Origin of the sequence: Stutzerimonas stutzeri, assembly GCF_038561965.1 — a bacterium.
Classification (GTDB): domain Bacteria; phylum Pseudomonadota; class Gammaproteobacteria; order Pseudomonadales; family Pseudomonadaceae; genus Stutzerimonas; species Stutzerimonas stutzeri_AA.
In genome coordinates this window covers 1,320,766-1,378,436 of the sequence record NZ_CP139348.1, presented here as the reverse complement: position 1 = coordinate 1,378,436, position 57,671 = coordinate 1,320,766, and the positions used below count along the sequence as shown (strand labels likewise).

The window sequence follows — 57,671 nt, the reverse complement described above, 5'->3', positions numbered from 1 at the left end:
CCACTACAGCAGCCATGATATCTCCAGCGTCCGCTGCGGGCCGGCCGAATGCCATACGCCACCCCGCCCGGCCAGGCTCTTGCGCAGGGCCAGCCCCCTGATCACTGATGGCAACGGAACGTCCCTATGTCGCCCATTCGTCTCGCTGTATGGCCTTTGGTCCTGACCGCTGCCTGTTACACGTCCTTCGCCAGCGCGCTGGGTTTGGGAGAGATCAGCCTGCACTCGGCCCTCGCCGAACCGCTGAAGGCCGACATCGGCTTGCTTGAAGCGCGCGGGCTGGGCAGCGACGAGATCAAAGTGCGTCTGGCCCCGAGCGACGTATTCGCCCGCGCTGGCGTTGAGCGTCCCGACTTCCTTTCGAGCCTGCGTTTCGTTCCGATACTGGAACAGGGCAGACAGCGCATCAGTGTCAGCTCCAGCGCGCCCGTCAATGAGCCTTATCTGAATTTCATCGTCGAGCTGACACTGCCGGGTGGCCAGCTGTTGCGCGAATACACGCTGCTGCTCGATCCGCCGCTGTACCAACCCACGCTAGCGGCGCAAGCCCAAGCTCAACCAGAAGCACCACCGGTCGCACAGCTCCGGCCGGTTCAGGCCGTATCAGCCAAGCCTAGACCAGCCGAGCCGTTGCCGGTGGCCGAGCAAGGCAAACGCTACCGGATCATGCCCGGCGACAGCCTGTGGGGCATCGCCGGGCGCATGGGAAATCCGCTGTCGACCTCCCGTGAAGCATTCATGGCCGACCTGTTTGCGCTCAACCCAGCCGCGTTCATCAATGGTGACCGCAACCGCCTGCGGGTCGGTACCGAGCTATTGCTGCCGGACAGCGCCATGCCTGGCCAGAGTACCGCCGAGCAGCCTGCGGCCCAGGCGCAAGCTGGCGAAGCCGTATCGACAACAGTGCCGACGGCGGCAACGCGGTCCGCGCAGCCTGCGCTCAGCGAACAGCCGTCCACAGCGGATCGAGGCCTGATCGAAGTGCTCAGCCAGCTGGAAGCCCAGGTTCTCAGCCTGCAGGCCCAGATGGATGAGCAGAACCGTCTGCTCGCCGAAGCGCAGCGCAGCGTTGCCCAGCGTCAAAGCCAGGCCCCGGAGCCGTCTGCCGAGCCAATAGCGGAGCCCATAGCCGAGCAGGCACCAGCCGCGCGCCCTGCGCAGCCGCAAACAGCGCCAGCTGCCGTGCCGGTCCCTGCGGTGCAGCAAGAAAGCAGTGGCAATGGGTGGCTATTTGCCGCGCTGGGCTTACTGGCCCTGCTGGTGGGCTTGCTGATTCTTCGCCGCCGACCCATTGCCGTCGCGCTGACCACGCCCGAGCCCCGTGCGGCTCATGCCAAGCGTGCTGAAGCGTCCTTCCCTGACATCAACCCTTTCCACCGGCAGGGGGTAGATGTCACCGAAATGACGATGGACGAATACCTCGGTCGCGCGCCCGCCTCGCAACCATCGCAGCCGCAGCCAGCCCTGTTGCTTGACGAGATGCTGGTCAGCCTGCCGGATGACCTGGACGCGCTGACCTCAATCGCAGCCGCCGATGACAAGAATGCGGAACTACGCGAGCGTCTCAACGAGGCGCTCGGCTGCATCGATCGAGGCGAAGTCGATCGTGCAACGAGTCTGTTGGTCGCAGTTCTGGATCAGAGCAACAGCGGCGACGGTCAGTACGTCCGCGAGCAACTCGCACGTATCGCCTGAGCGAACACGTGCGGCGGGTTTTCCGCTTGATGTGCGGGCGCGCCGCTTGCCGATAGCGGTGGTTCTATCGCCGCCAGTCGATTCGCGGCGTACCAGGCAAGGCTAACAGCAGGCTGCTACCAGACCGTGCGGCATACTAGTCAGCCCAACCTGGAGAACATGCCCCGTGGATCTGCTCTTTCTCGGCACTTCGTCCGGCACGCCCACCCGAGCCCGTAATGTCACCGCGCTGGCGTTGCTGGAAGACACCGGCAAGGCCTGGTACCTGATCGATTGCGGCGAAGGCACCCAGCACCGGCTGCTACGCACCCCGCTGTCGCTGCACGACCTGCGCGCCATCTGCATCACCCATGTACATGGCGACCACTGCTACGGCCTGCCCGGCTTGCTCGCCAGTGCCGGGATGATGGGGCGCAAGGCTGCGCTGACGATCATTGCTCCGCACGGCATCGAGACCTGGGTGCGTGCGACGCTGGAGATGAGCCAGAGCTGGCTGGGCTACGAACTCGACTTCCATGCCGTCGAGTCGCTGGACGAATGGCGCAGCCCGAACATGCGCATCGAGGCCGCCGCGCTTTCCCACCGCGTGCCCTGTTACGGCTACAGCTTTACCGAAGCCCGCCCTGACCCGCGCCTGGATACCGACCGGCTTGATCGCGACGGCGTGCCCCGCGGCCCGCTCTGGGGCCAACTGGCCAGGGGTTTCGACGTCGAGCACGAGGGCCGTGTACTGCGCAGCGACGACTACCTGAGCTTCACCCGCGCCCCGCAGCGAATCGTCATCGGCGGCGACAACGACCGTCCCGAACTGCTCGGCGACGCCTGTCGCGGCGCCCAGTTGCTGGTCCACGAAGCGACCTACACCGAAGCGGTTGCCAACGACGCGCGCGGTGATTACGGCCATAGCACCGCGGCATCGGTGGCGCGCTTTGCGCAAGCGGTGGGGCTGCCGAACTTGGTGTTGACCCATTTCAGCGCCCGCTATCAGAAGCATGCCGGGCGTGGGCACTCGATCGAAGACCTGCGCGCCGAAGCCAGCTCGCTTTACGCCGGCCAGCTATTGCTAGCCGAAGACTTCATGCACTTGCGCCTCGGCAAGGACGGACAACTGACAGCCATCGAGCCGCCCAGCCCTCGCCCGCCACGCTGACTGCAGTAAAGATCGTCAGCAACCGCTGCAGCTCCGACCCGGCTGACTACACTGGCTGCTGCACCTGCGGCCAGCGCAGTGGCCCTGCACCGCTTTCGATACCCGACGGAGCCGCCGATGGAACGTCTCACCGCACAACACTTCGCCCCCGAACTGCTCGAACTTTACGACTTCTACGTTCACGGCAAACTCAGCCGCCGGGAATTTCTCGACCGCGCGGCAGCCTTCACCCTGTGCAGCATGAGCGCCGTTGCCGTGCTCGACGCGCTGACGCCCAACTACGCGCTTGCCCAGCAGGTTCCCTTTACCGATCCGCAAATCACCGCCGAGTACATCACCTACCCCTCACCCAACGGCCACGACCAGGTACGCGCCTATCTGGTACGACCAGCGAAGGTCGAGGGCAAAGTGCCAGGGATTGTCGTCGCCCACGAGAATCGCGGGCTCAATCCCTACATCGAAGACGTTGCGCGGCGCGTGGCCAAGGCTGGTTTCATCGCCCTGGCGCCGGACGGGTTGAGTTCGGTTGGCGGCTATCCCGGAAATGATGACAAGGGCCGTGAACTGCAAGCCGCGGTCGACCCGCAGAAGCTGATGAACGATTTCTTCGCCGCCATCGAATGGCTAATGGCGCATGAAGCCACCACCAAGAAAATCGGCATCACCGGCTTCTGCTATGGCGGTGGCGTGGCCAACGCTGCTGCCGTGGCCTATCCGGAACTGGCAGCAGCAGTGCCGTTCTATGGCCGCCAGGCCAATCCGGCGGACGTCGAAAAGATCCAGGCGCCGCTGCTTTTTCAGTTCGCCGAGCACGACGAGCGCGTGAATGAAACCTGGCCCGCCTATGAAGCCGCGCTCAAGGCGGCCGGCAAGCATTACGAAGCGCACATCTACCCAGGCACCCATCACGGATTCCACAACGACAGCACCCCGCGTTACGACGAGCAGGCGGCGGAGCTGGCGTGGCAGCGCACCATCGCCTGGTTTCAGCGCTATTTGAGCTGACGCGTCTCTACCGTGGCCGGCACTGAGCGCCACGGTCACCCCCCTACCGATCTGCCTTGAGAACGCCGGCGTGTTCGCCAGCGCATCAGCACCGCGCAACAACTGGCCCGTCCCTAGCGCGCCGCGGCATGGCGATACATCCGCCGCTGCATGTTGACGTTTACGTAAAAGAACGGTACTGCTATGGCTGTCCGCAACGTTCAGGAACTCCCCTCGATGACCTTCAGCGCAACGCTCGATGACCGCCAGGCCGATCTCTGGTTAGAGGGCTCCCATGGGCGCATCTTTGTCCGTAGCTGGTTTCCTGAGGCCGATGCGCTTAGACCAGACCGCGCACCGATCCTGCTTCTGCATGAGTCGCTCGGTTGCGTCGAGCAATGGAAGGAATTTCCCGCCGCCCTCGCCAATGCGACCGGCCGAACAGTGGTCGCCTATGACCGACTGGGTTTCGGTCGTTCCGACCGGCTGACCGCTCCACCCAGGCCGACCTTCGTCGAGGACGAAGCCGCGCAAGGCTTCGCTCGTGTGCTGGAACACCTGGGAATCGAGCGCTTCGTGATACTCGGACACAGCGTCGGCGGCAGCATGGCCGTGCATTGCGCCGCTCGATATCCCGAAGCCTGCCAGGCGATGATCACCATGTCGGCCGTTACCTTCGTCGAAGCGCGCACCCTCGCGGGCATCCGCCAAGCCAAAGCCTGGTTCACCGACCCGGCGCAGCGCGAACGCCTGCACCGCTACCACGGCGATCGAAGTGATTGGGTACTGAGCGCCTGGATCAATACCTGGCTAGCGCCAGACTTCGCCTCATGGACGCTGGCCCACGCCCTGCCCGAAGTCGGCTGCCCAGCGCTTGCCATCCATGGCGGTGACGATGAGTTCGGCTCCGAACGACACCCTCAGCTGATCGCCGAGCATGCCAGCGGCCAAGTCGAACAGGCGCTGCTTCCCGGTGTAGGCCATGTGCCGCATCGCGAGAAACCGGAACAGGTGCTGGAGCGGGTCGAACGCTTTCTGCAGTCGGTTGGTTGAGTCCTGCGCGTTCGGGTACTTTGGCGACCGCCGGGGCTCCAGCAGTTTGAAAGCAGTGCCTTCACCGCTAGCGAAGGCACTTCTGCAGATCAGGACCGTTGGTTGAACCTGCCCAGATCCATATGGCGGTTCACGTCCTTGTACAGCAGGTAGCGGAACTTGCCCGGGCCGCCGGAATAGCAGGCCTGCGGGCAGAAGGCTCGCAGCCACATGTAGTCACCCGCCTCGACCTCGACCCAATCCTGATTCAAGCGGTACACCGCCTTGCCTTCCAGTACGTACAGGCCGTGTTCCATCACGTGGGTTTCGGCAAAGGGAATCACCGCCCCTGGCTCGAAGGTAACGATGTTGACGTGCATGTCGTGGCGCATGTCGCTCATATCGACAAAGCGCGTGGTGCCCCATTTGCCGTCGGTACCGGGCATGAGGATCGGCTCTATATCGTTCTCGTTGGTGACGAAAGCCTCCGGGTAGGGCAAACCCTCGACCGCCTGATAGCCCTTGCGAATCCAGTGGAAGCGCACGGGTGTCGCCCCCGTGTTGCGCACGCTCCATTTGGCCGCCGGCGGTATGAACGCGTAGCTGCCGGGACGCATGTCATAAGGGGTACCCTCGATCGTCAGGGAGAATTCCCCATCGACGACGAACAATACGGCTTCGGCATTCGGGTCCTGCTCGGGCCGGTCGCTGCCGCCGCCGGAACCCAGCTCAACGATGTACTGGGAAAATGTTTCGGCGAAGCCCGAAAGCGGACGGGAAAGTACCCACATGCGCATGTTGTCCCAGAAGGGCAAATGGCTGGTGACGATGTCGCGAAGCACCCCCTTCGGAATGACCGCGTAGGCCTCTGTGAACATTGCACGGTCGGTTAGCAGCTGAGTCTGCTCGGGATGCCCGCCCGTAGGAACGTAGTACGTTGTGCTTGCCATGGTTCTCCAGGTGCATCGAGGGCTTGCTGATACTTAGCCGCAAGCCATGTGGATGGAGTAGTAACTGTATACAACCAGAACATGATCAGTCAAAAATTGTATACAATTTTTCGAACTGGCTGCGCCGCAAGCACTATCGCACCGGTTCGCTGCCACACCGCAACGCTAACCAAAAGCCGTTATAGCTGACGGCTTTCCACGGCATGAAAGGTGCGGCGGTAGTCAGACGGCGTAGTGCCCAGTTGGGCAGCGAATTGCTGGCGTAGCGAAAGCGTGGTGCCGAAGCCAACCTCCGCTGGCGTCCGGAGTTCTGGCTGGGCGCTACGACGAAGGCATTCCTGCAGGCACTCGACTGACGACCGAGGGTTTTTCTTGGCTCGAAGAGTTCGTTTTCGAGAACAAGAGAGATGAGCGAATTGCGGCGGCCAAGCAGCTTAAGGCAATAGCCAATGACCTCGGAGCAACCCGGGCCCAGCTGGCATTAGCCTGGGTGCTTCAGAACCAAGCTGTAACGTCAGTTTTGGTAGGCGCCTCAAGCGTGGCGCAGTTGCAGGAAAACCTCGGAGCGCTCGAGCTTGTTCCGCGAGTTGATGCTGCTGTGCTTCAGAAGATGCATAAGATCTTCGAGCACCATTAATGGGATCGTCACGCTAGCAAAGTTCTCGCACGAGGCTTGGCCAGCTTCCGGTTTCCGTTGGCCATTATCAGAGGCGACCGGCCATAGTTGCCGGTCGCTAATGTCCATTTTCGGCCAGAGGCAGACATCCGGATGTCATGACGGCACACCTTGCTGACCTCTGTTTCCGGCACATTCTCTCAAGCTAGCCAAGGCTAGGCTGTCGGCACTGTTCCACCATCAATAACGAACTCGGTCCCGGTGATGGAAGCGGCCCGAGGCGAAGCAAGGAAAGCAATCAGGTCAGCAACTTCCGTCGGTGTCGATGGGCGCCCAAGTGGTATACCCCCCAGTGCGCCCATGATGATCTGCTTGCCACCCTCATAGTCAGTTCCCGCTTCCTGCGCGAGCCGCTCGGCCAATGCGACTGAGGCTTCGGTTTCAACCCAGCCGGGCGATACCCGGACGACCCGCACCCCTTTCGGCGATACCTCTTTCGATAGGCTCTTGCTGTAAGTCGAGAGCGCAGCCTTGGCCGCGGCATAAGCGGTCGTGGCTTCCGGCAGAGGCAGCCGACTCTGGATCGAAGTCACGTGGATGATGACGCCCTGCCCCTGCGCCAGCATATCCGGCAGCAAGGCCCGATCCAGGCGCACGGCCGGAAACAGGTTCAGGTCGAGCTCGCGTTGCCACTGCCCGTCATCCAGCGCAGCGAAGCCGCCACCGGGGGCCGAAGAGCCACCCAGCACATGCACGATGATGTCGACGCCTCCCAGTCGCGCTTTGACTGCGGATGCCAACGCCTCACAGCCTTTCGGGGTCGAGAGATCTGCCGCGACCAAGAGGCCTCCCGGCATTTCGAAGTCGGCCTCCCGGGCCGAGGTCATCACCTTCGCGCCCTGAGCCAGGAACAAGTCGACAACCGCACGCCCGACGCCCTTCGTGCCTCCGGTCACCAAGACCCGCTTACCGCTCAATTCAAGGTTCAGCACGGGATGATCTCCAGCGAGAGGATTCGGCCGTTCTCCAGCCTAAACACTTGGTTCAGCTGGACCGGGCTACCAGTGAAATTACCGGTAAGCCGCGTGTTGACAGTCAGCTTGCCCTCCCCCTGTAGCGCCTGAAGCGGTTCAACTTCGAAGGCGAAGGCCTGCCGAACCTCATGCTGCCAGGCTTCGATGGCCGCGAGGCCGTCATGAGTTTTGTTCTCATCGAACACCGTGGCGTCCGTGCAGAAGCAGCTGGCAAGCTGCGATAGGTCACCACCGTTGCTGATGTCAAAGTACGTCTCGACGACGTCCGGAAGCTGTAGGCTCATTCGAAATTTCTCCTGGATGGATTTCAAAGCGATCTTGCGGCCGCGGTAACAGCCAACTCAATAGGGACAAAGATGCATGGCTAATCCCTTAAATCAGGATAATTAAGAGCATTCGGCTAAACCTAATGGCCTATCAAGCCTTCGTCCGTCTGCGCACGACCTGAGCTGCTGGGGGCTTGGGTGAGCTGAGAAAGACGGGCTTAACGGTGTGGCGCCAGGCTTTAAGGCGCGACATGTCCGCCAAGCGAAGTTGGATGTTTAGCAACCGGTAGGCAGATAGCCCAGGCACATCCGTGACTACGATGGAGGCCCACAGAGGTTGGCTCGCCTGATCCACGGGCGCGGTCAAGATGCTAGTAGCGGTTGCTCTTGGCCAGCCGGAGTCACGGGCATCGCACGTGTGCCGGGGCGCCAAGATCAGGAGATCAAACCTAGCGTCGATCCCTTCAGGGTTGCGGCCGCTCGGGTAGAACAATCCAGTTTCCGAAAGATGCTTTCTACGTGAGTGCGCACGGTGCTCGGGCTGATCTCCAACAGCCGCGCCACCTGCTTATTGCTGGCGCCCCGGCTGATTTCCAGAAGAACACGGCATTCGCGTGCGCTGAGCACTGCTGCCCTCGGCTGATGCAACCGGCGCTTGCCGCCGGCGGCTGTGGCACTGGACGCGTCAGCTACAACCCGGCTGCCACTACCGCCGAGCTGGTCGCGTGTCTCATCAGGGTCGAGAAGCTGAAGGTGCATTGGTTTAGTCCTGGACGGGCTTGGCGAGCGATCTTGCTGCCGAAGCGACAATTTGCTCAACTGGGACAGACCCAAATGCCCCATCCCGAAATACAGGACAATCCATGCCAGACCTACGCATTGGCCTCGGTGAGTTGGACGCTGTTATCGCGGTGGCGCGCCGGGCTTCGTTTCGCCAGGCAGCCATTGACCTCAACGTATCGACCACCGCGCTTAGCAACACCATCGCCAAAGTGGAAGCGAGCCTCGAGACGCGGCTTTTCAATCGAACCACACGCAGCGTGGCTGTCACCGAGGCGGGCCGGATCTTTCTGGACCAGGTGGGGCCGGCCTTGCAGGATGTACGGGCAGCGCTCGATGCCGTGCGTTCGCATAATGCAAGCGCCTCGGGCACGCTGCGAATCAACGCGTTCGCCACTGCCGCACGGGCAGCGCTCTTGCCGCTGGTGGTGGAGTTCCTGCGGCAGCATCCGAAGGTGCATATCGACCTCGTCACCGAAGGTCGTCTGGTGGACATCGTCGCTGACGGCTTCGATTTCGGCGTACGTTCCGCGAGTATTGTACCGAGCGATATGATCGTGATTTCGCTCGGTCAACCCCGGCGGTACGCGGTGGTGGGTACGCCAGCATACTTCGCCCGACATGGACGGCCACGCACCCCGCCCGACCTCCACAACCATGCCTGCATTCGCATCCGGCTGCCGAACGGCGCCATTTTTCCTTGGCATTTCGAACGAGACGAGGAAGTCATCAAGCTCGACGTAGCCGGGCCGCTGACGCTCGACGAGGCCAGCGTCTCCAAAGCGGTCGTGGAGCAAGGCCTGGGGCTCGGCTTTTTCATGGAGCAGGACGTTCAGGCTGAAATCGAAGCCGGGCAGTTCGAGCGGGTCCTTGAGGACTGGACGCCTCCCCGGGACAACCTCTGCCTGTACTACCCGAACCGCCGCAACCCCTCTGCCGCGTTCCAGGCATTCGTAGCCCTGGTTCGCGCCGGTCAAAACAGCTAAGACGGACTCACCTCACCCGATCATCCGCTCCAGCAGGCCGTCGAGCGATCCATCTTCCGCGCCCGCTATCAGGCGATCAGCCCCAGCGTCAGCGCCTTCAAGGTGGCAGCGGCTCGGGTCGAGCATTCCAGCTTGCGAAAGATGCTTTCCACGTGCGTGCGGACCGTGCTCGGGCTGATGTCCAGTAGCCGCGCCACCTGCTTGTTGCTGGCGCCACGGCTGATCTCAAGCAGGATGCGGCACTCCCGCACGGTGAGTATCGAACCCTTCGGCTGATGAACTCGGCGCTCGCCCCGTGCCGCTGCGATCACCGCATCGCAGACGTCGCTGTCGAACAGTCCCTTGCCGACGTCCTGTTTAAGCAGCCTTTCCGCCTCCGATTCGCCGTAGGCCGACCGCCACGGCCTTGCCCCTCTTAGCGCGACCCAGGCGACGGACGAAGCGAACAGCCGATGCTCAGCGCACAGCGCATCACCCATCACGCCTCGAAAATAGCCGCTGCCGTTGAGCCGTTCGTAAGCATGGGCTGCGATCTCTCCGGGCACGGCCAGTTCGCTGATGGGCCGCAGTGCCTGTTGCGTCCAGTACGGCACGAGGTGTACCCGCTCCGCGGCCCCGTAAGGCAACGCCCCAGCGGTGTTCCATAGGTGATTGGAAACAGCCGCCCGGCCGAGGCCGTAAACGAGCGCTGCTTTTCCGATCGCGGTCAGCGTTGGCTCACTCAAGCCCGACAAGCGTGCCGCCTCTACGGCAACATGCGCCACTTGACGCGAATGGCCCGCTAGCCAGGGAAGCTTCAGGTCGATCACATCTCCCCAACGTCAGTGATACGGAACGCTCCGTCTCTGCATGGGCCGGGGGCTTCGAAAGGGTTTCGAGATTCGCCAGCCACTCCCCGGCGTTTTCCACCAGCAAGGACGCCAGCGAGGCGGGATAACGTCGATCCGACTGTTCACGAATCCAGCGCAGCGCAGCGTCCAGGCCATGTGCTCGGCTGAGAATGTCCAGATCACCGGCAAGCACCACCTGATAGGCCGCTTCAGGAATATGCTCATGGGTCACGCCCAATGGCCGACCAGTCCCGTCGTAGGTTTCGAATACGCGGCACAAGCCCGCTTCGACAGCGGCACCGAGTTCGAGGGTTTTGGCGATTTCACCAGACACCTCGCAGTGCACGACGGCAAGCGGAGTTGCCTGATGCACCGCGTTCATTTCTTCCTTGCCTAGGGTCTGGTCGAGCATCGCACGGCGGCCCTCGACGTCATCACCGAGCAAATCCGCGAACCCTTCGGCGTTGGCAGTGCAGCCGGACCAGCGCAACAAGGCGACCTGCTCCGCAACCTGCAGGTGCTCGCCATCGCCATGCGCGGCTTGCGCCAGCATACGTGCCAGGCTTGCAACGCGCCGGGAATGCCCGAGCGGCTGTCCCATACTGAGGTCACCTACCTGGGCAATAGCCGTCAGTGCTCCGCTCAGAGAGATGTCCAGCTGCAGCGCGCTATCCATGAAAAAATGCTCCGGGGTCGGATAAATGACCGATGCCCGCAGCGCAGGCCAGTCAGCAGAATTTGAGCTCCCACATAGGAGCTCATCCAATGAAAACACTCAAATCGAAAGTCGCCACAGCTGCCTTTGCCCTTGCAACCACGTTCGCCGCGACCGGCAGCCAGGCGCAAGGTACAACGCCTTCGGTGGTAATCGTACACGGCGCATTCGCCGACGGCTCCGACTGGGCCAAGGTGGTGCCGCGGCTCCAGGCCGAAGGTGTTGCCGTGACGGTTGTGCAGAACCCACTGACATCACTGGCCGATGATGTCGCAGCGACACGCCGCGCGTTGAACAATCAGCCCGGCAAGGTGGTTCTGGTCGGCCATTCCTGGGGCGGCACGGTGATTACCGAAGCCGGCAATGACGAGAAGGTCAGCGCGCTGGTGTATGTCGCCGCATTCGCACCGGAGGCCGGGCAAACCAGTGGCGAACAAGGCAAGGGCGCGCCCACGCCTCCTGGCATCAGCCAGATCAAGGCAGACGCCAACGGCTTCCTGTATCTGACGCCCGAAGGCATGGCCAAGGACTTCGCCCAGGATCTACCGGCGGCGCAGACCGCTGTGATGGCCGCGACCCAAGGCCCTATCCAGGCATCCGCCTTCGAGGACAAGACGACCGTCGCTGCCTGGAAGACCAAACCGTCCTGGTATTTGCTCGCCACCGAGGACCGGATGATCCACCCGGACGTCCAGCGCTCGGCCGCCAAGCGTATCGGCGCGACCCAGGCCGAGCTGCCCACCAGCCATGTTCCCCAGCAGTCGCAGCCAGATGCGGTAGCCGAGGTGATTCTCGAGGCGGTACGCAGCGTGGGCGAGCAGTGATCACTAACACCACTGACAATCTTTTGAACCGGGGTAGGCGTATGGATCATCTGCGTGATCGAAACTATGACTACATCGTGTGTGGTGCGGGCACGACGGGCTGCGTGGTAGCGGGTCGGCTCGCCGACCACCCCAACGCACGCGTATTGTTAATTGAAGCCGGCCACGGATATACCGGTCCCGAGGTTGTCGAGCCGGCGCAATGGCCGTTGAACCTCGGCTCGGAGCGCGACTGGGCATTCGAGGGGCAACCCACCCCCCTACTCAACGGCCGTCGCCTTTCGCTCAACATGGGCAAGGGCCTCGGCGGCGGCTCCAGCATCAACGTGATGGTCTGGGCGCGCGGGCATCGGTCGGACTGGGATCATTTCGCGGCAGAGTCCGGCGACCCCGCCTGGGGCTACGATTCGGCGCTGAATTACTACCGCAGGATCGAGAGTTGGCAAGGCACCCCGGATGCCGTGCGACGCGGTTCAGGCGGCCCCGTACACGTCGAGCAGCCGGCCTCGCCTCAGCCCCTCGCCTGGGCAACGCTGGAAGCGGCCAGCCGTTTGGGCATCCCCCGGTACGACAGCGCCAACGGCGAGATGATGGAGGGCCCGGGTGGTGTCGCGATCACCGATCTGCGCATCAAGGACGGCAAGCGCGAATCCATGTACGACTCGTATATCCGGCCGCGACTGCACTACCCGAATCTAACGGTCCTGACCGGCGCTTTGGTGGCCCGTGTCCTGCTGAGCGGCACGCGGGCAATCGGCGTTGAAGTGGTGGTCGGCGGCGAACGGCAGCGCATCCATGCCCGAACCGAAGTCATCCTATCCATGGGTGCGATAAACACGCCGAAGGTGCTCATGCAATCGGGCGTCGGCCCGGAAGATGAGCTGCGCACTCACGGCATTGCCCCGATCCATCACCTTCCCGGAGTGGGCCAGAACCTCCAGGACCATATCGCCTTTGGCTGCACCTGGGAGTACCTGCAATCTCAACCAGTCGGCGCCGGCGGGTGTGAAACCAAGCTGTACTGGAAAAGCGACAGTCGCCTGGACGCCCCGGACTTGCTGCAGTGTCAACTCGAGTTCGCGGTGCCCTCACCCGCTGAAGTCGGTATTCCAGCGCCGCAAAATGGCTGGACGATGTTCGCAGGCCTGGCAAGGCCCGTCAGTCGCGGGCATGTAAGCCTGTCAGGTGCCGGTCCACTGGATGGTCCGCTCATCGAGCCGAACTCGCTGAGCGCTCCCGAGGATATGGCTGCGGCGTTCGCATCGATCGACCTGTGCAGGACGCTCGGCAATAGCGAAGCCTTCAATGGCTTGATCAAGCGAGAAGTCGTGCCCGGGCCGAAAGAACATCGCGCGATGCAGCAATTCATTCGCAATTCGGCCGTAACCTACTGGCACCAGTCCTGCACAGCCAAAATGGGCCGGGATGCGATGTCGGTGGTCGACCATCAACTGCGCGTCCATGGCATCGACAGACTCCGGATCGCCGATGCCTCGATCATGCCTCGCATCACCACCGGCAACACCATGGCGCCCTGCGTCGTCATCGGCGAACGAGCGGCAGACCTTATCCTCGCGGCGCAAGGCGTAATCGATGACACGTCCTCGTCGAGTGAATAACGCGATGAGAATACTGATCGTTGGCGGCGGTATTGCCGGCCTTGCAATGGCCAGAGCATTGGAGCTACAGGGGTTCAGCCCCGATCTGATCGAACGCAGGGCCGGTGCGCCACAAGGCGGGACCGGGCTCTACCTGCCAGGCAATGCCGCAAGAGCCTTGCAGGCCCTGGGGCTGCTGAACTCGATTGCAAAGGTCGCCATGCCGATAACTACCCAACGCATCCTTGATAACCGAGGCAAACCCCTGAGTGTCACGCGGACCGCGGATGTCTGGTCGCGTTGCGGGCCGTGCCTGGCGCTGCCCCGGGCAGCCCTGCATGCCGCACTGCGCGACTCGCTGCGTGAAACCGAGCTTCGCTTCGGCATTTCGCTCACCGGCATCGAGCCGCTTGGCGCCATAAGCCGGGCGACCTTCTCCGACGGCACGGCACGTGAGTATGACCTGGTCATCGGCGCGGACGGCATCCACTCGCAGGTGCGCCAAAGCTCGTTCCCAGACGTCAGACCCTCGTACACCGGCAATGTGTGCTGGCGCTTCACTACCAAAGACACCGTCGGAGTCGAAGGTTGGACAGTCATGCTCGGAGACGGGATGAGTCTGCTGGCCATTCCGATCGGCAACGATCAGGTCTACGTCTATGCGGACATGGCGGTAAACGAGTCGGACGCGCAGCGAAACCTGACCGACCTTCCACCCAGCACCTTACTGGCCAACTTCTCAGCCTCCTTATCACCACTCATCACTCATGGGCCGGCCGACGCTCAGGTTCACGTTGGTCGGATCGAGCAAGTGCTCATGGAGGAATGGGTAAAGGGAAACGTGGTACTGATTGGCGATGCGGCACACGCCTCCTCCCCAAGCATGGCAGAAGGTGCGGCGATGGCGATGGAAGATGCACTGGTACTGGCCGAAACGCTTGGCAGAGCCCCAAAGGTCAGCGATGCGCTCGCCGAGTACACGCGCCGACGCAAACCACGCGTCGATTGGGTCCAGAAGCAATGCGCTGCGCGGGACAGGATGCGTGGGCTGCCCGGCTGGGCACGTGTTCCGTTGCTAAAATTCGCCGGCAACGCGTTGTACAAGCGAAGCTATCTACCCTTAACGGAACCGACATGACCCGCAGCTGTACGCTACCTCGACGTATCGCAGTTACCCTCCTCACCTTGTCGGCGCTATGTGCCGCACTGCTGCTAGGCGTTAACTATTGGGCGACGCCCACGGTCGTCATTCGAAACCAATCGGGCGTCACCGTGCAGGTTGAAGCTCAATGGAGCGCCAATCGCAAAAAGCTTCCTGCCATCGCTCCGGGCGCAATGCGAACATTCAAAGTAGCGGGCGAGTCGTCGATAGCATTTGTGGTGACTTATCCGGACGGAAGGCAACTGACCAGTCTGCCGATGTATTTCACTACATTTACAGCTGTCACCGCTGTAGTTACTGACGGCCTAGTGGACGTTCGCGCAAAGTTTTGATGGGGGCAGTGCTCTGACGATGTTCACTAGGTTCCGCTCCTAGCCGGTAGCTGCCGGTCGAACTTCGGCTATCAGCCGAAAACAGCCAAGGCAGAGCGCTATTGGTCAAGTGGAAATAAACCACCCAGCCAACTCTGGCTGATGTTTGAGTACTCGCGCTGCACGCACCCTTTCACAACACGCACGCCAAACGAGCGCTTGATCAAATACGGCTGGATTCAGCTTAGTGGCAACAGCCAAAAGCCTGGATTGCTGCGACATCCGCGCCACGCCAACTCACTGGCCCTTGAACCCCTTCGCCACCAGATAAACCTCGTTCGAGCGCGGTCGTGACGCCGCGGGCTTGCGGACTACCACTTTCTCGAATGAGGTGCGCACGTCCCTCAGGAAATCGTCGGAGCCTTCGCCCTGGAAGACCTTGACCACATAATTGCCATTGGGCTTGAGCACTTTGCGGACCATGTCGAGGGTGAGTTCGACCAGGTACATCGAGGAGGCCTGGTCGGCGACAGCGACGCCGCTGAGGTTGGGCGCGATGTCAGAGACGATCAGATCAGGCTGCCGGCCGTCGAGCGTGTCGAGAAGCTGCTGGAATACGGCATCCTCGGTGAAGTCGCCCTGGATGAAGTCGACGTTGTCCAGCGGGTCCATCGGCAGGATGTCGGTGGCCACGACCCGTCCCTTTTCGCCCACGAGCCTGCCGGCCACTTGTGACCAGCCACCAGGGGCTGAGCCGAGGTCCATCAGCAGCATGCCGGGGCGTATCAGCTTGTCCTTCTCGTTCAGCTCGATCAGCTTGTAGCTGGAACGCGAGCGCAGGCCATCCTTCTGGGCCTGTTTTACGTAGGGATCGTTGACGTGTTCATCCAGCCAGCGGCGGCTGCTTTTGGATCGTTTCATGGAGGGAGGCAACCACGGAAAATCAAAATGGGAGAAGCGGGCCGGCCAGCGCATGGTGCAGAGCAGAAGCTGTTGGGCGCGAAATGGCGGCAATTATAGGCCGATAATGCAACGCAGGTTAAATCGACGGGGTTGCAGGCATGGCCTCCGGCAACGCCGCGCCTTCTTGAGTGCCGCCAGGCCTGGCCTGACAGGGACGAGCCACGCCGGTACAATCCGCGCCTCTCCCCCCTTTTTTTCTTCCTCTGCCGGAGTCACCGGCCAGGACTATCAGCATGATTCGCATCAACGAACTATCCCTGCCCCTCGATCACTCCGCCGATGAGTTGCGCCAGGCCATCGTCAAACGCCTGAACATCAGCGACGCCGATCTGCTGAATTTCACCGTGTTCAAGCGCAGCTACGATGCGCGCAAGAAGAACAGCGTCATCCTGTTCATCTACATCATCGACCTGGAGGTCCACGACGAGGCGGCCGTCCTGGCGCGCTTTGCCGATGACCACAACGTGCGTCCAGCGCCGGACACCAACTACTACCCGGTAGGCCAGGCGCCAGCCAATCTGAGCGAGCGCCCGCTGGTGGTGGGCTTCGGCCCCTGTGGACTGTTCGCAGCGCTGCTGCTCGCACAGATGGGTTTCAAGCCCATCGTGCTGGAGCGCGGCAAGGATGTGCGCAGCCGCACCAAGGACACCTGGGCGCTGTGGCGCAAGAAGGTCCTGACGCCGGAATCCAACGTGCAGTTCGGCGAGGGTGGCGCGGGGTTGTTCTCCGACGGCAAGCTCTACAGCCAGATCAAGGACCCCAAGTTCTACGCGCGCAAGGTGGTGCACGAGTTCGTTCGTGCCGGTGCACCGGCCGAGATCATGTATGTGAGCAAGCCGCACATCGGCACCTTCCGTCTCACCGGTGTGGTCTCGACCATGCGCGAGGAGATCATCGCGCTCGGCGGCGAAGTGCGCTTCGAGAGCAAAGTCACCGATCTGCTGATCAACGATGGCCAGCTTGAAGGCGTGGTGCTGGCCAGTGGCGAGACGATTCACAGCCGCCATGTGGTGCTGGCGCTGGGGCACAGTTCACGCGATACGGTGCGCATGCTGCACCGCCAGGGCGTGTTCATCGAGGCCAAGCCGTTTGCCATCGGCTTTCGTATCGAGCACCCGCAAGGGATGATCGATCAGGCCCGGCTGGGCAAGTACGCCGGCCATCCCGAGCTGGGCGCCGCGGACTACAAACTGGTGTACCACGCCAAGAATGGCCGCGCGGTCTACAGCTTCTGCATGTGTCCGGGCGGCACCGTGGTGGCGGCCACATCCGAGCGGGGGCGCGTCGTGACCAACGGGATGAGCCAGTACTCGCGCAACGAACGCAACGCCAACGCGGGCATCGTCGTTGGCATCAACCCGGAGCAGGATTTCCCAGGCGATGCGCTGGCCGGCTTGGCACTGCAGGAGCGTCTGGAATCGCGCGCCTATGAACTGGGTGGCAGCGATTACTGCGCCCCCGCACAGTTGGTGGGCGACTTCATTCGCGGCGTGCCATCGACCGAGCTCGGCGAAGTCGAGCCCTCCTACAAACCCGGCGTGCGCCTGGGCGATCTGGCGCCCTCGTTGCCCGAGTATGCAATCGAGGCCATCCGCGAGGCACTGCCGGCGTTCGGCAAGCAGATTCGCGGCTTTGATCGCGCGGATGCCGTGCTCACCGGCATCGAAACTCGTACCTCGTCGCCCGTACGCATCACCCGGGACAACGAGACATTGCAGAGCCTTAACCTGCGCGGCCTGTATCCGGCCGGTGAAGGCGCGGGTTACGCCGGTGGCATCCTTTCGGCGGGCGTGGACGGCATCAAGGTCGCCGAAGCATTGGCCAAGTCGATGCTGGCTGACGTGGAACAGACTGAAGTGCAGAGCAACTGAGCGCCGCCCTGATGAAATTCGACGACATCAAAAAGCTTCACCAGAAAAAGTACCGCGCCGAGTTCGGACATTTTCTGGTGGAGGGCGAGCATCTGGTGCTGGAACTCCAGAAAGCCGCCCTGCACAACCCGCAGCTGCAACGCAGCGAGCTGTATGTGACCAGCACCTACGAGCACTGGCAAAGCCCGTTCAAGACCCACCTGATCAGCGACCGCCAGATGGCGCAGATCGCCGATACCAAGACCCCGCAGGGCATCGTTGCGCTGGTGCCAATGCCGCTGGCGGGCGCGCCGGCTTCTGCGCCGATTGCCGGCGAACGTGCCATCTACCTGCATGAAATCCAGGACCCGGGCAATCTCGGCACCATCCTGCGTACCCTGGCCTGGTTCGGCAATTTCCGCTGCCTGCTCAGTCCCGGCAGCGTCGACCCGTACAACCCCAAGGTCGTGCGTTCGAGCATGGGCGCGATATTCCATGCGCCGCTGGAGCTGGAGGTGGAGCTGGAATCCTTGCGTGCGCGTTTCGAGCGTATCGCCTGCCTGGATATGAATGGCGAGCCTGTACGGTCAACGGCTTTCGGAACCTTCGATTGTTATCTGTTCGGCAACGAAGCCCGCGGGGTGCCACGCGAGGAGTTGAGCGCACTCGGCGCTCAGCCGTTCACAATTCCCGGCTGTGCCGCCATCGAATCACTGAACCTGGCCGCGACGGTCAATATGTGCGCGTACGAGCTGAGCCGGTAACGGCTACGCAGATGGTGGGGCCGTCGGTCATACGGCCGGGGAGCCATCCAGGGGAATGCGGACCGTGAAGGTGGTGCCGCTAGCCGCGGTCGAGTCGACGTCGATACTGCCATGATGCGCATCTACGATGGCGGACGCGATGTATAGGCCAAGCCCGAGGCCTGCTCCGGCGCCATACTCGGCATTACCGCTTTGCAGGTGGCGCACCATCGGGTTGAAAAGACTGCTTTTCGCCGATTCGTCGATGGGGCGACCGACGTTGTGAACCGTCAACGTGGCAATTCCCTCATCGCTTTTCAAACTGACCGTGACGAGTGTACCCGCCTCGCCATGCTCGATGGCGTTGCCGATCAGGTTGGCGATCACCTGCTCCATTCTGGATTTATCGAACTGTCCAGGAAGGCTCGGCTCGGACTGCAGGATAATCTGTCGGTCGGGGTTGTACGCCCTTGCCTCTTCGACCATACCTTCACACGCCTGCGCCAGGTCTTCGCTGTCCTTGCGCACCGGAATGCCTCCGCCGGAGTGCGTGCGGGTGAAGTCCAGGAGGTCGCCGACGATCTTGATGGAGCGCTTTACGCTCGTATAGATACGCGACACGTTGATGGTCGGTTTGGGGGGCAGATCCCCTGCATGTAGCAGTACGTCAGCACTTAGCAATATGGCGCCGAGGGGACTTCGCAGATCGTGGCCCAATATGCCAAGAAACACATTTCGCGCGGCATCTACAGCGTCCGCATAGCTGACCACCGACTCGGCAAGCGCCTGATCGATTGCTTCGTTGAAGCGGACGATGTCCGAAACCTCATGCTCTTTCGACACCGCATCGGACGACATCCACAACACCAGCACACTGGTGCGCAATGCGCGGTACTCCGCGATCAGCTGCTCGATCGTGAATCCTGACGAGTGCCGTATTTCCGCATGCGTTTCCGCCGGGGTGATATCGCCGGAGCGCCGCGCTTTGCCATGGGATTTAGTGATCTGCGCCTTGGCTGTCTGGGCCGTTCGCAAATCTGCAGCGATCGCAATCAGCATTTGTTCTGCGTGATCCCGCAACGCCGCTGAATCCATGCCATCGGCGGCTGGTGTCATCGTCTTGGCGAAGTCTTCCCATTGCTGAAGGATAGGTTCGATATTTTCAAGAATAAAATCAGCTAAGCGCACGTTCGCTCCTCGTTACTGAAATGGATGGTTAAGCGGCGACGTATTTCAGTAAGGAGCGGAACGTGAGACTACAGGTAACCCGTACGCGCGGTAGGAAAATAATCGTGCGTTACCAACTTATATTTCCAGCAAAGTGAGGCTCGCTATTTGCGCAAAAAAACGGATCAGAAAGAGAGGTTATAAAGGCATCAATCAGTAAAAGCCTCCTCCGTTACTACCGCACGTCTCCGCAAACATCGACGACAGTCGGCCGCAATGCGCGCGCGACGTCGATGCCGTACCAAATCCCGCCACCATGGTCGCCAAGAGCTGCCAACTAAATCTGCCCGCTTTGCACGAGTTAACACTTTTGCGCTTGCTCTAGCGCCAATCGATGACAGTCACACAAGCCCAACGCATCATGCTCGCTCGACGTCGTGCCGCAGGAACAAGGACCGGGCCCTCGCATGCAACCTAGCCTCTCTGACCCATTGCTGGACTACGCCGGGCAAAGCTCGCCGGGGCGAAAGCGTAGCCATAACGAAGACGCCCTGCTCTGCTCGCCCGAGCAGGGCCTTTGGGCGATAGCTGACGGCATGGGTGGGCACCAGTGCGGAGAGGTCGCGAGCAATCTGGCGCTGACTGCACTGCAGCAGGCGATCGAAAGCGGCGAGGCGCTGCAGGGAGCGGTCCAGCAGGCCAACCAGGCGGTACTGGAAGCAGCGGTAGATGACGGCATGGGCACCACGTTGGTGTCTGCGCATTTCCACGGCGCCGATTTCGAACTCGCCTGGGTCGGCGACAGCCGAGCGTATCTGGTCACCTCAAACGGCATCGAACAACTGACGCGAGACCACAGCTGGGTGCAGATGATGATCGACGCCGGCGAGTTGAAGCCCGCCGACGCTCAAAGTCATGCCTGGCGCAGCATCATCCTGCGCTGCCTGGGGCGCGAGGTGCCTCTGGAAGTGGGTATCGGCAGCGGAACACTCAAGGCCGGTGAGCTGCTTCTGCTATGCAGCGACGGCCTGACCAACGAGCTGACCGACGCTCAGATCCACGCTACCTGCACCTTTGCCGATACGTTGGAGAATCTGGTGGAGCAACTGATCGACCAGGCAAATACCCATGGCGGTCGTGACAACATTTCCTGCATCGTGATCGGTCGCACCGCTGCCCCTACTACGGTCGAATCCCGCGGGCGCCGCTTCATCAACATGCTGTTAAAACCCCTCAAGTCGTAGCAAGCACGAGTTTTTGACAATGCATCGGATGCTGGAAATACCGGGCTATCGCCTGCACAAGCGGCTCGGAAAAGGCGGAATGGCTGAGGTGTACCTGGCCACACAGCTGTCGCTGGATCGCGAGGTGGCGGTCAAGGTTCTGTTGCGCACCGAGGATGCGGCGTTCACCGAGCGTTTCATCCAGGAAGGCCATATCGTCGCCTCACTGCGCCATCCGGCCATCATCACCATCCATGACATCGGGCAGATCGCCGATGGCCGGCACTACCTGGCGATGGAATACATAGGCGGTGGCGACCTGGCGCAACACCGCGGCATCGTCTTCTCACCCTCGCGGGCGCTGGATATCGTTCGCCAGCTTGCCGGTGGCCTTGCGGTGGTGCACGACGGCGGGCTGGTTCATCGTGACGTCAAGCCGGCCAATATCCTCTTCCGTGACGACGGCAGCGTTGTACTCACCGACTTTGGCGTCGCCAAAGCGGTCGAACTGGATAACGAACTCACCCACTTCGGCATCGCGGTCGGCAGCCCTGCTTACAGCAGTCCGGAGCAGGCCCAGTGCCAGCCGCTGGATGCGCGCAGCGACATCTACAGCCTCGGGGTAATCCTCGCCGAGATGCTCACCGGCACCAACCCGTTCCGCGCCAGCAGCTATCCGCAAACGGTGCTCAACCATCTACAGATGCCCGCGCCCCAGCTGCCGCCGGCGCTGGCGCCCTATCAACCGCTACTCGATCGCATGTTGGCCAAGCAGCCGGGCGAGCGCTTCAGTAATTGCCGTGAGCTATTGGCGGCCATCGACACGCTCACCGAACCGGACATGGACCAGACCCGCATCGCGCCGGCACTGCTTATGGAACCCGCACCACAGCCCCGACGCCGGCGACAGCGTCGGCGCATTGGCCGCTGGGCGACTGTGAGTGCGGCGCTTGCTTTGGCAATAGCCGCGTTGGGCGTGGGTGGCTATCAGTGGTTTCAGTACAGCCAGATCAGCGAGTTTCTCACCCGTGCCGAGTCGCGCCTGGGCGAAGGGCAACTGACCGCACCGGCGTACGACAATGCCGACTACTACTTCCGCCAGGCCCTGCGCCTGGACGCGGACAATGCAGATGCCCTCGATGGCCTGCGCCGCGTCCTCGATGCCCGCATCGCCCAGGCCCTAGAACTGGCGGCGCAGCGACTGGCCGATGACCAACTGCTGGAACCGGCCGAGGACAGCGCCGTGCACTACTACCAGCAAGTGCTTGGCTGGCTGCCGGAGCACCAGGTGGCGCTCGATGGGTTGGCCCGAGTCAGCGAACGCTATGTCGAACTCGTCGAAGCGGCATATGGCAGACGCGAGTACGCGTTGGCACTGGAATACATCGAGCAGGGACTGGAAGCCTCACCGGGGTATGCACCGCTGCTGGTACTGCACGAAGCCCATGCCCAGCGCGTCGCCAAGGCAAGAGCGCCGCGGCCTGTGCCGCGCACCGCTGCCAGCACCTCGCGCACCCAACCGGCTACCACGCAGACCTCGCAAGCGCCGGCCAATCCGGTCAAGCGCCTGTGGAATCGGATATTCAATTGATAATCACGCCTGATCGCCCGGCTGATGCCGGCGATCGCTCCCGCTCAAGGTAACGCAGACATGCTCAGGATCCACTTCGCAGACAATCGTCAGAGCCCCGTCTGGCTTGCCGACGAACGCTTCACCCTCGGCTCGGACCGCAGCAACAGGCTGGCGATAAGCGACGCCGGCGTGGCGCCCTTTCACGCCGAGCTGATACTGAAAAACCGCTTCTACTACCTGACCGACCTCGGCACACCGGGGGGCACATACGTCAACGACGAGAAGATCGGCGAGCGTTACCAGATCCGCTCCGGCGACCGCGTGCGCCTAGGCGCTCTGGAGCTGGAGATCGTCGACCCGGCCAAGGTTGGCGCCAAGGTGGCGGCTGCGCCGCGCTGGCTGTTACAGGTGGTCAAGGGCGAGAACCAGGGCCACAAGTACCACATCACCGGCTCGATGACCTTTGGCCGCTCGGTCAAATGCGAGCTCTGCTTCGCCGACGCGGAGCTATCCCGCCGGCACGCGGAGTTCTATCTGAAGGGCGATGTGCTGGAAGTGAAGGACCTCGCGTCGGCCAACGGCTTGATGGTCAATCGTGAGAAAGTCACGACCGCTGTATTGCAGCCGGGCGATCAGATTCAGCTGGGCACTACCACGCTGCTGGTTATCGGGCCCAGAGTCAGCGCGCCGGAAATCGTCGACGAGGACGCCACCGTATTTATCCGCGCCGCTGACCTGCCTACCGCTGCCGCTGCCCAGCCCAAGGCGCCCCGGCCCCGCCCTGCCACGCCGAATCCACTGCATACGCCGGCCCCGGCAACCTCAGCGCCAGCACTGGATGCCCCGCGCCAATCAGGCTGGCGCCTGGCGTTGCTGCTCGGCGCGCTCGGGCTGGCCGTTGTCGTGGGGCTGGTTGCGCAGCGGATGATCTAGCGGCTCGCTGCTCCTGAATCGGTGAAAACCACTTCGCCGTTTCCGACGCGTGACTCCTACTTTGACGTGTCGCTACCCTCGCCCTCTACGCAGCGCCCGTAACCCTTCAAAGACCAGTACCGCGATCGCTGCCCAGATCGCGGCGTACGTCAGCCACTGGTCCGCCGTGATGCTTTCGCCGAGCAGCAACGCGACGACGACCAGCAGCACCGGCTCGACATAGCTCAGCAGGCCGAACAGTGCCAGATCGAGGTGTTTGCTGGCGACGATCATCAGCGCCAGGGCCAAGGCGCTGAGCGCACCGAGGCCGATGATCAGAAGCAGCAGAGACGGGCTCGCAGCGAGCTGTTGCAGGGTGCCTCGGTCGGAAAAGGCGAACAGCGCAGCGACCGGCAGGCTGATCACCAGATCGACCCACAGGCCGCCGAGGCTGGCGGTGCCGATCCAGCGGCGCAGGACGAAATAGCACGGGTAGCCGAGGGCAACCGCCAGCACCGGCCATGACAGCGACGAGGCCAGCAGCAGCTGGTTGCCGACACCCACCGCCGCCAGCAGACAGGCCAGACGTTGCAATCGACTGATCGCCTCGCCAAAGACCAGCCGCCCGGTGAGCACCAGGGTCAGCGGCAGCAGGAAGTAGCCAAGCGAGACATCCAGCCCGTGGCCGTTGATCGGCGCCCACATGAACAGCCAGAGCTGCAGGCCGACCAGCGCCGAGGACAGCGGCAGGGCAAGCCACAGCCGCGCCTCTACCGGTACGCGCACAAGGATCTGCCGGACTTCGCCCCAACGCCCGATGGCGAGCAGCAGCAACGCCAGGCAGGGCGCGGTGAGCAGGATGCGCCAGCCGTAAATCTGCTGGCCGGTCAAAGGCTCGAGCAGCGAGGTGTAGTAGTACAGCGTGGCGAAGAGTGTCGAGGCTGCGAGCGAGCCCGCTACGCCCGCCAGCCTGTTTCGAGTGTCCATGGGCTTCCTGCAAGTTGACGATCCGTGCGCCAGGCAGCGATATCAGGGCTCGACCTGGCTCCACTGCTTGTTCAGACGCTTGTCCGATACCGCCATCTTCGTGCCGAGCTGCTGTGCCCAGAGCGAGACGCGGTATTCCTCGATCATCCAGCGATACAAGGCAAGTTCGGCATCGCGCTTGCCTTCCTGCAGGTGCTTCTTCAGGCGCACCTGATACTGCTCCCAGTAGCCGGCCAGTTCGCCGGACCAGACGCGATCACGCTGCAGCTGCGCGCCGATCTTCTCGAAGCGCTGCTCGATGGCCTTCAGATAGCGCGGGTATTCCTTCAGCCACTCGGCAGGCGTCTCGCGGACGAACCCCGGATAGACCAGGTTGCCCAGCTGCGCCTTGATGTCGTTGAGCGCGACGGCCTGGGCCAGGTCGATCTTGCCTTTGAAGCGTTTCTGCAGGCCGTGCCAGTGCTTGAGGATTTCCAGCGTGAGACGCGCCAGGCGTTCGGCATGCGCCGCCCAGTCGCCGCGCTTGCGTTCGGCCAGCGAGGCCAGGGCGGCGCCATCACGGGGCAGCTGGGCTTCACCGTCGAGGATGCAGCTGTCCAGGCTGGCCAGGAGAATGTCCTCGACCAGCCCATCGACCTTGCCCATGTCGCGGTAGAGCAGGCCCAGTTCGGTGAGGCCCGGCAGCTTGTTGCGCAGGTACTTGGCCGGTTCCGCCAGTTGCTGCAACAACAAGCGCTGCAGCGCCCGGCGATGCTGATAATCGGCTTCGGCCTGAGTCGGGAAGCGCCCTTCCTTGACCACCCCGGCCTCTTCCACCAGCGCGGGGTAGACCGTCATCGACAGCCCGGCCATCTTCGCCTGGGCCTTTTCCGCGACCTGGGCAAAGCCCTTGGCCTCGACCGGCTTCTGCTCGGCTTTCTGCTGCGGCGGCGCCAGTGCAGCCTGGCTGGCTTCGGCAAAGCGCGCGGTCAGTTCGGCCAGATTACGCCCTTCGCCAAGGAACTTGCCGCGGGCATCGACCACCTCGATGTTCATCTTCAGATGGTTTTCCAGCCCAGCCGCCGCCTCGGCCCAGGCCTCATCCGACACGCGAGCGCCGGTCATGCGCAGCAATTCGCGACCCAGCGCCTCGGGCAGCGAGCCTTCACCGAAGCTGATCTTGGCCAGCGCCGCGCCGACGAAATCCGGCACCGGCACGAAGTTCTTGCGCAGCGCCTTGGGCAGGTTGCGCACCAGCGCCACGGCCTTGGTTTCCAGCAGCCCCGGTACCAGCCAGTCGAGCCGTTCGCTGCGCAATTGCGGCAGCAACGGCGCAGGCACGCGCAGGGTCACGCCATCGCGCAGGTGGTTGGGTTCGAAGTGATATTCCAGCGGCAATTGCAGCTCGCCGATGCGCAGGTGATCAGGGTATTGCGCGGCGGTGACTTCGCTGGCATCGCGCGCCAGCACGTCCTCGTCGCGCATGACCAGCAGCTGCGGGTCTTTCGCGCTCTCGCGCTTGTACCAGCTCTCGAAACTGGCGGTCTGGTAGATGTCCTGCGGCACGCGCGCGTCGTAGTAGGCAAATAGCGTGTCTTCGTCGGCAATGATGTCGCGCCGGCGGGCCTTGGCTTCCAACTCGTCGAACAGCTCCAGCAGCTCGCGATTGGCGGTGAGCGCCTTGGCGCGGCTGTGCATCTCGCCACGCACCAGACCTTCGCGGATGAACAGCTCACGCGCCGCGGGCGGATCGATCGGCCCATAGTGCACCGGCCGCCGACCCACGACGATCATTCCGTAGAGCGTCACCTGCTCGTAGGCCACCACCTGGCCGCGCTTCTTCTCCCAGTGCGGCTCGAAGTGGTTCTTCTTGATCAAGTGGCCGGCCAGCGGCTCGATCCAGTCCGGCTCGATTTTGGCGACCATGCGCGCGAAGAGTTTGGTGGTTTCCACCAGCTCGGCGGCCATCAGCCAGTTTGGCTTCTTACGCCCGATCACACTGGACGGATGCACCCAGAAGCGCCGCTGGCGCGCGCCAAGGAAGTCACCCTCCTCGGTCTTGTTGCCAACCTGGCTGAGCAGGCCAGCGAGGATCGCCTTGTGTACGGCAGCGTAGCCCTTGGCCTTTTGCGCCGCCTCGCTGGCTTCGGCCTGCTGACGGACGATGACGTTGACCTTGGTGTCGGTAGTCGGTGCGGGTTGCGGGTTGGCCCCGGCCGGACGCGTGGGAGAGGCTTCGCCGTCTTCCACCCTACGTGCCTTATCGGCGTGCGGTAGTTGACCGGAGCCATCCACCGACCTGCCTGTGCCAAGCTTGAGTTCACGGGCGATCAGCGTCAGTTGCCGATGGGCGTCACGCCATTCACGGAGGCGCAGATAGTTGAGGAAGTTCTTCCGGCACCAGGTACGCAGCGGGTTGGAGCCCAGCTCCTGGCGCTTCTCCTCGAAGCCGCGCCAGATATTGATCAGCGCGGCGAAGTCCGAATCCGGATCTTTCCATTGCGCATGGGCCTGATCGGCTGCCTGCTGGCGATCAGCCGGGCGCTCGCGCACGTCCTGCACCGAGAGCGCACTGGCAACGATCAGCACTTCGGCCAAGCTGCCCTGGTGTGCGGCTTCCAAGAGCATACGGCCAAGACGCGGGTCGATCGGCAGGCGCGCCAACTGGCGCCCCAGCGGGGTCAGCTGGTTCTCGCGATTAACCGCCGAGAGTTCCTGCAACAGGTTGAAGCCGTCGCTGATGGCCTTGCCATCCGGCGGCTCGATAAAGGGGAAATCCTGAATGTCGCCTAGGCGCAGATGCAGCATCTGCAGGATCACCGCGGCGAGGTTGGTGCGCAGAATCTCCGGATCGGTGAATTCCGGCCGGCCGAGGAAATCTTCCTCGCTGTACAGGCGAATGCAGATACCCGGCTCGACTCGCCCGCAACGGCCCTTGCGCTGATTGGCGCTGGCCTGGGACACGGCCTCGATCGGCAGCCGCTGGACCTTGGCGCGATAACTGTAACGACTGATACGTGCGGTGCCGGAGTCGATCACGTAGCGGATACCCGGCACCGTCAGCGAGGTTTCCGCAACGTTGGTGGCCAACACGATCTTGCGGCCAGGCCGCGGCTGGAAAATTTTCTGCTGCTCGGCCGGCGTAAGCCGCGCATACAGCGGCAGCACCTCGGTGAACCTCAGATTAGCCTTGCGCAGCACCTCGGCGGCATCGCGAATCTCCCGCTCACCGGGGAGGAACACCAGTACATCGCCAGGACGCTGGCCGAGGCTTTGCTCGTGGGCCGTGATCTCGTCCAGCGCAGCGAGGATGCCTTGATCGATGGTCAGGTCGTCCTCGACCCGATTGCCGTCCTCGTCGATCTCGGCCGCCAGTGGCCGATACCAGGTTTCCACCGGATAGGTACGCCCGGACACCTCGACGATGGGCGCACCATCGAAGTGCTCGGAAAAGCGCTGCAGATCGATGGTCGCCGAGGTGATGATGACCTTCAGGTCCGGCCGGCGCGGCAGCAGGGTCTTGAGGAAGCCCAGCAGAAAATCGATGTTCAGCGAACGCTCGTGGGCCTCGTCGACGATGATGGTGTCGTATTTTTCCAGGAAGCGGTCGTGCTGCGTCTCGGCCAGCAGGATGCCGTCGGTCATCAGCTTGATCAGCGAGCTTTCCTTGCTCTGGTCCTCGAAGCGAACCTGATAACCCACCAGTTCGCCGAGTGGCGTGCCGATTTCTTCGGCTACGCGGGTGGCGACGCTGCGCGCCGCGAGACGGCGCGGTTGGGTATGGCCGATCAAGCCGTGCACGCCACGGCCGATTTCCAGGCAGATTTTCGGCAGCTGAGTGGTCTTGCCCGAGCCGGTCTCACCGGCGATCACCAGCACCTGATGTTTTTCCAGCGCGGCCTTGATCTCGTCGCGCTTGGCAGCGATCGGCAGGCTGTCATCGTAGCGAATGCTCGGCACGCTGTTCCGGCGAGCTTCGACCTTGGCCACCGAGGCCTGGAAGCGCTCCAACCATTGGGCCAGCTTGGCTTCGTCGGGCTTTTTTCTCAGCTCGTGCAGCTGCCTGCGCAGGCGGTGGCGATCAGCGAACAGGGCCTGGTCGAGATTCTTAAGCAGGGTATCGATAGCGGGCGTTGCGTCGGTCATGGACAGCCGTGGGGCAATTCGTGAAGGGCGCGATTGTCGCAGATTTGACCGGCCGGCCGAAGGGAAAGGGATTGATGGAGGGGACCGCGCCGGCAAGCCGGCGCGGTATTCATGCGATCAACGGATCCAGTGACCCCAACGCGACTTCTCCTGCACCTGCTGGATGCGCATGGTGCCGATGCTCTGCTCGGCCGCAGCGGCGATCTCGTCGTCGATCAGCTTGGTCGAAAGCGAGAGCCAGCTCGTGGCGAAGGCCAGCGCATCGCCATGCAACTCCAGCGCTTCGGTGGAGATATTGGCCAAGTTGTCGCACGGCGTGTGATAGCACTGATCGAACGATTCCCCGGCGATGCCGCCGTAACGCTGCGCCTGCTCCTCGGTTTTGATGTCCTCGGCACCGGTGAACAGCCCGCCGAAGGCAATGCCGTCGTCGAAGAACTGTGCATAGTCGGAGCGGAAATCAATCTCGGTGCCTTCCGACGGCGCGTTGCGCAGCTGGAAGTAGGTGCGTAGCAAACGTTCGATTGCAGCCGAGCCGGGCGGGCCCTGCAGGCCAAAATCGGAGCCATCGCCGTCATAGATGAAGTTGCCATAGTTCGGCGAACCGATCATGTCGACATTCAAGTACGCCTTGATGCGTCGCTTCTGCTCATCCGGCAGCTGCGTAACGTAGTAGGTCGAGCCGACCAGCCCGGATTCCTCTGCCCCCCACCAGGCAAAGCGCACCTTGTTTTCCGGCCGGGCCTTGCTCATCAGCAGCGCCATCTCAAGCAACGCCGCACTGCCGGAGCCGTTGTCGTTGATGCCGGCGCCTTCAAACACCGAATCCAGATGCGCACCGACCATGATCACGTTGCTCGGATCGCCACGGCGCGTCTCGGCCAGCAGGTTGTAGGTCTCGGTCTGCTCGCGTACCACGTCGACGTTCATGCTCAGCTGCAGGCCTGCGGTTTGCGCCCAGGCCACACCGTTGTCATAGGTCGAGAACATCACCGGAATGCCGCCGCTGTAATCCTCGCCCAGAGTCGCGACCAGCAGCCCCTTGCGGTCTTCGGTGTCGCCCTGGTTGAAGATGATTGCACCGGCCGCACCGGCCGCCGCGGCATTGGTCGCCTTCTGCCCGAACGGGCAGGTACCGCGCTGCATCAGCGCGATGGCACCCGCCGGGAATCCCGCGAAGTCCTCAGGCTCGCAGCCACTGGTCGAGGTGTTGCCGGCACCAAGCGCCAGGTCGACCGGCACTACCAGTGCTGTAACGTTGCCAGGGTCGGTCTGGTCGGCATAAGAGAAGTCTTCCTCCCATACGTACTGCGCCGGCTGCGGAGCCACCGCGCTGAGCGTGCCGGGGCCGGCCGGATAGAACGCGAGGAAGGGAAACGCCTGTACCTCTACGCGATAACCGGCGCGCTGCAGACGGCTGCGCACGTAGTCGATCGACGCCTGATAGCCGGGCTGACCGGACGCGCGATTACCGTCATTGAGTGTGGCGATATCCTGCAGCGCCTCCAGATGCTTCATGACGTTGCTCGCCTGCATGCAGCGCGGCAAACCGACCGGCGTGCCGACCAGCAGCGGCGAACGGCACAGCGCCGCATTGGGCTTGCCTGGCGTCCAGAAGTCGTTGAATAGTGCGGTATCGACCTGCGGCGCCGCGAAGGCGGCACTGCTGGCGATCAATGCGAGAGAAGCAACTACCCGAACAGCATTGTTTTTCTTGTGCATGGGTAACTCATCCTTGCAACGGATTGATGGGCAGGCCGCCTGTGGCTTGCGCCATCGTCCCCTACGGCATTAAGCGGACGCGGCCATAGGGAGCTAGACCAAACGGCCGCCGTCTCGGTTCTGAGACAGCCGCCCGCCGGTAGCGCCGTTGATCGGGATGAAAGAACTTCGTTTCGAGACGCGCTCAAGCAGGGCGCAGCTTGGCGCCCTGTGACAACTGCGCGAAAGCGACGGCAGGCGTTGCACCTGCCGTCCAACTACCAGATCAGATACGGAACTGCCCCACCAGCCGCTGTAGCTGCTCGGCCAGGCCGTTAAGCTCACGCGCAGTCTGCGCGCCCTGTGCGGCATCGCTCGCCACGCCGTCCACTGCATCAGCGATGTGGTGCACGCTGCGGTTGATCTCCTCGGCCACGGCAGTCTGCTCTTCGGCCGCGGCAGCGATCTGCGCGTTCATCGAGTTGATCGTGCCGATCAGTGCAGAAATGGCATCCAGCGAGTCGCCAGCCTGATTGGCGTGATCGCGAGTGCTCTCGCCCTTTTCCCCGGCGCGCAACATGGTGGAGACGGTGTTCGACGTCGCGCTCTGCAGGCGGTCGATCATGCCCTGGATCTCGCCAGTGCTCTGCTGGGTTCGGCTGGCCAGGGCACGTACTTCGTCGGCAACCACGGCGAAACCACGCCCGGCCTCACCGGCACGCGCCGCCTCGATGGCTGCGTTGAGCGCCAGCAGATTGGTCTGCTCGGCGATGGCGCGGATCACGTCGAGCACGCCGACAATACCTCTGACGTCCTGCTGCAACCCATCCAGCGACTCACCACTGCCACGCAGTTCGCCGACCAGCTCGTGAATCTGGCGGATGCTCTGGTCGACTACTTGCTTGGCAGCAACGCCCTGTTGATCCGTCTCGCGCGCCGCCTCTGCGGCACGCTGTGCACCCATCGCCACTTCATGGGCAGCAGCGGACATCTCGTTGATTGCGGTGGCGACCTGATCGGTCTCGCTGCGCTGGTCGGCCATAGCCTGCTCCGAACGCTGCGCCTGGCTGGCCACCGCACCGACCAGGCCGCTGAGTTGGGTGGTGGTTCCAGCGACCTGCTGCACCAGGGAGTGGATCTTCTCGACGAAACGGTTAAAGGACATGGCTAGCTCGCCCAGCTCGTCCTGGCTGGTGATCGGTAGCCGCTGAGTCAGGTCACCGTCGCCCTGGGCCATATCGTCCAGGTTGCGCTTGATCAGCAGCAGCGGGTTCAGCAACGCGTTGCTCATGAAAACGGCCAGTAATGCCATCAGCACCAGCAGTGCGAAAGCCGAAACGAGCATGATGGTCACCAGGCCATCAATGCGTTTCTGAAACTCTACTCGTGCAGCCTGTACGTCGCGCTCCACACCATCGAGGTTCAAGGAGGTACCGACGACCATCTTCCACTTCGGCAAAAATTCGGCGTAACCCACCTTGGGCACCAGCTCGCTGCTGTTGCCCAGCACGAAGCTGTAGTCGACATAGTGGCTACCATCCTGCCCGGCCCGCACCAACTCGCGAATGGCGTAGACCCCGTTGGGGTCGCGATAGTCGTAGAAGCTCTGTCCAATCTTATCCTTGGTGTTGCCCTGCAGGATGCGAACACTCTGGGTGTCGTAGCCCCAGAAGTAGCCGTCCTTGCCGTAAGACAGCCGTTCGAGAATGGCAACGGCCTGATCACGCGCCTGCATGTCGCCCTCGGCAGAACGCTCATGGATCGGCCCGATGGCATTGCGCGCCAGTTCGACGTAGTGCTTAAGCTCGGCGCGCCGGTCCTGGATGAGGCTATCGCGGGTATGTGCTTCTTGCTGTTCGGCAAGACTCTGCAACTCATAGACAGCGATCCCGCTGAGCAGGGTTGCAAGCAGAAGAATCGGGCCCAGCGTAAGCAGCAGCAACTTCATTCGCAGACGAAGATTGGAAAGCATTCTGATTCATCCCTGGTTAGAAACGTTGACCTAGAAGACTGCGGCGTAAAACCAGTGACACTTAAGCGCTGTTTTCAAAGCCGTCCCTCAGTTTTTCGACGTCGAAGTGCTTTTCTTTACCCATAAAAAACGAAACCCTGCCAAGGCAGGGTTTCTCAAAGGCTCGTTCTAGAGCCTTCGGACCGCTTACTAGATACGGAACTGCCCCACCAGCCGCTGTAGCTGCTCGGCCAGGCCGTTAAGCTCACGCGCAGTCTGCGCGCCCTGTGCGGCATCGCTCGCCACGCCGTCCACTGCATCAGCGATGTGGTGCACGCTGCGGTTGATCTCCTCGGCCACGGCGGTCTGCTCTTCGGCCGCGGCAGCGATCTGCGCGTTCATCGAATTGATCGTGCCGATCAGTGCAGAAATGGCATCCAGCGAGTCGCCAGCCTGATTGGCGTGATCGCGAGTGCTCTCGCCCTTTTCCCCGGCGCGCAACATGGTGGAGACGGTGTTCGACGTCGCGCTCTGCAGGCGGTCGATCATGCCCTGGATCTCGCCAGTGCTCTGCTGGGTTCGGCTGGCCAGGGCACGTACTTCGTCGGCAACCACGGCGAAACCACGCCCGGCCTCACCGGCACGCGCCGCCTCGATGGCTGCGTTGAGCGCCAGCAAATTGGTCTGCTCGGCGATGGCGCGAATCACATCGAGCACGCCGACAATACCTCTGACGTCCTGCTGCAACCCATCCAGCGACTCACCACTGCCACGCAGTTCGCCGACCAGCTCGTGAATCTGGCGGATGCTCTGGTCGACTACCTGCTTGGCGGCAACGCCCTGCTGATCGGTTTCGCGCGCCGCCTCTGCGGCACGCTGGGCGCTCATCGCCACTTCATGGGCGGCAGCGGACATCTCGTTGATTGCAGTTGCAACCTGATCGGTCTCGCTGCGCTGGTCGGCCATAGCCTGTTCCGAACGCTGCGCCTGGCTGGCCACCGCACTGACCAGCCCGCTGAGTTGGGTAGTCGTGCCAGCCACCTGCCGTACAAGAGCGTGGATCTTCTCGACGAAGCGGTTGAACGAGGCCGACAGTTCGCCCAGCTCGTCACGGCTGGTTACAGGCAGGCGGTGTGTCAGGTCACCGTCGCCCTGGGCCATATCGTCGAGGTTCTGCTTGATTTGCAACAGCGGGCGGAGAATTGCGTTGCTCATCAATACGGCGAGCCCGGCCATCAGGATCAGCAGCAAGAACGCCGAGCCGAGCATGATCAGCGTCAAGCTGTCGATGCGCGCCTGGAAAGCCGCGCGGGCCTCGCCTACATCGCGCTCGACGTCATCCAGATTTAGTGAGGTTCCGAATACCAGATTCCACTTTGGCAGGTACTCGGCATAGCCGACCTTGGGCACCAGCGCGTTGCTGCCAGGAATAGCGAAGCTGTAGTCGACGTAGTGACTGCCATCGCGGCCGGCCTTGACCAGTTCGCGAATGGCGTACACGCCATTCGGGTCGCGGTAATCGGCAAAATTCTCGCCGATACGCTCGCGTGTAGCGCCCTGAAACACCCGCAGCGATTGCGCGTCATAGCCCCAGAAATAGCCTTCGGTACCATAGCTCAGGCGCTCGAAAATGGCGACTGCCTGGCTCCGTGCCTGCATGTCTCCCTCGGCAGCGCGTTCATAGATCGGGCCGACAGCATTTTTTGCCAACTCGACGTAGTGTTTGAGTTCGGCACGGCGGTCCCGAATCAGGCTAGCGCGCGTCTGTGCCTCCTGCTGGTCGGCCAGTTGCTGCAACTCAAGTACCGCAACCCCACTGAGCAAGACCGTCAGCAACAGGATCGGGCCAAGCGCCAGCAAGAGTAATTTCACCCGCAGACGTAGTGACGACAGCATCTGACAATCCCTCATAAAATACATGGGTAAGTAGTGCCATTGTGCCATTTGCTACATCAAAGGAGAACGCTACGAAGCGCTAAGTCATAGCCTGCCGGCCAATGCCGCTAGACGCCGTTCGCATAAAACAAAAAAACCCCGCCAAGGCGGGGTTCTTTGTTTCACAGCAGCATCTATTTCTTGTGTCCCAACTTGCGCAGCTCTTCGTCACGCAATTCGCGGCGCAGGATCTTACCGACGTTGGTGGTCGGCAGGCTGTCGCGGAACTCGACTGCCTTCGGCCGCTTGTAGCCAGTCAGGTTGTCATGCATGTGCTTCATCACCTGTTCTTTGGTCAGGCTTTCACCCGGCTTGACCACGACGAACAGCTTGATAGCCTCACCCGACTTCTCATCAGGCACGCCAATCGCAGCGCACTGCAGAACGCCCGGCAGGCTCGCCAGCACGTCTTCCAACTCGTTGGGATAAACGTTGAAGCCGGACACCAGGATCATGTCCTTCTTGCGGTCGACGATGCGGATATAGCCATCTTCCTGAACGATGCCGATGTCTCCGGACTTGAACCATCCTTGCGCATCGATTACCTCGGCAGTGGCTTCGGGGCGCTGCCAGTACCCTTTCATCACCTGCGGGCCCTTGATGCACAGCTCGCCGATCTCGCCTTGTGGCAAGTCTTGCCCTTCGTCGTTGATAACCTTGAATTGCGTAGAGGGGACCGGAATACCGATGGAACCGAGCTGGATGTGCTCAATCGGATTGACCGAGGCCACCGGGCTGGTCTCCGTCAGGCCATAGCCTTCACAGATCGAGCAGCCAGTCACCTGCTTCCAGCGCTCGGCAGTCGCCAGTTGCAGCGCCATGCCGCCAGACAGCGTGACCTTGAGCGCAGAGAAATCGAGCTTGCGGAAATCCTCGCTGTTGCACAGCGCAACGAAGAGCGTGTTGAGCCCTACGAAGCCGCTGAAGCGATACTTCGACAGATCCTTGATCATCGCCGGCAGGTCGCGCGGGTTGGAGATCAGGATGTTGTGGTTGCCGCTAAGCATCATCGCCATGCAATGAAAGGTGAAGGCGTAGATATGGTAGAGCGGCAACGGAGCGATCAGCACTTCGCTGCCGTCGTTGAGGTTCGAACCCATCAACGCCTTGCACTGCAGCATGTTGGCGACAATGTTGCGGTGGGTCAGCATGGCGCCCTTGGCGACGCCCGTGGTGCCACCGGTGTATTGCAGTACGGCGACGTCGTCGCTGCTCGGCGAAGCCTCACGCACCGACTTGCCACGGCCCAATGCCAGCGCATCGTTGAGCTTGACGGCTTTCGGCAGGCTGAATGCAGGCACCATCTTCTTCACGTGCTTGACCACTGCGTTGATCAGCATTCGCTTGAGCGGCGGCAGCATGTCCGCCACTTCGGTGATGATCACGTGTTTGATGCCGGTCTTGGGCAGCACTTCCTCGGCCAGGTGCGCCATGTTGGCCAGGCAGATCAGTGCCTTCGCGCCAGCATCATTGAACTGATGCTCCATTTCCCGCGCGGTGTACAGCGGGTTGGTGTTGACCACGATAAGGCCGGCACGCATGGCACCGAAGACGACGATGGGATACTGAATCAGGTTGGGCAGCTGCACGGCGATACGGTCGCCGGGCTGAAGATCGGTGTTCTGCTGCAGGTAAGCGGCGAAGTCGCCGGACAGCTTGTACAGCTCACCGTAGGTCAGGGTCTTGCCGAGATTACTGAAGGCCGGCTTGTCCGCGAAGCGCTCGCAAGACTGCTTGAGCACAGCCTGGATGTTCTGATACTCGTCGGGATTGATCTCGCTGGCGACCCCAACAGGATACTTATCCTTCCAGAAGTTATCGGTCATGAACCCCACTCCTAAGCAACAGCTTTATTACTGCGCGATGGCAGCTGTTTTGTTGTGATTTGTTAACTTTTGTACCACTAATCGGGCTAAAAGCGTGCCCGAGGTTAGCAGCTTTGCACAGGAGCGAACAGAGTCCGACCGGGAGGGATTCGACATAAAGTGACCGGAACACATGTCGCGGTCACTCACATGAATAGCCCCAAGAAAGCGCGCAAGGTCCGGTCAGGCGCTTTCACGCAGCTCTCGGCGGAGGATTTTGCCTACCGGAGTCATCGGCAACGAATCTCGGAAGACATAGTGCCGCGGCATCTTGTAACCGGTGAAATTCTCCCGGCAGTAGGCTTGAAGTTCATCCTGGGTAAGCGTTGGGTCGCTGGGCACGACGAACAACTTGACCGCCTCGCCCGATTTTTCGTCCGCCACGCCAATGGCAGCGCACGCAGCCACTTTCGGATGGGCCATCACCACGTCCTCGATCTCGTTGGGGTAGACGTTGAAGCCGGAAACGATGATCAGGTCCTTTTTGCGATCGACGATGCTGACGAAGCCGTCTTCGTCGATCACCGCGATATCGCCGGTCTTAAGCCAGCCCTCTTCGTCCAGCACCTCAGCGGTGGCGTCCGGACGCTGCCAGTAGCCCTTCATGACTTGCGGGCCCTTGACGCACAGCTCGCCACGCTCGCCGAGCGGCAAGGCGTTGCCTTCGTCATCGATGACCTTGACCGTGGTGCCTGGCACCGGAAGCCCTACAGTGCCGAGGCGTGAATGCTCACCGTGAGGATTGGCACAGACGACGGGCGACGTCTCGGTTAGCCCGTAACCCTCGACCACAGTGCAACCGGTCATGCTCTTCCACCGTTCTGCGACCGCCGACACCAGGGCGGTGCCGCCCGAATTGGTGCCTTTGAGACGGGAAAAGTCGATCTTCTTGAATTGCGGGTGAGCCATCAGCGCAACGAACAGCGTATTGAGCCCGAGGAAGGCGGAAAACTGCCAGCGCTGCAGTTCCTTGACGAAACCGTTGATATCCCGCGGATTGGTGATCAGCACGTTGTGGTTGCCGGTGACCGTCATACACATGCAGTTCACCGTGAATGCGTAGATATGGTAGAGCGGCAACGGCGCGATCATCACCTCCTGGCCTTCACGAATCACCGGATGACCGTGTTCGTCCAGCTGCTGCATGTTGGCCCGCACCTGCTGCATGTTCGCCACGAGATTGCCGTGCGTCAGCATGGCGCCCTTGGCCACGCCGGTGGTGCCACCGGTGTACTGCAGCACGGCGACGTGGTCGAGCTCCAGCGCTGCCGGCTTATGGTTGTGGCGGGCGCCGTCACGCAATACCTGCTTCAAGGGGACCGCCTGCGGCAGGCTGTAGTCCGGCACCATTTTCTTCAGATGCTTGACCGCGGCGTTGACCAGCGCGCCCTTCAACGGCGGCAACATGTCGCCGATCCGTACTTCGATCAGATGTTCGATCGAGGTATCAGCCAGTACCTGCTGCACCTGATGGCCAAACGTATTGAGGAACACCAACGCGCGCGCGCCGGAATCCTGGAACTGATGACGCATCTCCCGTGCGGTATACAGCGGATTGGTATTGACCACGATTAGGCCTGCACGCAACGCACCGAACACGGCAATCGGATATTGCAGCAGGTTGGGCATCTGGATCGCGATGCGGTCACCGGGCTGCAAATCGGTGTGGTGCTGCAGCCAGGCAGCAAAGGCGGCAGAGTAGCGTTCCAGATCGGAGTAGCTGAGGGTAACGCCCATGTTGCTGAACGCAGGGCGATCCACATGGGCCTTACAGGCGCGCTCGAACACTTCGACGACCGAGCGATAAGCACTCAGATCAATGTCATTGGGCACGCCAGCAGGGCGTTTGTCATTCCAGAATTCAGGCTGCATTGTTATTGGCCTCTTTACCTGAGAGTGTCTGGCCCGCGCGCAGCGGGCTTTGGCGAACTTATCAGGTAGACGTCATGACGCAACAGCCCGGAAGGCACAAATCACTGATGTGAATCTGTCGTCACGGAGCAGGCTCGGGACAAGCGCGGTGCATGCCACTAGAATGCAGCCCCAGCGCGCAGACACCGGGCTGTGCCGGTTTGTGCGGAACCTGATTCGATCAGCCGGCGCAACAGTTGATGCGCCGCCCCAGCACTTGAGGACAACCATGAGCACCATCAGCAACACGCCATACGCCGAACTGGAAGTTGGCCAACAAGCGAGCTTCGAAAAGCGCGTGGAAGAAAGGGATATCCAGCTGTTCGCTGCCATGTCGGGCGACCGCAACCCGGTGCATCTGGATGCCGAGTTTGCCGCGGGCACGCTGTTCAAGGAGCGCATTGCTCATGGCATGTTCAGTGGCGCGCTGATCAGCGCGGCGGTCGCATGCACCATGCCTGGGCCAGGCACCATCTATCTTGGCCAGAGCATGAAGTTTACCCGCCCGGTGAAGATCAATGACACGCTGACCGTACGCCTGGAAATCCTCGAGAAGCTGCCAAAGAACCGCGTGCGCATTGCGACGCGCGTGTTCAACCAGAACGAAGAACTGGTCGTAGACGGCGAAGCGGAAGTGCTGGCGCCGCGCAAAAAGGAAACCGTGGAATTGAAGGAGCTGCCGCCGATCAGCATCGGCTGAGCATTGCCACCTTGCTGGCATCGTCGCTTCGTTGAAGGCGGCAAACTGAGGGCGCCTGATCGGCGCCCTTTTCTTTTCAACTGCGCCTCGCTCGGCCCAATAGATCAATAGCCGGCCGGGGGATAAGCAGAACGCTATTACGGCCCTTGGCTACGCCCCGTGCGATGCCCAGGCGGAGGATGCGTGACGGATACCGCGCGCCGATCATCGGGTGAGCAATACAACAAGAACAACAACGGGACCCTCATCCATGCTCATACGCTCGATCGCTTATCGGCGCCTGGCGGCGCTCGTCCTTGGTGGCTTTTCGCTGGCCATGCAACCCGCTTCGGCTGCCCCGCTCGGCCCTGGCCCGGACGAGGCCCTGCTCTACTACCAGCGCGCCGATGGTGACTACAACGGCTGGGGTCCGCATCTGTGGAACACCCCGGGCTGCAATGGCAGCGCGAATGAAACCAGCTGGGCGCAACCCGTCGCGGCGGCCGGAACCGACCCGGAGTACGGCGCGTTTTATCGCATTCCACTGAGCGCCGACGCCAATTGCCTGAACCTGATCATGCACAAAGGTGACGAGAAGGACCTGGGCGGTGGCGACCTGACCTGGCGCTTCGACGATCTGGGCCGTCGTGTCTTTACGGTCAGCGGTAATTCGCAACTGTCCCGCACGCCGCTAAGCGGCAGCACTGTGGCCATCAAGGGCGCGCGCGCGCATTGGCTTGATCCGTTCACCCTCTCACTGGTGGGCGGCGCGCCGGGTGCCAGCCGGCTGGAACTGCGCTATGCCAGCGACGCCGATATCCGCATCGACAGCGAGACGCGCACCGTCAGCGGCGGGCAAATCCTGGCGCTGCAGCCGTCCGCGCTACGCAATGGCCTCAGGCGCCAGCACCCGCATCTGGCGGACGCCCCCGCTTACCGGGTCAAGGCGGGTGCGCGCGACCTGCGCCGCGCCGTGATGAGCCAGCTGGTAGTGATCAGCTATGACGCGGACGACCGGGTCATCGATGCCACCGAAGTGCAGACCGCGGGCATCCTCGACATGCTGTTTGCCTACAACGGGGAGCTGGGCGCGACGCTCGATGCCAGAGGTGTTTCGTTCAAACTCTGGGCACCCACTGCACAGCGGGTTCGCCTGCACGTATTCGATGCCACCAAACGGCTGCTGCCCGGCTACCCCAAGGTCATGCAAGAGCGGCTCGGCGTATGGAGCATGAAAGGCCCACGCTCGCTCGATCGACAGTATTACCAGTACGAGGTCACGGCCTACCGGCCAAGCACCGGCAGGATCGAGACGACGTTGGTCAGCGACCCCTATGCCTTGAGCCTGTCTCGCAACAGCCAGTACGCCCAAGTCGTCAACCTGAACGCCGACGATCTCAAGCCAGCCGGCTGGGACGCCCTGCGTCCGCCACACCCGGAACGCCCCGAAGCGAGCGTGATCTACGAAACCCATCTGCGTGACTTCAGCGCCAGCGATACCAGCCTGCCCGCTGCGCTGCGCGGCACCTACGCAGCGTTTACTCAACAGGACAGCAATGGCATGCGGCACCTGCGTGACCTGCAAAAGGCCGGGCTCACGCACGTGCAGTTGCTGCCGGTGTTCGACATCGCCACTATCGATGAAGACCCCACCCAGCGCATCAACCTCGACGATCCCTTCGCCAAGCTCTGTGAGCTGTCGGACGCTGCCCAGGAGCGCTGGGCGCAGTACTGTGGCGCAGCGAGTATCCGCCAGGTGCTGCATGGCTTCGACCCGTCCAGCGGCCAGGCGCAATCGCTGTATAACGATCTGCGTGGCCTGGATGACTTCAACTGGGGTTACGACCCCTTCCACTTCACTGCACCGGAAGGCAGCTACGCCAGCAACGCCGAGGGCGTGCAGCGCATCATCGAGTTCCGCCAGATGGTGCAGGCCCTCGCTGGCAATGGCCTCGCCACGGTGATGGACGTGGTCTACAACCACACCAACGCCTCGGGCTTGGCCGACAAATCCGTCCTGGACAAGGTCGTACCCGGCTACTACCACCGCCGCCATCCAATGACCGGTGCGGTGGAAACTTCGACCTGCTGCGAGAACACCGCCAGCGAACATCGCATGATGGCCAAGCTGATGACCGACTCGCTGAAAGTCTGGGCACGCGACTACAAGATCGCAGGCTTTCGCTTCGACCTGATGGGTCACCATATGCGCGAGCAAATCGTCGATGCGTATCGCGCCGTTCGCCGTATCGATCGCGACACCTATTTCTACGGCGAAGGCTGGGAGTTCGGCGAGGTCGCCAACAATGCGCGCGGCATCAATGCCAATCAGCTGAACATGGCCGGCACCGGCATCGGCACCTTCAATGACCGTCAACGCGATGCCGTCCGCGGCGGCAGCCCCTTCGACAGCGGCGAGAGCATTCGTCGCAACCAGGGCTTCGCCAACGGCCTCTATCTGCGGCCCAACGAGCTGAGCGCCGCCGGGCCGCAGGAGAAGGCGCAACTGCTGCATGCCTCTGACCTGATTCGCGTCGGCATTGCCGGGGGGCTACGCGACTTCCAGTTCGTTACCGCCGACGGCAGTACGCGCAAAGGCAGCGAGATCGACTACAACGGCCAGCCCGCCGGCTATACGCTGGACCCGCAGGAGATTGTCAACTACGTCTCCAAGCACGACAATCAGACGCTTTGGGACAACAACCAGTACAAGCTGGCGACCAGCCTGCCCGTTGCCGACCGGGTCCGCCTGCACATGGTGGCGCTGTCGGTGCCGCTGTTCAGCCAGGGCGTACCCTTCATCCATCTCGGCTCCGACATCCTGCGTTCCAAGTCGATGCAGCGTGACAGCTACGACTCGGGGGACTGGTTCAACGCGGTGGATTTCACGTATCAGGACAACAACTGGTACAAGGGCCTGCCGCGTGAAGACAAGGACGGTGACAACTGGCCGCTGGTTCGCAAGATCATCGTCGATCCACATGCCAAACCTGCTGCGAACGACATCGTCATGGCGAAGCGTCGTTTTCTGGAACTGCTGAAAATTCGCAGCGATAGCGCGCTATTCCAACTCGACAGCGCTCGCGAGGTGCAACGGCGCTTGCAGTTTCACAACACTGGCCCCGAACAGCAGCCCGGCGTAATCGCCTTCAGCCTGGCGGACGGCCCGCGCGACGGCCGCGACCTGGACCGCCGCTACAACTCCTTGATGGTGGTACTCAATGCATCGGACAAGCAGGTTCGCCTGCCAGGCGCGAACGGCTACCAGCTGCATCCTGTACTGAAGAACTCGGTCGATCCGATCAGCCGCCAGGCCAAGGTTGCGAGCGGGGAATTCGAGGTGCCGGCATTCACAACGGCTGTGTTTATCCAACCTCAGACACGCCGGTGAGGTGCGGCTAAAGCAAAAAAAAAGGCGACCATAGGTCGCCTAAATGCCTTGCGTGCTCTTTGAATTTGTCGGGCTCAGCTCTTCTTGTGAGCGTCCCGCCAAATGAAATATCCGAAACCTGCGAGGAAGGCGACCATTAGGCCGACCGTGACCACCCCTGCGAGCACCACATCATCGACAAACATGAGACCTACCTCCGAAACTTGATTCGCTGTTCGATGGGTTCAAGTTAAACCCGCTTCCCCTTGAAAAAATTGACCCGGATCAATGGCCGCAAAATGGCGCCCACAGGCGCATGAAACGACTGATCCAAGTCAAGAAAACAGGGGCTTTTGGGCGTGATCCAGGGGGTAGCAGAAGTAGGCGGGGTTCAGCGCGGGAGGTTGCACTTGCTGCTTAATAGCCAATCGTTATGAGCGCGCTGCGGTAACGCGTCCCGACGCAGGCGGCTAACGTTTTTTCGGGGCGCGCTTGCCCTTCTTCTTTTTCGCCTGCCCAAGCGGCAGCACCTGTTCGAAGACATTGCGCATGTCCTCGAGGCGTTTGTCGTTGAGGTCATGCACGCGTTTGGCGCGCTCAGCGTTGAAGTCGATCAGTTTATCGTCGGTACTCATCGCGTCGGTCTCGGCTGGATCAGGCGGAAAGTCAGGTTGACGCGCGGCTGCAGCACCTTGCTGGCGCGCGCAATCTGGTGCTGCCAATGATGCTGCGTCGCGCCACTCATGACCAGCAGCGAGCCATGGCTCAGAACGAGCGAATGTTGAATCGGTCCGCTGCCCTTGCGCCGCAGATCGAAGCGCCGTTCGGCGCCCAGGCTCAACGAAGCGACCGTCGGGCACTCGCCCAGCTCCGCTTCATCATCGCTATGCCATCCCATCGCGTCGCGCCCGTCGCGATACAGGTTGAGCAGCACACCATTGAAGCGCTGGCCGGTTTCCTTCTCCAGACGCTCACGCACGCCATGCAGCAATGGGGTCCACGGCAGCGGCTCGTGCTGCAAGCCCGAATAGCGATACCCGACGCCGGCATCGCCATACCAGGCGACCAGTCGCGGCACTGGCAACAATCGGCCGTAGATGCGGATTTCCGGCTGCGACCAGGGCGTGCTCTCGATCAGCTCGCGCAGCCAGACATCCGCGGTCTCGCCGTCGACCCAACCTACCCGGTAGTCCAGCAGCGCGTCCGGAAGCGCGATCACCGTGTCTCGGCTCGGCTCGGCAGCGAACACGTCAGACCTCGACATCCACCCAGAGCCCCTGACGCGGCAGCTCGTCGAGCTCGGCCTGGTCCTGCTCATCGGTCTCGCCGGTCGCCAGCTCTTCGGGGGTATAACCACGACGCTGCCGCCGACGCTGTTCGTCACGCAGCATCTGCTCGCTCTCTTGCGGGTGCCGGCGATCGAGCGTGACTGCACTTTCGTCGGGGCTTGGCTGCACGGGCGCCACCGGGGCGATTTCCGGGCGAGGCTTGACGACGTCCTGCTGGGCGCTGACCGGAATTACGCCTGATGGAATGGGTGGCAGCATGCTCATTACCCCTCTTTACCGATGAATCGGCGCCGCACCGGCCAACTTTAACAGGACCGCTACACTTCATGCGTCGAACAGTCGCCATCGGTCGTCGCTCTGATGGCAACGTTCCGTTAAGATAGCCGGCTTTTTCACAGCGGGAGGCAGCATGGCGCAGCAGTATCTACCGGGGCAACGCTGGATCAGCGACAGCGAAGCGGAACTCGGTCTGGGAACCATCCTCATGCTGGATGGCCGGATGCTAACCGTGCTCTATCCCGCGACGGGCGAAACCCGCCAGTACGCCGCACGCAGCGCCCCGCTGACCCGCGTGCGTTTCGTTCCGGGTGACGAAGTCACTCACTTTGAAGGCTGGAAGATGACCGTGCGCGAAGTCGATGACGTCGACGGATTGCTGGTCTATCACGGCCTGACCGCGCAGAACGAAGCCCGCACCCTGCCCGAGACCCAGCTTTCCAACTTCATCCAGTTCCGCCTCGCCAGCGACCGTCTGTTCGCCGGCCAGATCGACCCGCTGAACTGGTTCAAGCTGCGCTATCACACCCTGGAAAATCAGAGCAAACAGCTGACCTCCACGCTTTGGGGGCTGGGTGGCGTGCGTGCGCAACCCATCGCGCACCAGCTGCACATCGCCAAGGAAGTCGCCGACCGTATCGCCCCCCGCGTATTGCTGGCGGACGAAGTGGGCCTCGGCAAGACTATCGAAGCCGGTCTGGTCATCCACCGCCAACTGCTCTCCGGGCGCGCCAAGCGCGTACTTATTTTGGTGCCGGAGAACTTGCAGCATCAGTGGCTGGTGGAAATGCGCCGCCGCTTCAATCTGGAAGTCGCACTGTTCGATGACGAGCGCTTTATCGAAAGCGATGCCAGCAATCCATTCGAAGACACCCAATTGGCATTGGTCGCGCTGGAGTGGCTGAAAGACGACGAACGCGCGCAGGACGCCGCGTTCGCTGCCGGCTGGGACCTGCTGGTCGTGGACGAGGCGCACCATCTGGTCTGGCACCCCGAGAACGCCAGTGCCGAGTACAAGCTGGTCGAACAGCTGTCTGAAGTGATTCCCGGCGTGCTGCTGCTGACCGCAACACCGGAACAGCTCGGCCAGGAAAGCCACTTCGCCCGCCTGCGCCTGCTCGACCCGAATCGTTTTCATGACCTCGAAGCCTTCCGCGCCGAAAGCGCCAGCTATCAGCCGGTCGCCCGGGCGGTGCAGGAACTGCTAGACGAGGGTCGGCTGTCGCATGAAGCGCACCAGACCATCCATGACTTCCTCGGTGCCGAAGGTGAAGCGCTGCTCGCCGCGGCCACAGATGGCGACATCGAAGCCAGCAGCCGCCTGATTCGCGAATTGCTCGACCGCCACGGCACCGGCCGCCTGCTGTTCCGCAACACCCGTGCGGCCGTGCAGGGTTTCCCCGAGCGCCAGCTGCATCCTTATCCGCTGCCCTGCCCCGCCGAATACCTTGAATTGCCGCTGGGCGAGCACGCTGAGCTGTATCCGGAAGTGGCCTTTCAGAGCCAGCAGGAAGACGGCGAAGCAGCCAATCGCTGGTGGCAGTTCGATCCGCGCGTCGAGTGGTTGATCGACACGCTGAAGATGCTGAAGAAGTTCAAGGTTCTGGTGATCTGCGCCCATGCCGAAACCGCACTGGACCTGGAAGACGCACTGCGCGTGCGCTCCGGCATTCCGGCCACGGTTTTCCACGAAGGCATGAGCATTCTCGAACGCGACCGCGCCGCCGCCTACTTCGCCGATGAAGAATTCGGTGCGCAGGTGCTGATCTGTTCCGAGATCGGCAGCGAAGGCCGTAACTTCCAGTTCGCTCATCATCTGGTGCTGTTCGATCTGCCGGCGCACCCGGATTTGCTGGAGCAGCGCATCGGTCGTCTCGACCGGATCGGCCAGGCTCACGTTATCCAGCTGCACGTGCCGTATCTGGAAACCAGCCCGCAGGAACGCCTGTTCACCTGGTATCACCAGGCGCTTAACGCTTTCCTCAACACCTGCCCGACCGGCAACGCGCTGCAGCACCAGTTCGGCCCGCGCCTGCTGAGCCAGCTGGAGGAAGGTGACGACGACGAGTTCCAGAAACTCATCGACGAGGCCCGCGCCGAGCGCGAACGCCTGGAAGCCGACCTGCATGCCGGCCGTGACCGCCTGCTGGAACTCAATTCCGGCGGTGGCGAGCAAGGCAAGGCACTGGTCGAAGCCATCGATGAACAGGACGACCAGTTCGCCCTGCCGATCTACATGGAAGAGCTGTTCGATGCATTCGGTATCGACAGCGAAGATCATTCCGAGAACGCCCTGGTACTGCGCCCCAGCGAAAAGATGCTGGATGCCAGCTTCCCGCTGGGTGACGACGAAGCCGTGACCATCACCTATGACCGGGAACAGGCGCTGGCCCGTGAAGACATGCAGTTCCTCACGTGGGAACACCCCATGGTGCAAGGCGGCATGGACCTCGTGCTGTCCGGCTCGATGGGTAACACCGCTGTAGCGCTGATCAAGAACAAAGCGCTCAAGCCTGGCACCGTATTGCTCGAGCTGCTGTTCGTCAGCGAGGTAGTGGCGCCACGCGTACTGCAGCTGAGCCGCTTCCTGCCGCCATTGGCGCTGCGCTGCCTGCTCGACGGCAACGGCAATGATCTGGCATCGAAGGTCGCCTTCGACACGCTCAACGATCAGCTGGAAAGCGTGCCACGGGCCAGTGCCAACAAGTTCGTCCAGGCCCAGCGTGACGTTCTGGCCACCCAGATCGCCGCTGCCGAAACCAAGATCGCGCCGCGCCACACCGAGCGTGTCGCCGAAGCCCAGCGCAAGCTCAAGGCCGGGCTGGACGAGGAACTGGCCCGCCTGACGGCGCTGCAAGCGGTCAACCCGAGCGTGCGTGACAGCGAAATCGAAGCACTGCGTCAGCAGCGCGAAGATGGCCTGGCTGCGCTGGAAAAGGCCGGGTTACGCCTGGAAGCGATTCGAGTACTTGTGGCCGGTTAGTGTCCTAGCGTCCTAGGATGGGCAGAAGCCCACTCTAGGGACGCCGATTGGAGCGTTAGCGGCTAGACCGCAGCTCACCGACCGGAGCAAATCGGACCGCACTTCAGTCACAGTACCGACGACGAAGCGAAGGCGCCTACCCCTGATCTTTACGCGCGATCCGCCAGTACGCGCCAAATCGGGCGGCCAGCGCTTTGGGTGGTTCGGCATACAAGCGACGGCCCAGGCGCAATGCTCGCTGCTGCAACTGCACACGCCGCTGCTCGATACAGCGCTGCAACGCGTCACGGGCTTCCGGCACACCGAACAGCTCAGGCTCGCCCTGCATCAGCTGAGTCATCACCGCCAGGTCGTGATCATCACCCAGCGCGTCGGCGAGCTGCTTGAGCTGCTCGGCTCGGCTTTCCAGAGCCTCTGGCCAGCATGGCGACAGCAACTGGCAGTGATACCAGTGATCCTTCACCCGCTTGCGCCACTCGTGCAGTAGCTCGTCCGAGCCTTGCTTTTGCGCCCGCGCCAGATCCCGCACACCATCGGCATAGGTCCGCCGCAAGCCGTCGGCCAGCAGGTCGAAGCCCTTGCCCGGGAGCTTCCAGTGCTGAACGTCCTGGGTCAGCGCACGCAGTTCACCAAGCACCTGCGCCACATCCGAATCGAAAGTCGCATGCACCTCGCCCTGCGGAGCGGCGCGCTGCTGCAATTGCAGACGGATCTGCCGAAATGCATCGCTGACGAACAGCGACTGGTCGGTTCGCGACAGGGCATCCCAGCTTTCCAACATGGCCGCAGCATCACGCGATTCGGCTAAGCACCGCCCCACGTCGCGCAGCCGACGGTTGTCGAGCTTGAATCGTGCGCCGAGGGGCTCGCGCACCAGCCGCAACAGTGCGCGCAGCTCTTTGAAACGCTTGCGTGCCTGATGTACCCCTTCTGCACGCTCGGACGGTTCGACGCAAAGGGCCTGGATCGCCTTCTCGATGCGCTGCAGGGCGACCTTGCGCACCTCCTTGGCGGCATTGCGTGCAGGGCGGCCATCAGGTTTCTCCTCGATAAAGACGCTCCGTTTGAGCACCAGTACTGGGACCTGTACGCCTGGGCAGGTGTTGGCACGCAAATGTGAAGTTTGTGTGTCAGCGCGTGACTTCGGTCCCGGCTCAACCGTAGCGCTTGCGCGCCTCGATGGCCAATCCGCTGCCGATACTGCCGAAGCGATTACCTTCGACATGCCGCGCCCGTGGCAAAAGTCCCGCAACGCTGTCGCGCAGTGCTGGAATGGCGCTGGAGCCGCCGGTGAAGAACACCGTATCGACCTGATCGTGGCGCACCCCGGCATCTGCCAGCAGCTGCTCGATGCTGCCACCAATACGCCCAAGCAGTGCGGCGATGGCGTTTTCGAAACCAAGCCGGGTCAGTTCAGCGCACAGTTCGGGTTCGATGCGCTGGAAATCAATGGCGAAACGCTCTGCCTCGGTCAACTCGATCTTGCCCTGCTCGACCTGCATTGCCAGCCAGTGCCCGGCACGCTGTTCGATCAGGCGGTACAAGCGATCAATGCCGGTAGGATCGACGATGTCGTAGCGCATGCTCTGCAGCGCCCGTAGCGAGGCCGGCGCGTAAACGGCATTGATGGTGTGCCAGGTCGCCAGGTTGAGGTGCGTACTGGTGGGCATCGGCGCATCGCTCTTCATCCGGCTGCCATAGCCGAACAGCGGCATCACGCCGCTCAGGCTGAGCTGCTTGTCGAAGTCGGTACCGCCGATATGTACGCCGCCGGTAGCGAGAATGTCCGCCTGACGGTCCTCGATCGCGCGGCGCTCGGGTGACAGTCGTACCAACGAGAAGTCGGAGGTGCCGCCGCCGATATCGACGATCAACACTCGCTCTTCCCGCTCGATACGCGATTCGTAGTCGAACGCCGCGGCGATCGGCTCGTACTGGAAGGACACGTCCTTGAAACCGATCTTGCGTGCTGCGCCAGCCAGGGTATCGGCAGCCTCGCGATCGGCCTGCGGATCGTCATCGACGAAGAACACCGGCCGCCCCAGCACGACCTCTTCGAATGGCCGCCCCGCAGCAGTTTCCGCGCGTTGCTTGAGGGTGCCGAGGAACAGTCCGAGGATTTCCTTGAACGGCATGGCGCTGCCAAGCACCGTGGTTTCGCTTTTCAGCAGCTTGGAGCCGAGCAGGCTCTTGAGCGAGCGCATCAAGCGCCCCTCGTAACCTTCGAGGTATTCGCTCAACGCCTGGCGACCATAAACCGGCCGGCGCTCCTCGAGGTTGAAGAACACCACCGACGGCAACGTCGGCTGCTCGCCTTCCAGCGCGATCAATGGGTCCATGTCCGGGCGCCACCAGCCAACCGTCGAGTTGGAGGTGCCGAAGTCGATGCCGCAGGCGCGGGCGGGTGGGACGTTGAGCATGGTCTGTTCCGCGGCTACTGAAAAAACGGCCGCGCAGTGTAAAGGAGGTGGCTCTCGGTTGCTGGCCTATCGTCGGCTATCCCGGCGAAGGCGTTATTTGCCAGGCAAAAAAATGCCCGGCCATTGCTGGTCCGGGCACAAACCCCATAACGCAACGCCGTATCAGGCGGGTACTGCCTCCGCGTCGGGCGCATCCGCCGCCATCCCGGCGGTCATGCGCTTGGCATCGGCACAGAAGGTGCGAGACGCCTGGAACAGAAACAGCATGGTCAGCAGCAGCGATCCAGGAATCAGGTACATCGCGCCATGCAGCCCCTCGGCACGGAAGGCTTCGGCCATTTCGCTGGCGCCCGCGGCAAGCATGGCAGCCTCGGCGAAATGGTCCGAGAGCAGGCCCACCACCACCGTCCCCATACCGCCACCGAGCAGATATAGCCCGGCGAAGAACAGCGCCATGGCGGTGGCCCGCAGGCGCGGTTCGACCACATCCTGAATCGCCGTGTAGACGCAGGTATAGAAGTTGTAGGAGAACAGCCAGCCAATGCTGAACACCGCAACGAACATGCCGACCTCGATACGCCCAGCCAGCAGCGCATAGCCGGTCGCGATGGTCGCGATCAACATGCTCACAGCAGCGAAGATCAGGCGACCACGGGCGAAGCGCTGGTGAATACGGTCAGCGACCCAGCCGCCCAGCGTCAGCCCGAACAGCCCGGTCAGCCCGACGATCACACCGGTGGCGACCGAGGCCTGGACCAACGAAACCCCGTGGTAGCGCATCAACAGCGGCACCATGAAGGCGTTACAGGCATACGTCGCGAAGTTGAACGCCAGCCCGGCCAGCACCAGCCACCAGAAGGTGCGAATAGACAGCACCTTGCGCATCGGTTGCTTCACCGGCTCCTGGGACACCTTGACGGTCTCGGCGGCACCACGCTTGGGCTCTTTGATGAAGAAGATGAACAGCGCCAGCACCAGGCCGGGCACGGCCGCGATGAAGAACGGCGCGCGCCAACTACCGAAGGCCTCGACCATCGAGCCGATGGTGAAGAATGCCAGCAGCAAGCCCAGTGGCAGGCCCAGCATGAAGATGCCCATGGCCCGCGCGCGCTTGTGCGCCGGGAACAGATCGCCAATCAGCGAGTTGGCGGCGGGTGCGTAACTGGCCTCGCCGATGCCGATCCCCATGCGCACCAGCAGGAAACTCCAGAAGTTCCAAGCCAGCCCGTTGACCGCCGTCAGGCCGCTCCAGGCAGTCAGCCCCCAGCCCATGATCTTGCGCCGTGAGCCGAGATCAGCCATGCGCCCCAGGGGCAGGCCGGCAATGGCATAGACGATGGTGAAGGCGGTGCCAATCAGACCGAGCTGGAAATCGTTGAGGCTCCACTCCAGGCGGATCGGCTCGGCAATGATCGCCGGTATGGTGCGATCGAAGAAGTTGAACAGGTTCGCCAGGAACAGCAGGAACAGCACGCGCCAGGCGTTGGATGCTTGGGTGGAAGGCTGCATGACGTCGGTCTCGATTATTCTTATATTCCGGCCGCAGACCAGCCGGGACTCGACGATGACTCTAGAGTCTGCGCCAGTTCCTGTCTCCGAACATCAACCTCGCTTATGCCGCGCGATGGCTCAGCGCTCGCGCCATTCGGCCAGCCAGCCAAGGCTGGCATCGGTACCCTGCTCGCCCGGCTTGTACTCGGCGCTCAGCCAACCCTGATAGCCGCTGGCCTGCAAGGCATGCAGCGCTGCGCCGAAGTCCAGCTCACCGCTACCAGGTGCACCCCGGCCCGGACAGTCGGCGAACTGCACATGACCGATGCGATCACCCAGCTGAGCGATGCAGCTCGGCAGATCCAGCTGCTGGCGCGCCATATGGTAGAAATCCAGCTGTGCCATGCAGTTGGGATGATCGACCCGCTGCAGCAGCGCGTTGAGATCCGCCGCGCTATTTATCAGAAAGCCCGGCATGTCGAGCGGGTTGATCGCCTCGCAGAGCACGCGAATACCAAGCATGTCGAAGGCGTCGGCGGTCTTCCACAGGTTGTGCTCGAGGGTCTCCAGCGCCAACTCACGATCGACACCCTCGGCGAGCCGCCCCGGCAGCACGTTGATACAGGCCGGGCGGACCATCAGCGCGTAGGTCAGCGCCTCCTGCAGGGCATTGTCGAAAGCCTCCTGCCGATCCGGCACTGCCGCCAGACCTGGCCCACCCTGTTGCAGGTCGCCGGCGGGCAGATTGATCAGTACCAGCGGCATGCCGGCGCGCTTGAGCTGCTCTTTCAGGCGGATGGCCGGCAGCTCGTAGGGAAATTGGATTTCCACCCCGTCGAAACCGACGATGCGGGCGGCGAGGACGCGATCGGCGAGCGGCAGCTCGGTGAACAGCAGTGAAAGGTTGGCGGCGATTTTCATTGGCCGCCCTCCCGATACATCTGCACCAGCGTAGCGGGGTCGCGTTTCAGGTTGCCCTGGCTACCATGCAGGCGCATCAGCTGCGCGGCCAGCCCGCTCAGAGGTGTCGCCGAGCCCAGCTCGCGGGAGAGTTTGACCGCTGTATTCAAATCCTTGAGCAAAGTCCGCACATGCCATTTCACTGGTTCGAACTCACTCGCCGCCATCTGCGGGGCGAGAATCTGCAGCGGCTTGGAATCGGCGAAGCCTCCGGCGAGCGCTGGTGCCAGCAAGCTGGCGTCGACCCCGGCACGCTCGGCCAGCGCGACCACTTCGGCGATCACCAGGGCATTGCAGGCGACGATCATCTGATTGCACACCTTAGTGACCTGGCCTGCGCCGACATCGCCCATATGGGTAAGGCGCTGGCCCAGATTCATCAACACCGGACGCACCCGTTCGACGTCCTCGACGCGGCCGCCCGCCATGATCACCAGGTTGCCGGTCTCCGCACCGGCCGTGCCACCGGATACCGGGGCATCGACCCAGCGCATGCCGCTGCGAAACTCCAGCTCGGCGGCCATGTCACGCGTCGCGGTCGGCTCCAGGCTGGAATGATCGACCAGCAGCTTGCCGGCCTTGCCACCTTCGGCGATGCCTCCTTTGCCGAACAGCACTTCGCGCACCGCGGCGGTGTCCGCCAGACAAAGCAGCACGATATCCGCCTCGGCACAGAGCTCGGTGGGCGTTGCCACCGCCTTGGCACCCAGCTCGAGCAGCGGCTGACACTTCTCGGGCGAGCGATTCCACACGACCAGACGATACCCCGCGGCCAACAGGCGTCGGCACATCGGCAGCCCCATCAAGCCGATACCGGCAAAGGCGAGGGTTGGCAGATCGGACATGGGGCAACTCCTTGGCAAACGAGGCACCGATTCTAGCGCTGCAGTGCTGTCGACAGCCATGCACTGGCCGCTCCGCAAGCTGAACCCGCGCTCTGCAACAGCTCGGTGTCACAATGACATGACCCCGACGCAGCAAATTGCCCGATCAATCGGAACGATCCGCTTTTGAGCGCCTCTGAAGGAGGCCTCGGGGGCCGCCTCGTGCAGTTCTATCCGCTCAACGTACGTCCGCCTCGGCGATAGGCGTGCATCAGAAGACATCGCAGGAAACAAACAATGGATTTAATTCAGATCATCGTCCTGGCCATCGTGCAGGGACTAACCGAGTTCTTACCGGTATCGAGCTCGGCTCATCTGATCCTCTTCCCGCATCTGGTGGGTTGGGAAGACCAGGGATTGGCATTCGACGTGGCTGTACACCTCGGCACCCTGGTCGCGGTGGTTTGGTACTTCCGCCTGGAAGTGTTCGGCATGACCCGTGACTGGTTCGCTTCGGTGGCGAAGCGTGAACGGGTAGGTGACAGCCGGCTGGCCTGGGCAGTAATCCTCGGGACGATTCCAGCCGGCATTGCCGGGCTGCTGTTCAAGGACTTCATCGAAGTGCAGATGCGCTCGCCCCTCGTGATCGCCTGGGCGACCATCGGCTTCGGTCTGCTGCTGTGGTGGTCGGACGTAGTCAGCCGGCGAACTGCGCAACCACGCGATGAGCACAGCCTTACCTGGAAAGACATTCTATTGATCGGCTGCGCTCAGGCGCTGGCGCTGATTCCCGGCACCTCGCGCTCAGGCGTGACCATGACCGCCGGGTTGCTATTGGGGCTGTCACGCTCCGGAGCGGCGCGTTTCTCCTTCCTGCTGTCGATCCCGATCATCGTGCTTGCCAGCGCGTTGAGCACGCTGGATCTGGTGGAAGGTGGCGTAGCCGTGGATTGGACGGCGATGGGGCTGGGTGTGGTGCTGTCGGCGGCGAGCGCCTACCTGTGCATCCACATCTTCCTCAAACTGCTGGAGCGGGTAGGCATGCTGCCGTTCGTGATCTATCGACTGATTCTCGGTGCCGTATTGCTGATGCTGTTCACCAGCGCCTGAGATCGGCCGTTCCGATTAGCCGCGGTTCGCGATCCGTCGCGCCACCGCGGCAGCCTGGACAACCCGACCGCTTCAGCCCTGGGGCAGGTCGATCAGCAATGGACCGAGCAAGACCGCGGCAATACGCGCCTCGGTAAACATTTTCTCAGCCAGAGGCACCCTGTTTATCTGCGCGCCTTCGATAGCATTTTCCTGAATCGGGGCGACCTCCCTGAAGGAATGACCATCTGCCCAAACCATCGCGACCTGACCCTTCTTATCGCACTTCACATTCGTTCCTTCGCTCTGCAAGGTGGCACATTGCTTACATACGGCCACTACAGAACTCTTAGGTGTAACGGCTGAAAAAAGTTCGTCGTGTTTCGAGATATTTCTAAAAAAGACTCGCGAGTTGGTTATCCGACCGCGTTGCGCAGCTTTGCTTGGCGCCAAACGCCGCCCGCGCTCTATAATCCGCGCGCTTTTTTCCGCTATTGAACCGGAGAACCCTCAATGCTGAAGCGCTCCTTGGCAGCCGTTGCCGGCTTTGCCCTGTCCCTGTCTATTGCCACCACCCACGCCGCTGAAGCCCTGAGGGTTTCTGCCATCCCCGACGAAGCACCGACCGAGCTGATCCGCAAATTCAAGCCGCTGGGCGAATACCTGGAACAGCAGCTGGGCATGCCGGTGAAGTTCACCCCGGTGTCGGACTATGCCGCCGTCGTTGAATCCCTGGCTTCCGACCGCCTCGACCTCGCCTGGCTAGGCGGCTTCACCTTCGTGCAGACGCGCCTGAAGACCGGCGATGCAATTCCGCTGGTGCAGCGCGAGCAGGATGAGAAGTTCACCAGCAAGTTCATCACTGCCAACCCTGACATCAAGTCGCTGGCCGACCTCAAGGGCAAGACCTTCGCCTTCGGCTCCGTGTCGTCGACCTCAGGCAGCCTGATGCCGCGTTACTTCATGCTCAGGGACGGCATCGAGCCGGAGAAATTCTTCAAGCGTATCGCCTACTCGGGCGCCCACGACGCTACCGCCGCCTGGGTCGAAGCTGGCAAGGCCGATGCCGGCGTGCTCAACGCCTCGGTGTGGGACAAGCTGGTCGCAGCTGGCAAGGTCGATACCGCCAAGGTCCACGTGATCTCCACCACCCCGCCTTATTACGACTACAACTGGACAGTACGCGGCAACCTCGATCCGGCGTTGGTCGAGAAAATCAAGGCAGCATTCCTCGCCCTCGACCCGGCCAACCCGGAGCACAAGGCGATCCTCGATTTGCAGGCAGCCAGCCGCTTCATCGAGACCAAGCCGGAGAACTACGCAGGCATCGAAGAAGCCGCGCGGGCAGCCGGTCTGCTGAAGTAACACTGCGCATTATTCGTACGTGAGCACCTTGCAGGCGCCGCCAGCGCCAGACTGCGCGACCGAACGTGAGCCGGCTTTAGGGCTGGCTGGCGTGGGGCACACCCATGCCGGCGGCCAGCCTGCGTTGCGTGGGATCGATCTGCAGATCGCCCAAGGCGAACGTGTCGCGATCATCGGACCGTCCGGAGCAGGCAAGACCACGCTGCTGCGCCTTCTTGCCACTTCGCTCAAGCCTGACCAGGGCGAGATCGAGTTGCTGGGCAAGCGTCCCTGGACGCTTGCGACCGCCGCCCGGCAACGACTGCGCACGCAGATAGGCCTGATTCACCAGGCGCCACCGCTGCCGCCCAGGCAACGTGTAATCACCGCAGTGCTGGCTGGCCGCCTTGGCCACTGGTCACTACTCAAGAGCCTGCTCAGCCTGATCTTTCCGCTGGACCGCCAGGGCGCTGCCGATGCGCTCGGACGTCTCGATCTCGCCGACAAGCTGTACATGCGTTGCGACCAGCTGTCGGGCGGTCAGCTACAGCGGGTCGGGATCGCCCGCATGCTTTACCAGGCACCGGCTCTGATTCTTGCCGACGAACCCGTCTCGGCCATGGACCCGGTACTTGCCAGTCACACCCTGGGGGTACTGAGCCGCGAAGCCCAGCGCCGCAGCGCCACGCTGCTGGCCAGCCTGCACGCGGTGGAACTGGCACTGGAACACTTTCCGCGCATCATCGGTGTACGTGACGGACGCATCCTGTTCGATAAACCCGCCACTGATATCGGCCGTGACGAGCTGGCCGCGCTATATGCCAATGAACAGCTCCAGCACGCCCCGTCGCCACCTGCTGCACCGGCCCCGCAACTGAACATCCCGCGATGCTGAACCGCGCGCTCACCCGCCAAGACCCCGCCACCGCTTCACGCCTGATGCTGACACTGCTGGCCCTGGCGCTGCTGTGGCCCGGACTGAAGCTGAGCGAACTGGATCTAGGCGTGCTGTTCGATGGCAGTAATGCGGGAATCATGGGTACGTTTCTATCGGCGTTCTGGCCGCCGGAGCACAGCGGCGAGTTTCTCGGCCTGCTCGGACAGGCAACGCTGGAAACTCTGGCCATTGCCACCGCTGGCATGACACTGGCGCTGAGTGTCGCCCTGCCCTGCGCCCTGCTTGCCACCCGCGCGCTGTCCCTCTCGGCACTCAGCCGCGGCGGCCGCCCGGCCTGGTGGGCGCAGGCCTTGCGCTGGCCAGTGCGCGGATTGCTGATCGTATTGCGCAGCATCCCGGAGATCGTCTGGGCGCTGTTGTTCGTCCGCGCCGTGGGCCTCGGCCCGACCGCCGGTGTGCTGGCCATCGCCATCACCTATGCCGGCATGCTCGGCAAGGTCTACGCAGAAATTTTCGAATCGGTCGACCCGCTGCCGGCCCGGGCCCTGCTAGGTGCCGGCGCCTCGCGGATGCAGGCGTTTCTCTATGGTGTGCTGCCGCAGGCCACGGGCGAAATGCTGTCGTACACCGTTTACCGCTGGGAGTGCGCGATCCGCGCATCGGTGGTGATGGGTTTCGTCGGCGCCGGTGGCCTGGGCCAGCAGATGGATCTGTCGATGCGCATGTTTGCCGGCGGTGAAGTCGCCAGCATGCTGCTGACGTTCCTGATGCTGGTGCTGCTGGCCGATCTGCTGAGCCGCTTGCTGCGCTGGAGATTCGCGTGAGACTGCTGTCGCGCCTGCTGATCCCGGCCGGGCTGGCCGCCGCCGTAGTGGCCGCATTTGCCTACCTGGAACTGGAGAGCACGGCCTTGCTGAGCGGGGACGGCCTCGCGCAGATGGCCGCTTACGCCTCCGGCTTCATGGCGCCGGACCTGTCCTCACCGCACCTGCAGGCAATCTTCTACGGCACGCTGGAAACCCTGGCGATGTCGGCCATCGGCACCTTGCTCGCGGCCCTGCTCGGCTTGCTGCTGGCACTGCCAGCGGCAGGCCGCTTTGGTCTGCTACCGCAGGCGGCGTCACGGCTGTTGCTCAATGCGCTGCGGGCAATACCGGAGTTGGTGTGGGCGGCCCTGATGGTGCTGGCCGCCGGGCTCGGCCCAAATGCCGGGACGCTAGCGCTGGCCCTACATACCGCCGGCGTGCTTGGCCGCCTGTTCGCCGAGGCCCTGGAGAACACCCCGCCACAGCCGGGCGATGCCTTGCGATTGGCCGGTAGCGGACGCATCGCGGCGTTCTGCTACGGCACCCTGCCAGCGCTCTGGCCGCAGCTGGTGGCGTATACCTTGTATCGCTGGGAAAACAATATCCGCATGGCCAGCGTGCTCGGCTTCGTCGGCGCCGGCGGGTTGGGCCAGATGCTCTATATGAGTCTGAGCCTGTTCCAAGAAGCTCAGGCCTCAACGGTCATCCTTGCCATGCTCTTGATGGTATTGGCAGTGGACAGCCTCAGCGCTTGGGCGCGGCAGCGCTGGGTACGCAGCTAATCGAACGCGCCTGAGTCGCAGCGCACCGCTTCAGTGCACGACAGGCTGCTGCTCCCGCTCCTGCACCAGTACCCAAGGGGCGACGACCACAGCCCACAGATTCGGGTCGCGCTGCTGCCAGTCCTGCGCCTGCTCGGCCTGCATCTTCGACAGCTGGCCACCGCTCAGCCATGCGGCCACCTTGCCCTGATCATCGTCAGCGACGGCCATCGCCACCGCGACCAGATCGGCATCGCCCGCCACATGCAGCAACGCGCCACGGGCAAAGAATGGCTGCAGTTCCTGCCACGTAATCGCTGCAGTTTCCCCTAGCAGCTTGGCATAAAGAGTGCTTGCGTCGTCGGCCATGGGACTCACCAGATACGAAAAGGGCGCAATGATACTCGCGCCCCGATTCCCATCAAACGGTTGAATCTGCCGGCTGTGCAAACGGAGGAGACACTTCTACACTGTGCCGGTACAGTTGCCGGAGCGTTTCGGGATGTTCGCCTCTTAACGGCACTCTGGCTCGCAGGATTCAAACAATAACGATGCAAGTGGAGCACTTATGAAGACCAAGCAGCGTCTTTCGAAAATTTTCCTGGCAATGGCACTGACCGGCGCAGCCAGCTACACCTTGGC

The 57,671-nt window shown here is 62.4% G+C and carries 47 protein-coding genes and 2 pseudogenes (1 of these 49 running past the window's edge); 24 read left to right on the top strand and 25 right to left on the bottom strand.

Annotation, left to right across the window (positions count from 1 at the left end; translation table 11 throughout):
- Positions 1–126 precede the first annotated feature (126 nt).
- The 4 genes from SM130_RS06180 (at position 127) to SM130_RS06165 (ending at position 4,882) form a co-directional block, all read left to right on the top strand.
- Entirely contained in the window at positions 127–1,695 is a 1,569-nt protein-coding gene (locus SM130_RS06180) for a type IV pilus assembly protein FimV (protein ID WP_102823259.1), read from the top strand.
- A 166-nt stretch (positions 1,696–1,861) separates the two neighbouring features.
- Positions 1,862–2,845 carry a ribonuclease Z gene (locus tag SM130_RS06175; RefSeq protein WP_102823258.1) on the top strand — a complete coding sequence of 328 codons (984 nt, stop codon included), beginning with the start codon at positions 1,862–1,864 and terminating at the stop codon, positions 2,843–2,845.
- A gap of 117 nt (positions 2,846–2,962) precedes the next feature.
- Positions 2,963–3,850, top strand: coding sequence for a YghX family hydrolase (yghX, locus tag SM130_RS06170; RefSeq protein ID WP_102823257.1), 888 nt, complete (start codon positions 2,963–2,965; stop codon positions 3,848–3,850).
- Positions 3,851–4,066: 216 nt separating this feature from the next.
- Entirely contained in the window at positions 4,067–4,882 is an 816-nt protein-coding gene (locus SM130_RS06165) for an alpha/beta fold hydrolase (protein WP_102823256.1), read from the top strand.
- Positions 4,883–4,971: 89 nt separating this feature from the next.
- Here SM130_RS06165 and SM130_RS06160 read toward each other — a convergent pair whose 3' ends face one another.
- Positions 4,972–5,811: a bifunctional allantoicase/(S)-ureidoglycine aminohydrolase gene (locus SM130_RS06160; protein ID WP_102823255.1), complete on the bottom strand. Its 840-nt coding sequence runs from the start codon at positions 5,809–5,811 to the stop codon at positions 4,972–4,974.
- Between the two features lie 253 nt (positions 5,812–6,064).
- Here SM130_RS06160 and SM130_RS22315 point away from each other — a divergent pair, with 253 nt between their 5' ends.
- A complete protein-coding gene (locus SM130_RS22315) occupies positions 6,065–6,448 on the top strand; it encodes an aldo/keto reductase (protein WP_102823254.1) in 384 nt (127 codons plus the stop codon).
- Between the two features lie 194 nt (positions 6,449–6,642).
- On the opposite strand, the gene SM130_RS06155 is transcribed toward SM130_RS22315, so the two are convergent.
- The 3 genes and pseudogenes from SM130_RS06155 to SM130_RS06145 all read right to left on the bottom strand — a co-directional run.
- On the bottom strand, positions 6,643–7,419 hold the full coding sequence (locus tag SM130_RS06155; RefSeq protein ID WP_102823253.1) for an SDR family oxidoreductase: 777 nt from the start codon (positions 7,417–7,419) through the stop codon (positions 6,643–6,645).
- Positions 7,413–7,745, bottom strand: a complete 333-nt coding sequence (locus SM130_RS06150) for a nuclear transport factor 2 family protein (protein WP_102823252.1) — start codon at positions 7,743–7,745, stop codon at positions 7,413–7,415. Before SM130_RS06150 ends, SM130_RS06155 begins: the two co-directional genes overlap by 7 nt.
- 417 nt (positions 7,746–8,162) lie before the next feature.
- Positions 8,163–8,351 (bottom strand): annotated as a pseudogene (locus SM130_RS06145) (response regulator transcription factor); the annotation flags it as partial.
- Between the two features lie 239 nt (positions 8,352–8,590).
- On the opposite strand from SM130_RS06145, the gene SM130_RS06140 reads away from it, so the two are divergent.
- Complete coding sequence (locus SM130_RS06140) at positions 8,591–9,493, top strand: LysR substrate-binding domain-containing protein (RefSeq protein ID WP_102823250.1); 903 nt, start codon at positions 8,591–8,593, stop codon at positions 9,491–9,493.
- 68 nt (positions 9,494–9,561) lie between these two features.
- Here the strand turns inward: SM130_RS06140 and SM130_RS06135 are convergent.
- Positions 9,562–10,999, bottom strand: a pseudogene (locus tag SM130_RS06135) (HD domain-containing phosphohydrolase).
- A gap of 89 nt (positions 11,000–11,088) precedes the next feature.
- Between SM130_RS06135 and SM130_RS06130 the strand changes: the two are divergent.
- The 4 genes from SM130_RS06130 to SM130_RS06115 are packed head-to-tail and all read left to right on the top strand — an operon-like array spanning position 11,089 to position 14,954.
- On the top strand, positions 11,089–11,862 hold the full coding sequence (locus SM130_RS06130) for an alpha/beta fold hydrolase (protein ID WP_102823249.1): 774 nt from the start codon (positions 11,089–11,091) through the stop codon (positions 11,860–11,862).
- 41 nt (positions 11,863–11,903) lie between these two features.
- The gene (locus SM130_RS06125; RefSeq protein WP_102823248.1) at positions 11,904–13,481 is read left to right on the top strand and encodes a GMC family oxidoreductase; all 1,578 of its coding nucleotides are present in this window, start codon (positions 11,904–11,906) and stop codon (positions 13,479–13,481) included.
- The gene (locus SM130_RS06120) at positions 13,456–14,598 is read left to right on the top strand and encodes an FAD-dependent monooxygenase (RefSeq protein WP_258006857.1); all 1,143 of its coding nucleotides are present in this window, start codon (positions 13,456–13,458) and stop codon (positions 14,596–14,598) included. Before SM130_RS06125 ends, SM130_RS06120 begins: the two co-directional genes overlap by 26 nt.
- Positions 14,595–14,954, top strand: a complete 360-nt coding sequence (locus SM130_RS06115) for a hypothetical protein (RefSeq protein ID WP_102823246.1) — start codon at positions 14,595–14,597, stop codon at positions 14,952–14,954. The genes SM130_RS06120 and SM130_RS06115 overlap by 4 nt, the downstream gene beginning before the upstream one ends.
- Before the next feature lie 276 nt (positions 14,955–15,230).
- Here SM130_RS06115 and rlmE read toward each other — a convergent pair whose 3' ends face one another.
- A complete protein-coding gene (rlmE, locus tag SM130_RS06110; protein ID WP_102823245.1) occupies positions 15,231–15,854 on the bottom strand; it encodes a 23S rRNA (uridine(2552)-2'-O)-methyltransferase RlmE in 624 nt (207 codons plus the stop codon).
- A 275-nt stretch (positions 15,855–16,129) separates the two neighbouring features.
- Between rlmE and SM130_RS06105 the strand changes: the two genes are divergently transcribed.
- Both SM130_RS06105 and SM130_RS06100 read left to right on the top strand, forming a co-directional pair.
- Positions 16,130–17,767, top strand: a complete 1,638-nt coding sequence (locus SM130_RS06105; RefSeq protein WP_102823244.1) for an NAD(P)/FAD-dependent oxidoreductase — start codon at positions 16,130–16,132, stop codon at positions 17,765–17,767.
- A gap of 11 nt (positions 17,768–17,778) precedes the next feature.
- Entirely contained in the window at positions 17,779–18,510 is a 732-nt protein-coding gene (locus SM130_RS06100) for a TrmH family RNA methyltransferase (protein WP_102823243.1), read from the top strand.
- A 27-nt stretch (positions 18,511–18,537) separates the two neighbouring features.
- Here SM130_RS06100 and SM130_RS06095 read toward each other — a convergent pair whose 3' ends face one another.
- A complete protein-coding gene (locus tag SM130_RS06095) occupies positions 18,538–19,677 on the bottom strand; it encodes a sensor histidine kinase (protein ID WP_102823242.1) in 1,140 nt (379 codons plus the stop codon).
- Positions 19,678–20,123: 446 nt separating this feature from the next.
- Here SM130_RS06095 and SM130_RS06090 point away from each other — a divergent pair, with 446 nt between their 5' ends.
- Genes SM130_RS06090 through SM130_RS06080 form a run of 3 tightly spaced genes read left to right on the top strand, consistent with a single transcriptional unit; the run spans position 20,124 to position 23,385 of the window.
- Positions 20,124–20,900: a PP2C family protein-serine/threonine phosphatase gene (locus SM130_RS06090; protein WP_102823241.1), complete on the top strand. Its 777-nt coding sequence runs from the start codon at positions 20,124–20,126 to the stop codon at positions 20,898–20,900.
- Between the two features lie 19 nt (positions 20,901–20,919).
- Complete coding sequence (locus tag SM130_RS06085) at positions 20,920–22,470, top strand: serine/threonine-protein kinase (protein WP_102823240.1); 1,551 nt, start codon at positions 20,920–20,922, stop codon at positions 22,468–22,470.
- A 60-nt stretch (positions 22,471–22,530) separates the two neighbouring features.
- On the top strand, positions 22,531–23,385 hold the full coding sequence (locus SM130_RS06080; RefSeq protein WP_102823239.1) for an FHA domain-containing protein: 855 nt from the start codon (positions 22,531–22,533) through the stop codon (positions 23,383–23,385).
- 72 nt (positions 23,386–23,457) lie between these two features.
- On the opposite strand, the gene rarD is transcribed toward SM130_RS06080, so the two are convergent.
- The 7 genes from rarD to fadD2 form a co-directional block, all read right to left on the bottom strand.
- Complete coding sequence (gene rarD / locus SM130_RS06075; RefSeq protein ID WP_102823238.1) at positions 23,458–24,351, bottom strand: EamA family transporter RarD; 894 nt, start codon at positions 24,349–24,351, stop codon at positions 23,458–23,460.
- Between the two features lie 42 nt (positions 24,352–24,393).
- Positions 24,394–28,476 carry an ATP-dependent RNA helicase HrpA gene (gene hrpA, locus SM130_RS06070; RefSeq protein ID WP_102823237.1) on the bottom strand — a complete coding sequence of 1,361 codons (4,083 nt, stop codon included), beginning with the start codon at positions 28,474–28,476 and terminating at the stop codon, positions 24,394–24,396.
- Between the two features lie 117 nt (positions 28,477–28,593).
- Positions 28,594–30,198 carry a M28 family metallopeptidase gene (locus tag SM130_RS06065; RefSeq protein ID WP_102823236.1) on the bottom strand — a complete coding sequence of 535 codons (1,605 nt, stop codon included), beginning with the start codon at positions 30,196–30,198 and terminating at the stop codon, positions 28,594–28,596.
- Positions 30,199–30,463: 265 nt separating this feature from the next.
- On the bottom strand, positions 30,464–32,149 hold the full coding sequence (locus tag SM130_RS06060) for a methyl-accepting chemotaxis protein (protein WP_102823235.1): 1,686 nt from the start codon (positions 32,147–32,149) through the stop codon (positions 30,464–30,466).
- A 189-nt stretch (positions 32,150–32,338) separates the two neighbouring features.
- On the bottom strand, positions 32,339–34,024 hold the full coding sequence (locus SM130_RS06055; protein WP_102823234.1) for a methyl-accepting chemotaxis protein: 1,686 nt from the start codon (positions 34,022–34,024) through the stop codon (positions 32,339–32,341).
- A 173-nt stretch (positions 34,025–34,197) separates the two neighbouring features.
- Complete coding sequence (gene fadD1 / locus SM130_RS06050) at positions 34,198–35,889, bottom strand: long-chain-fatty-acid--CoA ligase FadD1 (protein WP_102823233.1); 1,692 nt, start codon at positions 35,887–35,889, stop codon at positions 34,198–34,200.
- Between the two features lie 222 nt (positions 35,890–36,111).
- Positions 36,112–37,800 carry a long-chain-fatty-acid--CoA ligase FadD2 gene (gene fadD2, locus SM130_RS06045; protein WP_102823232.1) on the bottom strand — a complete coding sequence of 563 codons (1,689 nt, stop codon included), beginning with the start codon at positions 37,798–37,800 and terminating at the stop codon, positions 36,112–36,114.
- A 268-nt stretch (positions 37,801–38,068) separates the two neighbouring features.
- Between fadD2 and SM130_RS06040 the strand changes: the two genes are divergently transcribed.
- Together SM130_RS06040 and pulA are read left to right on the top strand one after the other, a co-directional pair.
- A complete protein-coding gene (locus SM130_RS06040) occupies positions 38,069–38,539 on the top strand; it encodes a MaoC family dehydratase (protein ID WP_102823231.1) in 471 nt (156 codons plus the stop codon).
- A gap of 250 nt (positions 38,540–38,789) precedes the next feature.
- A complete protein-coding gene (gene pulA / locus SM130_RS06035; protein ID WP_102823230.1) occupies positions 38,790–41,909 on the top strand; it encodes a pullulanase-type alpha-1,6-glucosidase in 3,120 nt (1,039 codons plus the stop codon).
- 74 nt (positions 41,910–41,983) lie between these two features.
- Here pulA and ccoM read toward each other — a convergent pair whose 3' ends face one another.
- The 4 genes from ccoM to SM130_RS06015 form a co-directional block, all read right to left on the bottom strand.
- Positions 41,984–42,094: a cytochrome c oxidase subunit CcoM gene (ccoM, locus tag SM130_RS06030; protein WP_336442453.1), complete on the bottom strand. Its 111-nt coding sequence runs from the start codon at positions 42,092–42,094 to the stop codon at positions 41,984–41,986.
- 264 nt (positions 42,095–42,358) lie between these two features.
- On the bottom strand, positions 42,359–42,523 hold the full coding sequence (locus tag SM130_RS06025; RefSeq protein WP_181019200.1) for a hypothetical protein: 165 nt from the start codon (positions 42,521–42,523) through the stop codon (positions 42,359–42,361).
- Complete coding sequence (locus tag SM130_RS06020; protein WP_102823229.1) at positions 42,520–43,152, bottom strand: alpha-ketoglutarate-dependent dioxygenase AlkB family protein; 633 nt, start codon at positions 43,150–43,152, stop codon at positions 42,520–42,522. The genes SM130_RS06025 and SM130_RS06020 overlap by 4 nt, the downstream gene beginning before the upstream one ends.
- The gene (locus tag SM130_RS06015) at positions 43,139–43,435 is read right to left on the bottom strand and encodes an aspartate-semialdehyde dehydrogenase (protein ID WP_102823860.1); all 297 of its coding nucleotides are present in this window, start codon (positions 43,433–43,435) and stop codon (positions 43,139–43,141) included. Before SM130_RS06015 ends, SM130_RS06020 begins: the two co-directional genes overlap by 14 nt.
- A 151-nt stretch (positions 43,436–43,586) precedes the next feature.
- Between SM130_RS06015 and rapA the strand changes: the two genes are divergently transcribed.
- The gene (gene rapA / locus SM130_RS06010; RefSeq protein ID WP_102823228.1) at positions 43,587–46,436 is read left to right on the top strand and encodes an RNA polymerase-associated protein RapA; all 2,850 of its coding nucleotides are present in this window, start codon (positions 43,587–43,589) and stop codon (positions 46,434–46,436) included.
- 136 nt (positions 46,437–46,572) lie between these two features.
- On the opposite strand, the gene SM130_RS06005 is transcribed toward rapA, so the two are convergent.
- From SM130_RS06005 to SM130_RS05985, 5 genes are all read right to left on the bottom strand, one after another.
- Positions 46,573–47,508, bottom strand: coding sequence for a CHAD domain-containing protein (locus tag SM130_RS06005; RefSeq protein ID WP_256044956.1), 936 nt, complete (start codon positions 47,506–47,508; stop codon positions 46,573–46,575).
- A gap of 82 nt (positions 47,509–47,590) precedes the next feature.
- Positions 47,591–48,856, bottom strand: a complete 1,266-nt coding sequence (locus tag SM130_RS06000) for an Hsp70 family protein (RefSeq protein WP_102823227.1) — start codon at positions 48,854–48,856, stop codon at positions 47,591–47,593.
- Positions 48,857–49,018: 162 nt separating this feature from the next.
- Positions 49,019–50,365 (bottom strand): spinster family MFS transporter, encoded by a 1,347-nt coding sequence (locus SM130_RS05995; RefSeq protein WP_102823226.1) that lies wholly within the window; start codon positions 50,363–50,365, stop codon positions 49,019–49,021.
- Positions 50,366–50,485: 120 nt separating this feature from the next.
- The gene (locus SM130_RS05990) at positions 50,486–51,268 is read right to left on the bottom strand and encodes a hydroxypyruvate isomerase family protein (protein ID WP_102823225.1); all 783 of its coding nucleotides are present in this window, start codon (positions 51,266–51,268) and stop codon (positions 50,486–50,488) included.
- On the bottom strand, positions 51,265–52,152 hold the full coding sequence (locus SM130_RS05985) for an NAD(P)-dependent oxidoreductase (protein WP_102823224.1): 888 nt from the start codon (positions 52,150–52,152) through the stop codon (positions 51,265–51,267). Before SM130_RS05985 ends, SM130_RS05990 begins: the two co-directional genes overlap by 4 nt.
- Before the next feature lie 276 nt (positions 52,153–52,428).
- Between SM130_RS05985 and SM130_RS05980 the strand changes: the two genes are divergently transcribed.
- On the top strand, positions 52,429–53,241 hold the full coding sequence (locus SM130_RS05980; protein ID WP_102823223.1) for an undecaprenyl-diphosphate phosphatase: 813 nt from the start codon (positions 52,429–52,431) through the stop codon (positions 53,239–53,241).
- A gap of 72 nt (positions 53,242–53,313) precedes the next feature.
- On the opposite strand, the gene SM130_RS05975 is transcribed toward SM130_RS05980, so the two are convergent.
- The gene (locus SM130_RS05975) at positions 53,314–53,532 is read right to left on the bottom strand and encodes a hypothetical protein (protein WP_146029719.1); all 219 of its coding nucleotides are present in this window, start codon (positions 53,530–53,532) and stop codon (positions 53,314–53,316) included.
- 201 nt (positions 53,533–53,733) lie between these two features.
- On the opposite strand from SM130_RS05975, the gene SM130_RS05970 reads away from it, so the two are divergent.
- The 4 genes from SM130_RS05970 to phnE are packed head-to-tail and all read left to right on the top strand — an operon-like array spanning position 53,734 to position 57,050.
- On the top strand, positions 53,734–54,585 hold the full coding sequence (locus SM130_RS05970) for a putative selenate ABC transporter substrate-binding protein (protein WP_102823221.1): 852 nt from the start codon (positions 53,734–53,736) through the stop codon (positions 54,583–54,585).
- 19 nt (positions 54,586–54,604) lie between these two features.
- Positions 54,605–55,459: a phosphonate ABC transporter ATP-binding protein gene (locus SM130_RS05965; RefSeq protein WP_102823220.1), complete on the top strand. Its 855-nt coding sequence runs from the start codon at positions 54,605–54,607 to the stop codon at positions 55,457–55,459.
- Positions 55,453–56,286, top strand: a complete 834-nt coding sequence (locus SM130_RS05960; protein ID WP_102823219.1) for a PhnE/PtxC family ABC transporter permease — start codon at positions 55,453–55,455, stop codon at positions 56,284–56,286. The genes SM130_RS05965 and SM130_RS05960 overlap by 7 nt, the downstream gene beginning before the upstream one ends.
- The gene (gene phnE, locus SM130_RS05955) at positions 56,283–57,050 is read left to right on the top strand and encodes a phosphonate ABC transporter, permease protein PhnE (RefSeq protein WP_102823218.1); all 768 of its coding nucleotides are present in this window, start codon (positions 56,283–56,285) and stop codon (positions 57,048–57,050) included. Before SM130_RS05960 ends, phnE begins: the two co-directional genes overlap by 4 nt.
- A gap of 30 nt (positions 57,051–57,080) precedes the next feature.
- On the opposite strand, the gene SM130_RS05950 is transcribed toward phnE, so the two are convergent.
- Positions 57,081–57,398 (bottom strand): DUF2288 domain-containing protein, encoded by a 318-nt coding sequence (locus SM130_RS05950; protein ID WP_102823217.1) that lies wholly within the window; start codon positions 57,396–57,398, stop codon positions 57,081–57,083.
- 199 nt (positions 57,399–57,597) lie between these two features.
- Here SM130_RS05950 and SM130_RS05945 point away from each other — a divergent pair, with 199 nt between their 5' ends.
- Positions 57,598–57,671: the start of a branched-chain amino acid ABC transporter substrate-binding protein gene (locus SM130_RS05945; RefSeq protein ID WP_102823216.1), read on the top strand. Its footprint extends 1,045 nt past the window's final position; only the first 74 of its 1,119 coding nucleotides appear in the window; the start codon lies at positions 57,598–57,600; its stop codon lies beyond the right edge, outside the window.

Excerpts from the sequence above, each read along its gene's own strand:
- SM130_RS06180 (WP_102823259.1), top strand. The coding sequence starts at position 127 with ATGTCGCCCATTCGTCTCGCTGTATGGCCTTTGGTCCTGACCGCTGCC.
- yghX (WP_102823257.1), top strand. The coding sequence starts at position 2,963 with ATGGAACGTCTCACCGCACAACACTTCGCCCCCGAACTGCTCGAACTT.
- SM130_RS06165 (WP_102823256.1), top strand. The coding sequence starts at position 4,067 with ATGACCTTCAGCGCAACGCTCGATGACCGCCAGGCCGATCTCTGGTTA.
- SM130_RS06160 (WP_102823255.1), bottom strand. The coding sequence starts at position 5,811 with ATGGCAAGCACAACGTACTACGTTCCTACGGGCGGGCATCCCGAGCAG.
- SM130_RS06150 (WP_102823252.1), bottom strand. The coding sequence starts at position 7,745 with ATGAGCCTACAGCTTCCGGACGTCGTCGAGACGTACTTTGACATCAGC.
- SM130_RS06140 (WP_102823250.1), top strand. The coding sequence starts at position 8,591 with ATGCCAGACCTACGCATTGGCCTCGGTGAGTTGGACGCTGTTATCGCG.
- SM130_RS06130 (WP_102823249.1), top strand. The coding sequence starts at position 11,089 with ATGAAAACACTCAAATCGAAAGTCGCCACAGCTGCCTTTGCCCTTGCA.
- SM130_RS06125 (WP_102823248.1), top strand. The coding sequence starts at position 11,904 with ATGGATCATCTGCGTGATCGAAACTATGACTACATCGTGTGTGGTGCG.
- SM130_RS06120 (WP_258006857.1), top strand. The coding sequence starts at position 13,456 with ATGACACGTCCTCGTCGAGTGAATAACGCGATGAGAATACTGATCGTT.
- SM130_RS06115 (WP_102823246.1), top strand. The coding sequence starts at position 14,595 with ATGACCCGCAGCTGTACGCTACCTCGACGTATCGCAGTTACCCTCCTC.
- rlmE (WP_102823245.1), bottom strand. The coding sequence starts at position 15,854 with ATGAAACGATCCAAAAGCAGCCGCCGCTGGCTGGATGAACACGTCAAC.
- SM130_RS06105 (WP_102823244.1), top strand. The coding sequence starts at position 16,130 with ATGATTCGCATCAACGAACTATCCCTGCCCCTCGATCACTCCGCCGAT.
- SM130_RS06100 (WP_102823243.1), top strand. The coding sequence starts at position 17,779 with ATGAAATTCGACGACATCAAAAAGCTTCACCAGAAAAAGTACCGCGCC.
- SM130_RS06090 (WP_102823241.1), top strand. The coding sequence starts at position 20,124 with ATGCAACCTAGCCTCTCTGACCCATTGCTGGACTACGCCGGGCAAAGC.
- SM130_RS06085 (WP_102823240.1), top strand. The coding sequence starts at position 20,920 with ATGCATCGGATGCTGGAAATACCGGGCTATCGCCTGCACAAGCGGCTC.
- SM130_RS06080 (WP_102823239.1), top strand. The coding sequence starts at position 22,531 with ATGCTCAGGATCCACTTCGCAGACAATCGTCAGAGCCCCGTCTGGCTT.
- rarD (WP_102823238.1), bottom strand. The coding sequence starts at position 24,351 with ATGGACACTCGAAACAGGCTGGCGGGCGTAGCGGGCTCGCTCGCAGCC.
- hrpA (WP_102823237.1), bottom strand. The coding sequence starts at position 28,476 with ATGACCGACGCAACGCCCGCTATCGATACCCTGCTTAAGAATCTCGAC.
- SM130_RS06065 (WP_102823236.1), bottom strand. The coding sequence starts at position 30,198 with ATGCACAAGAAAAACAATGCTGTTCGGGTAGTTGCTTCTCTCGCATTG.
- SM130_RS06060 (WP_102823235.1), bottom strand. The coding sequence starts at position 32,149 with ATGCTTTCCAATCTTCGTCTGCGAATGAAGTTGCTGCTGCTTACGCTG.
- SM130_RS06055 (WP_102823234.1), bottom strand. The coding sequence starts at position 34,024 with ATGCTGTCGTCACTACGTCTGCGGGTGAAATTACTCTTGCTGGCGCTT.
- fadD1 (WP_102823233.1), bottom strand. The coding sequence starts at position 35,889 with ATGACCGATAACTTCTGGAAGGATAAGTATCCTGTTGGGGTCGCCAGC.
- fadD2 (WP_102823232.1), bottom strand. The coding sequence starts at position 37,800 with ATGCAGCCTGAATTCTGGAATGACAAACGCCCTGCTGGCGTGCCCAAT.
- SM130_RS06040 (WP_102823231.1), top strand. The coding sequence starts at position 38,069 with ATGAGCACCATCAGCAACACGCCATACGCCGAACTGGAAGTTGGCCAA.
- pulA (WP_102823230.1), top strand. The coding sequence starts at position 38,790 with ATGCTCATACGCTCGATCGCTTATCGGCGCCTGGCGGCGCTCGTCCTT.
- ccoM (WP_336442453.1), bottom strand. The coding sequence starts at position 42,094 with ATGTTTGTCGATGATGTGGTGCTCGCAGGGGTGGTCACGGTCGGCCTA.
- SM130_RS06025 (WP_181019200.1), bottom strand. The coding sequence starts at position 42,523 with ATGAGTACCGACGATAAACTGATCGACTTCAACGCTGAGCGCGCCAAA.
- SM130_RS06020 (WP_102823229.1), bottom strand. The coding sequence starts at position 43,152 with ATGTCGAGGTCTGACGTGTTCGCTGCCGAGCCGAGCCGAGACACGGTG.
- SM130_RS06015 (WP_102823860.1), bottom strand. The coding sequence starts at position 43,435 with ATGCTGCCACCCATTCCATCAGGCGTAATTCCGGTCAGCGCCCAGCAG.
- rapA (WP_102823228.1), top strand. The coding sequence starts at position 43,587 with ATGGCGCAGCAGTATCTACCGGGGCAACGCTGGATCAGCGACAGCGAA.
- SM130_RS06000 (WP_102823227.1), bottom strand. The coding sequence starts at position 48,856 with ATGCTCAACGTCCCACCCGCCCGCGCCTGCGGCATCGACTTCGGCACC.
- SM130_RS05995 (WP_102823226.1), bottom strand. The coding sequence starts at position 50,365 with ATGCAGCCTTCCACCCAAGCATCCAACGCCTGGCGCGTGCTGTTCCTG.
- SM130_RS05990 (WP_102823225.1), bottom strand. The coding sequence starts at position 51,268 with ATGAAAATCGCCGCCAACCTTTCACTGCTGTTCACCGAGCTGCCGCTC.
- SM130_RS05985 (WP_102823224.1), bottom strand. The coding sequence starts at position 52,152 with ATGTCCGATCTGCCAACCCTCGCCTTTGCCGGTATCGGCTTGATGGGG.
- SM130_RS05980 (WP_102823223.1), top strand. The coding sequence starts at position 52,429 with ATGGATTTAATTCAGATCATCGTCCTGGCCATCGTGCAGGGACTAACC.
- SM130_RS05970 (WP_102823221.1), top strand. The coding sequence starts at position 53,734 with ATGCTGAAGCGCTCCTTGGCAGCCGTTGCCGGCTTTGCCCTGTCCCTG.
- SM130_RS05960 (WP_102823219.1), top strand. The coding sequence starts at position 55,453 with ATGCTGAACCGCGCGCTCACCCGCCAAGACCCCGCCACCGCTTCACGC.
- SM130_RS05950 (WP_102823217.1), bottom strand. The coding sequence starts at position 57,398 with ATGGCCGACGACGCAAGCACTCTTTATGCCAAGCTGCTAGGGGAAACT.